The sequence below is a fragment of the Nisaea denitrificans DSM 18348 genome (assembly GCF_000426505.1).
Taxonomy (GTDB): domain Bacteria; phylum Pseudomonadota; class Alphaproteobacteria; order Thalassobaculales; family Thalassobaculaceae; genus Nisaea; species Nisaea denitrificans.
Genome location: NZ_AUFM01000011.1, coordinates 1,145,820 through 1,202,906, shown reverse-complemented (window position 1 = coordinate 1,202,906; position 57,087 = coordinate 1,145,820). Strand labels below are relative to the sequence as shown.

General features: G+C 60.8%; 53 protein-coding genes and 1 riboswitch (2 of these 54 running past the window's edge). Of the genes, 25 read left to right on the top strand and 28 right to left on the bottom strand.

Going from position 1 to position 57,087, the window contains the following annotated elements; genetic code table 11:
• From K328_RS26270 to ruvX, 4 genes are all read right to left on the bottom strand, one after another.
• Positions 1–525 carry the start of an AIPR family protein gene (locus K328_RS26270; RefSeq protein ID WP_084608128.1) on the bottom strand. 1,191 nt of this gene lie to the left of the window's left edge, so 525 of the gene's 1,716 nt are visible here — the first part of the coding sequence; it begins with the start codon at positions 523–525; its stop codon lies off the left edge, out of view.
• A gap of 331 nt (positions 526–856) precedes the next feature.
• Positions 857–2,080, bottom strand: a complete 1,224-nt coding sequence (locus K328_RS0106580) for a LeuA family protein (protein WP_036553204.1) — start codon at positions 2,078–2,080, stop codon at positions 857–859.
• A gap of 265 nt (positions 2,081–2,345) precedes the next feature.
• A complete protein-coding gene (locus K328_RS0106575) occupies positions 2,346–3,302 on the bottom strand; it encodes a glycosyltransferase family 9 protein (RefSeq protein ID WP_028465295.1) in 957 nt (318 codons plus the stop codon).
• A 48-nt stretch (positions 3,303–3,350) separates the two neighbouring features.
• Complete coding sequence (gene ruvX / locus K328_RS0106570; protein ID WP_051284599.1) at positions 3,351–3,812, bottom strand: Holliday junction resolvase RuvX; 462 nt, start codon at positions 3,810–3,812, stop codon at positions 3,351–3,353.
• A gap of 92 nt (positions 3,813–3,904) precedes the next feature.
• Here ruvX and gatC point away from each other — a divergent pair, with 92 nt between their 5' ends.
• From gatC to K328_RS0106550, 4 genes are all read left to right on the top strand, one after another.
• The gene (gene gatC / locus K328_RS0106565; protein WP_028465293.1) at positions 3,905–4,192 is read left to right on the top strand and encodes an Asp-tRNA(Asn)/Glu-tRNA(Gln) amidotransferase subunit GatC; all 288 of its coding nucleotides are present in this window, start codon (positions 3,905–3,907) and stop codon (positions 4,190–4,192) included.
• Entirely contained in the window at positions 4,192–5,676 is a 1,485-nt protein-coding gene (gene gatA, locus K328_RS0106560; RefSeq protein WP_028465292.1) for an Asp-tRNA(Asn)/Glu-tRNA(Gln) amidotransferase subunit GatA, read from the top strand. Before gatC ends, gatA begins: the two co-directional genes overlap by 1 nt.
• A gap of 1 nt (position 5,677) precedes the next feature.
• Positions 5,678–7,144, top strand: a complete 1,467-nt coding sequence (gatB, locus tag K328_RS0106555) for an Asp-tRNA(Asn)/Glu-tRNA(Gln) amidotransferase subunit GatB (protein WP_028465291.1) — start codon at positions 5,678–5,680, stop codon at positions 7,142–7,144.
• A gap of 157 nt (positions 7,145–7,301) precedes the next feature.
• Entirely contained in the window at positions 7,302–7,772 is a 471-nt protein-coding gene (locus K328_RS0106550; RefSeq protein WP_028465290.1) for a GlcG/HbpS family heme-binding protein, read from the top strand.
• Between the two features lie 72 nt (positions 7,773–7,844).
• Here K328_RS0106550 and K328_RS0106545 read toward each other — a convergent pair whose 3' ends face one another.
• Positions 7,845–8,744, bottom strand: a complete 900-nt coding sequence (locus K328_RS0106545; protein ID WP_028465289.1) for a LysR family transcriptional regulator — start codon at positions 8,742–8,744, stop codon at positions 7,845–7,847.
• 418 nt (positions 8,745–9,162) lie between these two features.
• On the opposite strand from K328_RS0106545, the gene K328_RS0106540 reads away from it, so the two are divergent.
• The gene (locus tag K328_RS0106540) at positions 9,163–10,308 is read left to right on the top strand and encodes a trans-sulfuration enzyme family protein (protein WP_028465288.1); all 1,146 of its coding nucleotides are present in this window, start codon (positions 9,163–9,165) and stop codon (positions 10,306–10,308) included.
• 45 nt (positions 10,309–10,353) lie between these two features.
• Here the strand turns inward: K328_RS0106540 and K328_RS0106535 are convergent, their stop codons facing one another.
• Positions 10,354–12,714 (bottom strand): xanthine dehydrogenase family protein molybdopterin-binding subunit, encoded by a 2,361-nt coding sequence (locus tag K328_RS0106535; protein WP_028465287.1) that lies wholly within the window; start codon positions 12,712–12,714, stop codon positions 10,354–10,356.
• A gap of 225 nt (positions 12,715–12,939) precedes the next feature.
• Here K328_RS0106535 and K328_RS0106530 point away from each other — a divergent pair, with 225 nt between their 5' ends.
• Entirely contained in the window at positions 12,940–14,136 is a 1,197-nt protein-coding gene (locus K328_RS0106530) for a Bcr/CflA family multidrug efflux MFS transporter (RefSeq protein WP_051284598.1), read from the top strand.
• 8 nt (positions 14,137–14,144) lie between these two features.
• Here K328_RS0106530 and K328_RS0106525 read toward each other — a convergent pair whose 3' ends face one another.
• The gene (locus K328_RS0106525) at positions 14,145–15,761 is read right to left on the bottom strand and encodes a GMC family oxidoreductase (RefSeq protein ID WP_028465285.1); all 1,617 of its coding nucleotides are present in this window, start codon (positions 15,759–15,761) and stop codon (positions 14,145–14,147) included.
• 77 nt (positions 15,762–15,838) lie between these two features.
• On the bottom strand, positions 15,839–17,053 hold the full coding sequence (locus K328_RS0106520) for a serine hydrolase domain-containing protein (RefSeq protein ID WP_028465284.1): 1,215 nt from the start codon (positions 17,051–17,053) through the stop codon (positions 15,839–15,841).
• A 172-nt stretch (positions 17,054–17,225) separates the two neighbouring features.
• On the opposite strand from K328_RS0106520, the gene paaK reads away from it, so the two are divergent.
• Entirely contained in the window at positions 17,226–18,536 is a 1,311-nt protein-coding gene (gene paaK / locus K328_RS0106515; RefSeq protein ID WP_028465283.1) for a phenylacetate--CoA ligase PaaK, read from the top strand.
• Here the strand turns inward: paaK and K328_RS22845 are convergent.
• Positions 18,511–19,137, bottom strand: coding sequence for a TetR/AcrR family transcriptional regulator (locus K328_RS22845; protein ID WP_051284597.1), 627 nt, complete (start codon positions 19,135–19,137; stop codon positions 18,511–18,513). The genes paaK and K328_RS22845 overlap by 26 nt on opposite strands.
• Before the next feature lie 52 nt (positions 19,138–19,189).
• Between K328_RS22845 and K328_RS0106505 the strand changes: the two genes are divergently transcribed.
• Positions 19,190–19,981 (top strand): crotonase/enoyl-CoA hydratase family protein, encoded by a 792-nt coding sequence (locus K328_RS0106505; protein WP_028465282.1) that lies wholly within the window; start codon positions 19,190–19,192, stop codon positions 19,979–19,981.
• 5 nt (positions 19,982–19,986) lie between these two features.
• Here K328_RS0106505 and K328_RS0106500 read toward each other — a convergent pair whose 3' ends face one another.
• Positions 19,987–20,343: an antibiotic biosynthesis monooxygenase family protein gene (locus tag K328_RS0106500; RefSeq protein ID WP_028465281.1), complete on the bottom strand. Its 357-nt coding sequence runs from the start codon at positions 20,341–20,343 to the stop codon at positions 19,987–19,989.
• Positions 20,344–20,356: 13 nt separating this feature from the next.
• On the bottom strand, positions 20,357–20,683 hold the full coding sequence (locus tag K328_RS0106495) for an NIPSNAP family protein (RefSeq protein WP_028465280.1): 327 nt from the start codon (positions 20,681–20,683) through the stop codon (positions 20,357–20,359).
• A 71-nt stretch (positions 20,684–20,754) separates the two neighbouring features.
• On the opposite strand from K328_RS0106495, the gene K328_RS0106490 reads away from it, so the two are divergent.
• Positions 20,755–21,438, top strand: a complete 684-nt coding sequence (locus K328_RS0106490) for an ArsR/SmtB family transcription factor (protein WP_028465279.1) — start codon at positions 20,755–20,757, stop codon at positions 21,436–21,438.
• Here K328_RS0106490 and kynU read toward each other — a convergent pair.
• Together kynU and K328_RS0106480 are read right to left on the bottom strand one after the other, a co-directional pair.
• On the bottom strand, positions 21,435–22,685 hold the full coding sequence (kynU, locus tag K328_RS0106485) for a kynureninase (protein ID WP_028465278.1): 1,251 nt from the start codon (positions 22,683–22,685) through the stop codon (positions 21,435–21,437). The two genes, K328_RS0106490 and kynU, sit on opposite strands and share 4 nt — an antisense overlap.
• Positions 22,686–22,693: 8 nt before the next feature.
• A complete protein-coding gene (locus tag K328_RS0106480) occupies positions 22,694–23,929 on the bottom strand; it encodes a CoA transferase (protein ID WP_028465277.1) in 1,236 nt (411 codons plus the stop codon).
• Positions 23,930–24,021: 92 nt separating this feature from the next.
• On the opposite strand from K328_RS0106480, the gene K328_RS0106475 reads away from it, so the two are divergent.
• The 3 genes from K328_RS0106475 to K328_RS0106465 all read left to right on the top strand — a co-directional run bounded on the left by K328_RS0106475 (position 24,022) and on the right by K328_RS0106465 (position 26,491).
• Entirely contained in the window at positions 24,022–24,459 is a 438-nt protein-coding gene (locus tag K328_RS0106475; RefSeq protein WP_028465276.1) for a YaiI/YqxD family protein, read from the top strand.
• 36 nt (positions 24,460–24,495) lie between these two features.
• Positions 24,496–24,692, top strand: a riboswitch (cobalamin riboswitch).
• A 33-nt stretch (positions 24,693–24,725) separates the two neighbouring features.
• Positions 24,726–24,992 (top strand): hypothetical protein, encoded by a 267-nt coding sequence (locus tag K328_RS0106470; protein ID WP_028465275.1) that lies wholly within the window; start codon positions 24,726–24,728, stop codon positions 24,990–24,992.
• Positions 24,993–25,054: 62 nt separating this feature from the next.
• Positions 25,055–26,491 (top strand): FAD-binding oxidoreductase, encoded by a 1,437-nt coding sequence (locus K328_RS0106465; RefSeq protein ID WP_028465274.1) that lies wholly within the window; start codon positions 25,055–25,057, stop codon positions 26,489–26,491.
• Positions 26,492–26,494: 3 nt separating this feature from the next.
• On the opposite strand, the gene K328_RS0106460 is transcribed toward K328_RS0106465, so the two are convergent.
• The 9 genes from K328_RS0106460 to K328_RS0106420 all read right to left on the bottom strand — a co-directional run bounded on the left by K328_RS0106460 (position 26,495) and on the right by K328_RS0106420 (position 37,413).
• Positions 26,495–27,325 carry a carbohydrate ABC transporter permease gene (locus K328_RS0106460; RefSeq protein ID WP_028465273.1) on the bottom strand — a complete coding sequence of 277 codons (831 nt, stop codon included), beginning with the start codon at positions 27,323–27,325 and terminating at the stop codon, positions 26,495–26,497.
• A complete protein-coding gene (locus tag K328_RS0106455) occupies positions 27,322–28,203 on the bottom strand; it encodes a carbohydrate ABC transporter permease (RefSeq protein ID WP_028465272.1) in 882 nt (293 codons plus the stop codon). The genes K328_RS0106460 and K328_RS0106455 overlap by 4 nt, the downstream gene beginning before the upstream one ends.
• Positions 28,204–28,275: 72 nt before the next feature.
• Positions 28,276–29,562 (bottom strand): ABC transporter substrate-binding protein, encoded by a 1,287-nt coding sequence (locus tag K328_RS0106450; RefSeq protein WP_028465271.1) that lies wholly within the window; start codon positions 29,560–29,562, stop codon positions 28,276–28,278.
• A 101-nt stretch (positions 29,563–29,663) separates the two neighbouring features.
• On the bottom strand, positions 29,664–30,746 hold the full coding sequence (locus tag K328_RS0106445; RefSeq protein WP_028465270.1) for an ABC transporter ATP-binding protein: 1,083 nt from the start codon (positions 30,744–30,746) through the stop codon (positions 29,664–29,666).
• A complete protein-coding gene (locus K328_RS22840; RefSeq protein ID WP_245577414.1) occupies positions 30,743–31,573 on the bottom strand; it encodes a DeoR/GlpR family DNA-binding transcription regulator in 831 nt (276 codons plus the stop codon). The genes K328_RS0106445 and K328_RS22840 overlap by 4 nt, the downstream gene beginning before the upstream one ends.
• Positions 31,574–31,781: 208 nt before the next feature.
• Positions 31,782–34,445: a TRAP transporter large permease subunit gene (locus tag K328_RS0106435; RefSeq protein ID WP_028465269.1), complete on the bottom strand. Its 2,664-nt coding sequence runs from the start codon at positions 34,443–34,445 to the stop codon at positions 31,782–31,784.
• A 23-nt stretch (positions 34,446–34,468) separates the two neighbouring features.
• Positions 34,469–35,527, bottom strand: a complete 1,059-nt coding sequence (locus tag K328_RS0106430; protein ID WP_051284596.1) for a TRAP transporter small permease subunit — start codon at positions 35,525–35,527, stop codon at positions 34,469–34,471.
• A gap of 73 nt (positions 35,528–35,600) precedes the next feature.
• Complete coding sequence (locus K328_RS0106425; RefSeq protein ID WP_028465267.1) at positions 35,601–36,707, bottom strand: TRAP transporter substrate-binding protein; 1,107 nt, start codon at positions 36,705–36,707, stop codon at positions 35,601–35,603.
• A 256-nt stretch (positions 36,708–36,963) separates the two neighbouring features.
• Entirely contained in the window at positions 36,964–37,413 is a 450-nt protein-coding gene (locus tag K328_RS0106420; protein WP_051284595.1) for an Lrp/AsnC family transcriptional regulator, read from the bottom strand.
• 201 nt (positions 37,414–37,614) lie between these two features.
• On the opposite strand from K328_RS0106420, the gene cysG reads away from it, so the two are divergent.
• From cysG to preA, 6 genes are all read left to right on the top strand, one after another.
• Positions 37,615–39,030, top strand: a complete 1,416-nt coding sequence (gene cysG, locus K328_RS22835; protein ID WP_036553200.1) for a siroheme synthase CysG — start codon at positions 37,615–37,617, stop codon at positions 39,028–39,030.
• 12 nt (positions 39,031–39,042) lie between these two features.
• Positions 39,043–39,348, top strand: a complete 306-nt coding sequence (locus tag K328_RS0106410; RefSeq protein WP_051284594.1) for a DUF2849 domain-containing protein — start codon at positions 39,043–39,045, stop codon at positions 39,346–39,348.
• 4 nt (positions 39,349–39,352) lie between these two features.
• Positions 39,353–41,008 carry a nitrite/sulfite reductase gene (locus tag K328_RS0106405; protein WP_028465264.1) on the top strand — a complete coding sequence of 552 codons (1,656 nt, stop codon included), beginning with the start codon at positions 39,353–39,355 and terminating at the stop codon, positions 41,006–41,008.
• Positions 40,995–41,558, top strand: a complete 564-nt coding sequence (locus K328_RS22830; protein ID WP_051284593.1) for a DUF934 domain-containing protein — start codon at positions 40,995–40,997, stop codon at positions 41,556–41,558. The genes K328_RS0106405 and K328_RS22830 overlap by 14 nt, the downstream gene beginning before the upstream one ends.
• A 172-nt stretch (positions 41,559–41,730) precedes the next feature.
• Complete coding sequence (locus tag K328_RS0106395) at positions 41,731–43,071, top strand: NAD(P)-dependent oxidoreductase (protein ID WP_028465263.1); 1,341 nt, start codon at positions 41,731–41,733, stop codon at positions 43,069–43,071.
• Between the two features lie 20 nt (positions 43,072–43,091).
• Positions 43,092–44,396, top strand: coding sequence for an NAD-dependent dihydropyrimidine dehydrogenase subunit PreA (preA, locus tag K328_RS0106390; RefSeq protein ID WP_028465262.1), 1,305 nt, complete (start codon positions 43,092–43,094; stop codon positions 44,394–44,396).
• A gap of 141 nt (positions 44,397–44,537) precedes the next feature.
• Here the strand turns inward: preA and K328_RS0106385 are convergent, their stop codons facing one another.
• Positions 44,538–45,173 carry a TetR family transcriptional regulator C-terminal domain-containing protein gene (locus K328_RS0106385; RefSeq protein ID WP_028465261.1) on the bottom strand — a complete coding sequence of 212 codons (636 nt, stop codon included), beginning with the start codon at positions 45,171–45,173 and terminating at the stop codon, positions 44,538–44,540.
• Positions 45,174–45,474: 301 nt separating this feature from the next.
• On the opposite strand from K328_RS0106385, the gene K328_RS0106380 reads away from it, so the two are divergent.
• From K328_RS0106380 to K328_RS0106355, 6 genes are all read left to right on the top strand, one after another.
• The gene (locus K328_RS0106380) at positions 45,475–46,725 is read left to right on the top strand and encodes a Zn-dependent hydrolase (protein WP_028465260.1); all 1,251 of its coding nucleotides are present in this window, start codon (positions 45,475–45,477) and stop codon (positions 46,723–46,725) included.
• Positions 46,726–46,745: 20 nt separating this feature from the next.
• Entirely contained in the window at positions 46,746–48,200 is a 1,455-nt protein-coding gene (gene hydA, locus K328_RS0106375) for a dihydropyrimidinase (protein WP_028465259.1), read from the top strand.
• A 150-nt stretch (positions 48,201–48,350) separates the two neighbouring features.
• On the top strand, positions 48,351–49,121 hold the full coding sequence (locus K328_RS0106370) for an ABC transporter ATP-binding protein (RefSeq protein WP_028465258.1): 771 nt from the start codon (positions 48,351–48,353) through the stop codon (positions 49,119–49,121).
• Positions 49,108–49,992: an ABC transporter permease gene (locus K328_RS0106365; protein WP_028465257.1), complete on the top strand. Its 885-nt coding sequence runs from the start codon at positions 49,108–49,110 to the stop codon at positions 49,990–49,992. The genes K328_RS0106370 and K328_RS0106365 overlap by 14 nt, the downstream gene beginning before the upstream one ends.
• Positions 49,989–51,098, top strand: a complete 1,110-nt coding sequence (locus K328_RS0106360) for an ABC transporter permease (protein WP_028465256.1) — start codon at positions 49,989–49,991, stop codon at positions 51,096–51,098. Before K328_RS0106365 ends, K328_RS0106360 begins: the two co-directional genes overlap by 4 nt.
• 41 nt (positions 51,099–51,139) lie before the next feature.
• Positions 51,140–52,135 carry an ABC transporter substrate-binding protein gene (locus K328_RS0106355; RefSeq protein ID WP_028465255.1) on the top strand — a complete coding sequence of 332 codons (996 nt, stop codon included), beginning with the start codon at positions 51,140–51,142 and terminating at the stop codon, positions 52,133–52,135.
• A 57-nt stretch (positions 52,136–52,192) separates the two neighbouring features.
• Here the strand turns inward: K328_RS0106355 and K328_RS0106350 are convergent, their stop codons facing one another.
• The 5 genes from K328_RS0106350 to K328_RS0106330 form a co-directional block, all read right to left on the bottom strand.
• Positions 52,193–52,909 (bottom strand): ABC transporter ATP-binding protein, encoded by a 717-nt coding sequence (locus K328_RS0106350; protein WP_028465254.1) that lies wholly within the window; start codon positions 52,907–52,909, stop codon positions 52,193–52,195.
• Positions 52,909–53,640 (bottom strand): ABC transporter ATP-binding protein, encoded by a 732-nt coding sequence (locus K328_RS0106345; RefSeq protein WP_028465253.1) that lies wholly within the window; start codon positions 53,638–53,640, stop codon positions 52,909–52,911. Before K328_RS0106345 ends, K328_RS0106350 begins: the two co-directional genes overlap by 1 nt.
• Entirely contained in the window at positions 53,637–54,557 is a 921-nt protein-coding gene (locus K328_RS0106340) for a branched-chain amino acid ABC transporter permease (RefSeq protein ID WP_036553198.1), read from the bottom strand. Before K328_RS0106340 ends, K328_RS0106345 begins: the two co-directional genes overlap by 4 nt.
• Positions 54,557–55,420, bottom strand: a complete 864-nt coding sequence (locus tag K328_RS0106335) for a branched-chain amino acid ABC transporter permease (protein WP_028465251.1) — start codon at positions 55,418–55,420, stop codon at positions 54,557–54,559. Before K328_RS0106335 ends, K328_RS0106340 begins: the two co-directional genes overlap by 1 nt.
• 75 nt (positions 55,421–55,495) lie before the next feature.
• Entirely contained in the window at positions 55,496–56,698 is a 1,203-nt protein-coding gene (locus K328_RS0106330) for an amino acid ABC transporter substrate-binding protein (protein ID WP_028465250.1), read from the bottom strand.
• Between the two features lie 185 nt (positions 56,699–56,883).
• On the opposite strand from K328_RS0106330, the gene K328_RS22825 reads away from it, so the two are divergent.
• Positions 56,884–57,087: the 5' portion of a GntR family transcriptional regulator gene (locus K328_RS22825; protein ID WP_156901184.1), read on the top strand. The gene runs 504 nt beyond the window's last position; 204 of the gene's 708 nt are visible here — the first part of the coding sequence; its start codon is at positions 56,884–56,886; its stop codon lies off the right edge, out of view.

Below are 57,087 nucleotides of genomic sequence, written 5' to 3'. Positions count from 1 at the left end.
ATGCTCTATTTTTGTTTTTCCGAGTTCTTGTGATCTTATTGTGATGGAATCATTTGATAAGGTGGACCGCAAGTGGCTCTCTACTGTTTGAAGTTCGCGGGTGACATTTATAGATTCCGGTAGATTGTGAACATAAAGCAAATCAATATGCTCTATGTCTCCGTTTTTTATGGATTCCCTAAAATCGGAAATTATGCCGCGAAGTTTTTCTGGGACGTAGTCAGTGTCTCCCGATATCAGCCAGGCACAGGCGGTATTCAGGTCGGACGCTTTATTGCTTGGAGCTTCGTCATTTGTGTTTTTGGCCATATACCCTTGAGAAAATACCAAACTTTTTGAATTTCTATCGTGATATATAAAATCTATTTTCTTGTCGTTGGATCCTTCAGTGAGCCCGATGCTGGCAAGTTGATCGACGTCAGGCTCTTCAATATAGAGAGCGATTGCTAAGCAAAGGTATGCTTCATTATAGCCAATTTTCTCGATCAAGGCTTGGCGTGTTTTTAGCGCATCTAAAAAACTCATTGGATATGACTCTCTTTTTTAGAATTTAGCTTCTAGGTATCAACTAGCCAGCGATATTAGCGCCGAACAAGGATGTGAATCTACACCGTCCGACCGCGATATTCGCCGATTGTATTTTTGTGAAGTGGACGTAACGTTATGGTTTTTCTCAATCTGGAATTAAGGGGACACGCTACTTAGTTGTCTCCAACCTCCGTGCTTGCTCCCAACCAGCATCATCGACACCTCCCACCCGAACAGACGCTCCGTATTTCGGTACGAGATCTGCCGCGCCATCTCCTCGTGCAGCCGAGCAACCTCGGTCGCCGTCTGCTTTGTCAAGTCTCGCACCTCAGCTCTCTGCGTCGGCTGCACCTTCCTGCTCTGCGATGACCAGAAACTCGCCATCCTCCAGCGGCCGGTGCCTTGAGGTGCCGGCGCGCTGGCTGCGGGTGAGGATGCGGCCGACCTGCTCGGGTGTCGCCTTGAGGCCGTATTCCGCCAGTTTCTGAACGACGGCGCCGGAATCGCTCCATTTGCCGATGACGAGCTCCGCGGTCCGGCCGACGACTTCCGGCTCGAACGGGAAGGCGAAGCGGCGTTCGTCCGCCGCGGTGAATTCGGTGATGGCGCGCCATTGCTCGTACCGGAAGGCGCCTTTGCCGACGATCGGTTTGTAATAGTCGATCGGCAGGCCGCTGATGCTCTCGACGAGCTGGCACACCTCCGGCAGCCGGTCGAGCTGCAGGCCCGTCTCGGCGCCGTAGATCATTTTGAGCGCTGCCGCGACGGACTCCATGGCGGCGTTTCCGGCGCGATATCCGATCCCGTTGATCGAGACCTGCAGCACATCGGCGCCGCCCTCGTATCCGCCGAGCACGTTGGCGACGGCCAGGCCGAAATCGTTGTGGCAATGCACTTCGACCTTCAGGCCGGTGTGTTCCTTCAGATGGCTGACCAGGAAGCGGATTGCAGCGGGCCGGGCGATGCCCTGGCTGTCGACCACGGTGACGTAACTGGCGCCTTCCGCCTCCGCGGCCTTGGCGGCGCGCGTGATGTGGTCGAGGTCGGCACGGGTGGTTTCCGGCATGAACAGGTTCACGACACAACCCGCCGCGCGGGCCGCTCGAACCTCCTCGATCATCTTTGCGAACTGCGCCTCGCGGTCGGTCTTGAAGACGTGGCGCTGCATCTCGTCGCCGATATGATACCAGACCATGACATGCCGCACGCCGAGCTCGAGCGCTTTCTCGACCCGTCCCGGCTGCCAGGTGACCCAGAAATCCATGCCGAGATCCCGGCGCATGATCTCGCGAATGACTTCCTGCCAGCCCGGCACCGTCAGGAAAATCTCGGTGCGCTTGATGCCGAGGCGGGCCAGAGCCTCGGCGATCTTCACCTTGTCCGCCGTGGTGAAGGCGAGATCGGCGGATTCCTCGCCATCGCGGAGTGTCAGGTCGTGCAGTTCGATCGGGCGGGGCGGTACGGCGATCGCGGGATCGAAATTATGCCGGCTGGTGGCCCAGCGGGGGCCGTTCCAGGGTTCGCTCTCCGTATTATCTCGCGTCTTCGACATGGACATCCCTCCTTTTACCCTCAGGTCTTCCTGGCCTGTTTAGGCAGCATTTGCGGCACACAATTAATCCTGATCGAAATCGGGAAGATATGCACGCAGAGCGCCCCAGAAAATTCAGGGCTGTACCCGAAGAAGTCCATAAGTTTTTGAGAGGGATGGTGGGCGCACGCGGACGCGAGCCTTGGAAAATAAAGGGGCATGACAGTTAAGTCATGCTGTCAGGTTTGCGCATACGTCGATGCGGGCTTCCGGAAGGGCTGGTGCCTTACCGTGCCGCCAGCAGGCCGCGCGCTTCCAGTTCCTCCACTTGCGCCGCTACATCCTCGACTGTAATCCCGTCCATCAGGTGCGTCACCGATGCAGGATCGCTGCGCAACCGGGCCATCAGGGTATCGGCGCTGTCCGGGGTGCGGACGACGAAGCCGTTTTCGCCCCAGGGCCGGTAATGCTGGTCCTTGGTCGGGCCGAACAGGCCGATGGTCGGGATGCCGGAGGCGGCCGCGAGATGCATCATGGCGGAGTCGTTGGCCACCATCAGGCGGCACTTCTTCAGGACCTCGCAGGTCGACAGGATATCCAGCCCGAAGGCGTCGATCACTCGGCCTCCACTCTGATTCTCCAGCAGCGTCGCTCCGGCTTCCCGCTCGTCCGCGCCGCCGACGAGCACGATCTCGGTTTCCGGACCGAAGGCTTGCATTTGCCGGATGCGCTCCGCCAGCGCCGCGAACCGGTCGGCCGGCCATGTCTTGCCGGCCCAGTTGGCGCCGACGGCGAGGGCGATCGGGTTCTTCGCTCCCGCAAGCAACTTCTCCGCCGTCTCCCGGTGTTCCGGCGCGGTCCAGATCTTCGGGGCCAGTGACGGCAAGCCGAACATCGAGGCGTTCAGCTCCACCCGGTGGCGCCCGGTTCGGTCTTTCGGGACGCTGTAGCGCTTTCCGGCCAGCAGCAGCCACGGCATGGCGGAGCGGCGCAGGTCGACGACGACGCGCCACTTCCGCGGCGCCATGGCCCGCCAGAGCTTCCACCAGTGGCCATGATTGGGCTGCTTTTTGATGATGTGCAGCGCCTCCAGGTTCGGCACTTCGCCGAACACCTTCGACGCCGGCCCGCCGCAGGCGATGGTGATGCCGTCCTCTGGGTACTGTTCATGCAGCCAGGCGAGAATCCCGGTCGAGAGAATCGCGTCGCCGATCCGAGTGGAGGTAATGAACAATATCGACATCGGGTCTCTCTGGTTTTGTCTTGTCGCGGTATTCGGGGGCAGGCCGGTTCAGTCCGGCATCGTATCCAGCGCGGCCTGCAGGATGTAGGCGGCGGCGAGCTGGTCAACCCGGGCCGCGCGTTTCTTCCGTGTCATGTCCGCGTCGATCATTGCCCGCTCGACGGCCATGGTGCTCATCCGCTCGTCGAAGAAGGCGACCGGCAGGTCGATGCGCAGGATCAGCTCGCGGGCGAAGTCCCGGGTCGACTGGCAGCGCGGACCCTCGGTGCCGTCCATATTCAGCGGCAGACCGATCAGGAAGGCGCCGACATTCTTTTCCTCGACGATCCGGGCCAGCTCTTCCGCATCCTTGGTGAATTTCCGGCGCTGGATGGTTGTGATCGGGGAGGCGACGCGGAGGAACGCGTCGGAGATGGCGATGCCTATGGTCTTGGATCCGAGGTCCAGCCCCAGAATACGGGTGAACTTGGCCATCATTCCTGGCAGGTCGGCGGGGTTGCAGAATGTCATGTCCGGGTGATACCTTCGCCACCGTTTTGCGGCTCTGTGCTTGGTGTATGGGGCTGCCGCGAATTTCCGAATATTACGGAGAGCCTTATCCGATGTCGCTTGACAAAGCCACTGTCGCGAAAATCGCGCATCTCGCGCGTATCAAGACCGACGACGCACAGCTGGATGCCATGGTCGGTGATCTGAACACTATTCTCGGCTTCGTAGAGCAATTGAGCGAAGTGAATACGGACAATGTCGAGCCGCTGGCGAGCGTCACAGGGCACGGCCTGCCGCTGCGCGCCGACGTGGTGACCGACGGCGCCTATCCCGAGCGGGTTCTGGCCAACGCGCCAGACCGGGCGCATGGCTATTACGCTGTTCCGAAGGTGGTCGAATAATGAGCGATCTTCTCTCTCTCAGCCTGACCGGCGCGCGCGACGCGCTGAAGGCGAAAAAGACATCCTCGACCGAGCTGACGGACGCCTATATCGGCGCCATGGAAGCGGGCAAGAGCCTGAATGCCTTTATCACCGAGACGCCGGACAAGGCGCGGGCGATGGCCAAGGCGTCCGACGAAAAGCTCGCCAAGGGTGAAGGCGGGGCCATGGAAGGCCTGCCCATCGGCATCAAGGATCTGTTCTGTACCCAGGGCGTGCTGACCACGGCGGCCTCGCACATCCTCGACGGCTTCAAGCCGGAATACGAATCGACGGTGAGCCAGAATCTCTGGAATGCCGGCGCCGTGATGCTCGGCAAGCTCAATCTTGATGAATTCGCCATGGGCTCCTCGAACGAGACCAGCCATTACGGCCCGGTCGAGAACCCGTGGCGCCGTTCAGGCGGCGATAACGCGAAGCTGGTTCCGGGCGGCTCCTCCGGCGGGTCCGCTGCGGCTGTGGCGGGGCGACTTGCAATTGCCGCGACTGGAACCGATACCGGCGGCTCGATCCGTCAGCCAGCCAGCCTGTGCGGCATCGTCGGCATCAAACCGACCTACGGGCGTTGCTCGCGCTGGGGCGTTGTGGCCTTTGCCTCCTCGCTCGACCAGGCCGGCCCGCTGACCCGGACCGTTTCCGACGCAGCCCTGATGCTGGGCGCCATGGCCGGGCACGATCCGAAGGATTCGACTTCTGCTGACCTTGCCGTTCCGGATTTCGAGGCGGCACTGACCGGTGACGTTCGCGGCATGAAGATCGGCATTCCGAAGGAATACCGGGTCGACGGCATGCCGGCGGAGATTGATGCGCTCTGGCAGAAGGGTGCGGCGATGCTGAAGGATGCGGGGGCTGAGATCGTCGATATCTCCCTGCCGCACACGAAATACGCGCTGCCGACCTACTACATCATCGCGCCGGCGGAAGCCTCGTCCAACCTGGCCCGCTATGACGGCGTGCGCTACGGCCTCCGGGTCGATGGCGACAGCCTGAACGAGATGTACGAGAACACCCGCGCCGAAGGCTTCGGCGACGAGGTGAAGCGCCGCATCCTGATCGGCACCTACGTGCTGTCGGCGGGCTATTACGATGCCTATTACCTGAAGGCGCAGAAGGTCCGGGCGCTGATCCAGAAGGATTTCAACGACGCCTACCAGTCCGTCGATGCGATCCTGACGCCGACCGCGCCGTCCGCGGCCTTTGCCATCGGCGAGAATGAGGACGATCCGATCAAGATGTATCTGAACGACGTCTTCACCGTGCCGGCCAGCCTGGCCGGTCTGCCGGGCATTTCAGTGCCGGTCGGGCTCTCCGGAGAGGGCCTGCCGCTTGGCCTGCAGGTGCTGGGCAAGGCGTTCGACGAGGAAACCGTCCTCAAGGTCGGTGGCGTTCTGGAACAGGCGGCGGGCTTCGATGCCCTGCCGGGCTTCCTTGCGGGAGGGAAGTGAGATGACTGCGGAAAAATCCAACCTCGTCACGGGTAACACCGGAGACTGGGAAATCGTCCTCGGTCTCGAGGTGCATGCCCAGGTCACATCCAACTCCAAGCTGTTCTCCGGCGCGGCGACCACCTTCGGCTCCGAGCCGAACAGCCAGGTGTCGCTGGTCGACAGCGCCATGCCGGGCATGCTGCCCGTGATCAACGAGGAATGCGTCCGCCAGGCCGTGCGCACCGGCCTCGGGCTGAATGCCGCGATCAACCGCTTCAGCGTGTTCGACCGGAAGAACTATTTCTACGCGGATCTGCCGCAGGGCTACCAGATCAGCCAGTTCAAGCAGCCGATCGTGGGAGAGGGCGTAATCACCGTCGATCTGCCGGGCGGGCGGTCCAAGTCCATCGGAATCGAACGGCTGCACCTGGAACAGGATGCCGGCAAGTCGATCCACGACCAGAGCCCGACCAAGAGCTATATCGACCTGAACCGCTCCGGCGTGGCGTTGATGGAAATTGTCTCCCGTCCGGACATGCGTTCAGCAGAAGAGGCAGCGGCCTATGTGAAGAAGCTGCGCTCCATTCTGCGCTATCTCGGCACCTGCGACGGCAACATGCAGGAAGGCTCGATGCGCGCCGACGTGAACGTCTCCGTCCGAAAGCCGGGCGATGAGCTCGGCACCCGCTGCGAGATCAAGAACATGAACTCGATCCGCTTCATGCAGCAGGCCATCGAGTACGAAGCACGTCGTCAGATCGAGATCATCGAGGACGGCGGTACCATCGATCAGGAAACCCGCCTGTTTGACGCTAACAAAGGCGAGACCCGCTCCATGCGGTCGAAGGAAGAGGCGCACGATTACCGCTACTTCCCGGATCCCGATCTGCTGCCGCTGATTTTCAGCGAGGAGTTTGTCGAGGCGGAGAAAGCCAAGCTGCCGGAATTGCCGGACGCCAAGAAGGCGCGCTTCATCGCGGACTTCGGGCTCAGCCCGTATGACGCCGCTATCCTGGTGGAAGAGCAGGAGACGGCGGCCTTCTATGAGAAGGTGGCGGACGGACGCGACCCGAAGCTGGCCGCAAACTGGATGATCACCGAGCTGTTCGGCAACCTCAACAAGGCGGGCAAGGATCTCTCGGACTCGCCAGTCGACGAGGCGAAGCTGGGCGGGCTGATCGACCTGATCACCGACAACACGATCTCCGGCCGTATCGCCAAGGACGTCTTCGCGGAGATGTTCGAAAGTGGCAAGGACGCGCCGACAATCGTCGAGGAGAAGGGGCTGCGTCAGGTCACGGATACCGGCGCGATCGAAGAGTTGATCGACAGTGTGATGGCGTCTCAGGCCGAGAAGGTTGCTGAATATCGCTCCGGCAAGGACAAGCTGTTCGGCTTCTTCGTCGGTCAGGTGATGAAGCAGAGCCAGGGCAAGGCCAACCCGGCCATGGTCAACGAATTGTTGAAGAAGAAACTCGCCGGCTGATTCCGGATATCGAACTTAATAAAAAAGGCGGTCGGTGCTCCCGGCCGCCTTTTCTGTTTCCGCGATGCGGATGCTGGCTTCGTATCGTGGGGGTGCGGGACGGTGATATAAGCAGTGCAGCATTTACACCGATGAGATTGATTTAGGGGGACTAACTATGGCTGGGAACTTCCCGCTCCACGTCGCACTGCCGCTCGCCAAGGCGGAAATTATCGCCGACGAGGCTCTGAGCGTCGCAACCGCTGAAAAGATGCTGCCGATGACGGTTGTCGTGCTCGATGCAGGCGGCCAGGTAGTGTGCCTGAAGCGCCAGGACGGCTCCGGCATCGGCCGTGTCGAGATCGCCACGGCGAAAGCCTGGGGTGGCCTCGGTTTCGGTGAGTCTTCCCGCAATCTCGGCGCCCGCCTGAAGGAACGCCTCGGATTCCAGGTTGCGGCTGCCAGTGCCTTCGACGGTCAGTTCGCGGCCGTCCCAGGCGGCGCGCTCATCCTCGAAAACGGTGCGGTGATCGGTGCCGTCGGCGTCAGCGGAGATCTCTCCGAAAAAGACGAATTCTGTGCGTGCAAGGGTATCCAGAAAGCTGGTTACGCCAGCGAGCCCGCCGAGCTGGACGAGAGCTGGCGCTAGGTTCCGCCACACTTCACCTGATTACCCGTCATCCCGTCGAAAGACGGGATGACGGTCTTTACGATGTTGCCTTTACAGCCAGTAAGGCGTCGGGTTGTAGAGATCGACCAAGAAGTCGACGAACGCCCGGACCTTCGGTGAGAGATGCCGGCCGCTGGGATAGACGGCGTAGATCGGCACGTCCTCGCGGACATACTCTTCCAACAGCGTCACCAGTTTGCCACTCTTCACATGCTCACCGGCCATGAAGGCTGCCAGCATGGCGAGGCCGCCGCCCGCAAGCACGGTCTGCAGCACCGAGTCGCCGTTGTTCATGGCGAGGGTGCCCTTGGCGCGCAGGATCTTCTGCTGGTTGTCGATCATGAAGTGCCAGTCGTTGATCGGGTTACCCGGCGCATAGGTGATCAACGAATGATCGCTCAGCTGGTCCGGTGTTGCCGGCTGGCCCCATTTCTTCAGGTAATCCGGGCTGGCCACCAGCATGCGGTGGTTCACCGCAAGCTTGCGGGCAATCAGGCTGGAATCCTTCAGTTGCGCGATCCGGATGGCGAGATCGATCCCCTCATCGACGAGATCCACCACGCGATCGTTCACGAGCAATTGCACCTCGACTTCCGGATAGCGATCAAGAAATTCCGGTAGGTGAGGGGCGACATGCCGATGCGCGAAGGTCGTCGGTGCGGTGAGCTTCAGCAGACCACGCGGCGCGGAGTGTGCCTGCGAGACCGCGATCTCCGCTTCGTCCACATCGGCCAGGATGCGCTTGCAGCGTTCGTAGTAGGCGGACCCTACCTCGGTCAGGCTGACCCGCCGCGTTGTCCGGTTCAGCAGGCGTACGCCCAGTCGATCCTCAAGTCCGGAGAGCTGTTTGCTCACGACGGACGGTGAGACATTGAGGGTTCGGGATGCTCCGGCGAGACTATCATTCTCGACTACGGAGCAAAAAACCTTCATCGCCGTCAAAGTATCCATTTCAGCGTGTTCCCCTGAGCGGTACGGAATTATTCATTCGTTATAGGAACTAATACGGTGCTTTAAAAGAGAATTATCAGTTTGACCGCCCGGATCGTATCCTGAAAATGACAGTGCTCGTCTATCGACCTGTTCAGTTGCCCCGCCGGGCAGACAGTACGAACCGTGGCAGTGCCCCTCATCGCCGCGTATCGGAGACCCACCCGATAATTGGTGTCCTTCCTGACTCTAATGGACACCCGGACAGTCTGACCGGCTTTTTATGAGGCTGCAGAGATTTCCGGACAATGGAAATCACTGCAGCCTTATTTGTCTCGCGACAATCCGGGCAATTCCCACTTTTCCCGCCTCGTGATAGAGGCATGTGCGACTCGGCAGTTGTCGGGTTCAAAGATCCAACTCTACGCCGGAGCCGGCAATGCGCAATAACGACCTGAAGCCCGAAACCCTCTCGGCACAGGCCCTGGGACATGTCGATGAGACAACGGGCGCGGTAACACCGCCGATCCATCTCTCGACAACCTTCGAACGGGACGCGGATAACAGCTATCCCAAGGGGTTCGTCTATACCCGCGGCGGGAACCCGACTTACGACGTCGCCGAAGACCTGCTGGCACGGCTGGAAAACGGCGCGGGCGCGCTGATTTTCTCGGCCGGCATGTCTGCGGCGGTCGCGCCTTTCATGACCCTGCGTCCGGGCGATCATGTGCTGGCGCCGACGGTGATGTACTGGGCCCTGCGCAACTGGTTGCTGGACTTCTGCGCGCAGTGGCAGATCGAAATCGACTTCTTCGATGTGAACAACCCGGAAAGCGCCGCGGGTCTGGTGCAGCCGGGCAAGACCAAGCTGGTCTGGATCGAAACTCCGGCCAACCCTCTATGGGACTGCCTCGACATTGCCTGGTTTGCACAGCTCGCCCACGGCGCCGGCGCAAAGCTCTGCGTTGATTCGACGGCGGCAAGCCCGGTTCTGTCCCGCCCGATCGAGCATGGCGCGGATCTGGTCATGCACTCGGCGACGAAATATCTGAACGGGCACAGTGACGTGCTTGGCGGCGCCCTGATCGCGGCCAAGGCGGATCAGTGGTGGGACGATATCCGCCGGGTACGGACCGATCACGGCATGGTCATGGGACCGTTCGAGGCCTGGCTGCTGCTGCGCGGTATGCGCACGCTGCATCTCCGGGTGCGCAAGGCGTCGGACAATGCCATGGCGATTGCGGAGCATTTCCACAATCACCCGAAAGTGGCCTCCGTGCTCTATCCGGGGCTGCCGACCCACGCCACACACGATGTGGCGGCGAAACAGATGGAAGACGGCTTCGGCGGCATGCTGTCGCTCAGGATCGAGGGCGGAGAGAAGGCCGCGATCAAGACGGCGGCCAATCTCGAGCTGATCCACCGTGCAACCTCGCTCGGTGGCGTTGAGAGCCTGGTTGAGCATCGTGCGTCGATCGAAGGCAAGGGCACGCCGGTTCCGGCCGACCTGCTGCGCTTCTCGATCGGGATCGAGGATGTCGGGGACCTTATTCAGGACCTTGAGCAGGCGCTCGCATCGATCTAAAAAGCGCCTGACTCTCCGGTTTTATTTCCGGCAAAGGCCGCCTTTTCAGGCGGCCTTTGCGCTTTGGATTGCTGCCCAGACTTTCTCCGGCGTTGCCGGCATGTCGATATGCTTCACGCCCAGCGGCGCCAGTGCATCCATCAGCGCGTTCATGATCGAGGGCAGGGAGCCGGCACAGCCGGCCTCGCCACAGCCCTTGGCACCGAGCGGGTTCGTCGTCGCCGGAACCGCGTGGGTGGCGAAGGTGAAGCTCGGCACGTCGCTGGCGCGGGGCACGGCGTAATCCATATAGCTGCCGGTTTGTAGCTGGCCTTCCGAATCATAGACGGCATTTTCCATAAGCGCCTGGCCGAGGCCCTGCACGATACCGCCATGGGCCTGGCCTTCGACCAGCAGCGGGTTCACCACGATGCCGAAATCGTTGACCATGTTGTAGCGGTCGATCTCGACCACGCCGGTATCCGGATCGACTTCCAGCTCGCAGACATGACAGCCGTTCGGGAAGGCCGACGGGGCGGCGTCGAAGATGTGCTTCACGCTGAGATCGCGGGGCAGATCTTCCGGCAGATCCAATCCGCCCCGGAGCTGCTCCGCCAGTTCGGTGACGGTGACCGTCCGGTCCGTTCCGGCAACCTGGAAAGCACCGCCCTCGAAAACGATATCCTCGACCGCCGTCTCGAACACGTGGGCGGCGATCTTTTTGCCTTTGTCGATAACGATGTCGCTGGCTTCAAGGATGGCGGCACCACTGGCCATGATGGATTTCGAGCCGCCGGTTCCGCCGCCTGCGATCAGCTCCGCGCTGTCGCCCTGGATAAGCCGGATACGCTCGAACGGCACACCGAGTTTTTGGTGCAGCACCTGGGCGAAAGGCGTCCAGTGGCCCTGGCCGTAATCCAGCGTGCCGGTGATGATGGTGACGTCGCCGTTCTCTTCGAACCGGATGCCGCCCATCTCTTCCTGCACCGGCGCGGTGACTTCGAGATAGCAGCCGACACCGCGTCCACGCAGCTTGCCGCGTTTCTCACTCTCCGCCTTGCGGGCGGCGAAACCGTCCCAGTCAGACGCTTCGACGGCTTTCTGCATGATGGTCGGGAAATCGCCGCTATCGTAATTCATGCCATTTGCGGCGGCATAGGGGATTTCGCTCGGCAGGATCTGGTTGCGGCGGCGCAACTCGATGGCGTCGATGCCCATTTCCCGCGCGGCCGTCTCGATCAACCGCTCCATATAGTAGTTCGCTTCCGGCCGCCCGGCGCCGCGATAGGCGGTAACCGGTGTGGTGTTGGTGAAGACCGCCTTGGAGGCGACTTCGATCAGCGGCAGCCGATAGACGCTGTTGGCATTCTTCAGCGTGTTCATGGTTGGCATCATCGGGGAGACCGCGGTCAGAAAGGCGCCGACATTGCCGTATCCGGTGATTCTGAGTGCGGTGAACTTTCCGTCCGCATCCAGCGCCAGTTCCGCCGTCATGTCATGGTCACGTCCATGACAGTCGGAAAGGAAGCTGCCGGACCGGTCGTCGGTCCACTTTACGGGCCGCCCCAGCACCTTCGCTGCATGCAGCACGCAGATATATTCGGGATAGGCGCCGGCCTTCATACCGAACGAGCCGCCGACATTACCGGTGACGACATGCATCTTTTCCGGCTCGATATTGAACACCTGCTTGGCCAGAGTGTTCATCATGCCGAAGACACCCTGGCAGCCGACATTCAAGGTATAGCCTTCGCTGGCAGCATCGAATGAGCCGACTGCCGAGCGCGGCTCCATCGCGCTGACAACAATTCGGTTGTTGCGGATGTTCAACCGGGTCTGGTGCGATGCCTCCCTGAAGGCGGTATCGACCTTCTTCGTGTCGCCATACTGGAAGTCGATGGCCGTGTTGCCGGAGACGCTGTCATAGAGCTGTGGTGCGCCAGCCTCAGCGGCCGCGCGGGCGTCAGTGACGGCGGGCAGGGGATCGATGTCCAGTTCCACCAGCTCGGCCGCGTCACGGGCCTGTGTGGCGGTCTCAGCGATCACGATGGCGACCGGGTCACCGACATAGCGCACCTTGTCCGTCGCCAGTGCCGGGCGTGGCACGTAGTTGATCGGGCTGCCGTCCCGGCCTTTCAGCGGAAGTCCGCATTTCATCGTGCTGAGGCCGGCGGCATCAAGATCCGCGCCGGTCAGGATTGCGATAACGCCGGGTGCCGCGCTCGCCTCCGCGGTGTCAATTCCGTTGAGGGTGCCGTGCGCATAGGGGCTGCGGACCATCACGCCATAGGCCTGGCCGTCCAGATTCACATCGTCTGTGTAATTGCCCTCGCCGCGCAGCAGCTTCGGGTCCTCGGAGCGGGTTACCGGCTGGCCGATCCCGTACTTCATCATGCCGAGCTGATTGTCTTCGACGACAGAATCCATTGTTCTTTCCCTGTAAGGCCGTTCGCGGACGCGACGGATTGTATGCAAATATCGTAATGGCCGAGACGTGTTGGGCAAGGACTTTTCCATTTAACACGCTGCATTGCGGTATGATGTGGTATCTCGATGAAAATCGCTTCTGGCGCTCCGAAGAGTATTCCGCCGACCTAAACCGGAAAAATTTTGCGGTTTTCCTGTCTAGCGCCTATCTGGAGACACTTATCGATGTTAGCGAATGCGCGTTTTACGCTGCCCAGATCCGGGCTGGTGGTCTTGCTGGCAGCGCTTGCCGCCTTTGCGCCGATGTCGATCGACATGTACCTGCCTGCCCTGCCGTCAATCGCCCGCGATCTAGGCGTGCCGGCAAGCGAGGTACAGGCCACTCTCGCGATTTTCATGGCGGGATTTTCAGCGGGTATGTTGCTCTACGGCCCGATTTCGGACCGTTTCGGCCGTCGTCCGGTCATGCTGGCCGGTATCCTGATATTCATCATCGCTTCTCTGGCGTGCGTTTATGTGGAGCGGATCGATCAGCTCATCGTCGCGCGCCTGCTTCAGGCAATTGGCGGCGGTGCGGCTTCCATTCTGGCCCGGACGGTCGTGCGGGACCTCTTTACGGCTCAGGAAGCGGCGCGTGTCCTCTCCCTGATGATGGTGCTCACCACTTTGGCCCCCATCCTGGCTCCGCTGGCAGGCGCGGTTCTGCTCGAGTTCTCCGGCTGGCGGGCGATATTCGCGGTGCTGTTTGGCTTTGGGACACTGTCTATGCTGGTCGTGGTGCTACTGCTGCCTGAAACCCACTCGAAAGAAGCGCGGGGCGGGATGACCATCGGGCAGGCGCTTGGAGCCTATTGGCACATCCTGTCAGATGGACCGGCTTTCGGTCTCACCGTATCCAGCGCTGCGGTCTTCGCCGGGCTGTTCGCTTATATCTCGGGCTCATCCTTTGTGTTCATCGAGCATTTCGGCATCGCGCCGAGCTTCTACGCCATGCTGTTCGCAATGAATGCGGCAGCGATCATGGCGGCCGCTTTTGCCAACAGCCGTCTGACCCGGCATTTCGAGTTGAAAAGCCTGCTTGCCGCCGGCGTTATCATTTCATTCGCGGCAGGGCTCTATCTGGTCGTGATTGAGGAGGCCGGGCTGGCAGGACCTCTGACGATCATGGCGGGGCTGATGGTGTTCGTTGCCATGGTGCCGATCCTCGGAGCCAACGGCATGGCATTGTTGATGGCGCGCTATCCGAAAAACGCCGGCGCCGCGGCTGCAACGCTTGGTGCGGCGCAGTTCGGTTGCGGGGCACTTGCGGCTCTCGTCGTCGGCGCGTTGCATGACGGCACGGCATTTTCCATGTGTGCCGTCATGGGGGCATCCGGCCTGATCGCACTGCTGGCTTTCTTCACCCTTTGCCGCAGGCTCTGACCAGCTGACTATCCGGCCCTTGCCGCGGCGAGAATCATGTCGCTGGCTTTTTCCGCGATCATGATGGTCGGCGCGTTGGTGTTGCCGGACGTGATGGTCGGCATCACCGAGGCGTCAACCACGCGCAGATTCTGAAAGCCCTTCAGCTTCAGCTCCGGATCGACTACCGCCGTTGCATCTTCGCCCATTCGGCAGGTGCCGACCGGGTGGAAGATCGTCGTGCCGACCTGACCGGCAGCTTCTGCGAGAGACTCGTCGGTATCCGAGTACTCAAGCCCCGGTTTGAATTCGTCCGGGCTGTAGCGGGAAAGGGACGGTTGCGCGGCAATGCGACGGGTCAGTCTGATAGCGTCAGCGGCAACCTTCTTGTCCGCTTCGGAGGCAAGGTAGTTCGGCCGGATCGCCGGTGCCGCCATCGGGTCGGCGCTCTTGATCGAGACCGTGCCGCGGCTTTCCGGGCGCAGGTTGCAGACGCTGGCTGTAAAGGCCCCGAAGGAATGCAGCGGCTCGCCGAAGGCGTCGAGGGACAGCGGCTGGACGTGATATTCCAAGTCCGGTGTGTCCTTGGAGGGATCGGACTTGGCGAACAGGCCTAGCTGGGACGGCGCCATGGTCATCGGGCCACGCCGGAACAGGGCATATTCCAGGCCGATGCCGATCTTGCCGAAGAACGAGTTGGCGCGCCGGTTCAAGGTTTCGACACCGGAGACCTTGTAGGCGCAGCGGATCTGCAGATGGTCCTGCAGATTGCCGCCGACCTCTGCATTTGCGTGCCGCACATCGATGCCGTGCTCTTTCAGCAAGGCGGGATCGCCGATACCGGAGAGTTGCAGGATCTGCGGGGAGCCGATGGCGCCGGCGGAGAGCACCAACTCACCGCTGCAGGTGGCGCGAGCATCCTCGCCTTTCACCGAGAGCGAGATGCCGGTACAGCGCGTTCCATCGAACTCCAGCGCCTTGGCGTGGGCGTGGGTGACAATATGCAGGTTGGAGCGGTGCTTGATCGGCTTCAGGAAGGCTGTAGCGGCGCTCCAGCGGATACCCTTGCGCTGGTTGACGTGGAAATAGCCGACGCCCTCGTTATTGCCCCGGTTGAAATCGTCTGTCTCCGGAATGCCTGCCTCGACTGCGGCCTGCTTGAAGGCGTCGAGAATCTCCCATGAGAGCCGCTGGTTTTCGACTCGGAGCTCGCCATCCGGGTTGCGGCCATCCTCATGGCGGACCTGAAAGCCTTCGGATCTGGTGAAATAGGGCAGTACGTCATCCCAGCCCCAGCCGGGATTACCGAGCTGGCGCCATTGATCATAGTCCCGCGCCTGACCGCGCATATAGATCATGCCATTGATCGAGGAACAGCCGCCGATCACCTTGCCGCGCGGATAGTTGAGGGCGCGGCCGCCAAGGCCGGGCTCGGACTCTGTCTTGAACAGCCAGTCCGTACGCGGATTGCCGATGCAGTAGAGATAGCCGACCGGGATATGGATCCAGTGGTAATTGTCGTTACCGCCGGCCTCCAGCAGCAGGACCTTGTTCGCCGGGTCGGCGGACAGCCGGTTGGCGAGCACGCAACCGGCGCTGCCGGCGCCGACAATGATGTAGTCGTAGGTCCCGAGGTCCCTGGTCACGTTGTTCCATCCCTGAAGTCATTTTTTGTAAGTTTTGCAGTCCGTCCGGCAGCAGGCAAGCGCCGCCGGGATCGTTATCAGTTCGTCATGGCCTGATAGACCAGTGTGCGCAATTCGCGGCGCAGCGGGTAGGAGGAGGAAGGCATGAGCTGGGTCATGTGCACCACGCTCAGCTCTTCGACCGGGTCGATCCAGAACCCGGTCGAGGCGACGCCGCCCCATGCCCACTCGCCCACTGTACCAAGCACCTGTGTCCTCGCCGGATCGATCACGACCGAACCGCCGAGGCCGAAGCCGATACCGTTCATCGGCATTTCGCTGAACACAGGCTGGCCTATCGAGGCCATGTCACCGGGCAGATGGTTCATCAGCATCAGCTCAACGGATTTCCGTCCGAGGATCGGGTCGCTTCCCGTGCCGCCATGGGTGCGGATCATTTCCATGAAGCGGAGATAGTCCTTCGTTGTGGAGCAGAGCCCGCCGCCGCCGGAGAACATGGTGACCGAATTCGCATAGCGGCTGTCTTCGATCTCGTCGATCCGGCGGATGCCTTCATCCTCCGTTTTGGCATAGCAGGCGCTGAACCGGTCCAGCTTGTCGGATGGCACGGCGAAGAAAGTGTCTTCCATGCCGAGCGGCTCGAAAATCCGGTCATGCAGGAATTCGGGCAGCGACATGCCGGAGGCAGTTTCCACCACACGCCCGAGCACGTCCGTCGAGACCCCGTAGTTCCAGCGTGTGCCAGGCTCGAAGACCAGCGGGATGTCGGCAAGCTTCGCGACGGTCTCGTCCAGCCGGCCATGTTTCTCGGAGAAGTCGATTTTCGCCTTGCGCAGCGCCTTTCCGACCGGGCCCGGATCGAAGATGCCATAAGTCAGGCCGGATGTATGGGTCAGCAGGTGATGCAGGGTCGGCTGGGTCTTGGCGACGCTGGTGCTCTCGCCGTCTTCGCCAAGAACCTTGAGGTTCGCCAGCTCAGGGATGTGCCAGGCCAGCGGGTCGTCGAGCTGAAGCTTGCCGTCTTCCAGCAGCTGCATGATCGCCGTGCTGACGATCGGCTTGGTCATGGAATAGATCCGGTGAATGCCGTTCGGCTCTGCCTTCAGGTCGTTCTCGACATCGCGATGCCCGATGGTCTCGTGGAAGACGATCTCTCCCCTTCGGGCAATCAGCGTTTCGGCAAAAGGCAACTTGCCGCCGTCGACATAGCGGCCCATCCAGTCTTTGATCCGGTCCAGGCGCTTGCCGCTGAAACCGAGTGCGGATGGTTTGGCGGTCCGGAAGTCGGTCATGTGATGTGTCCGTGCAGAAAATGGAGGAATTGAAAGGCAGGGGATTAGACGTCGGCCCGCCGCTTCCGGTCAACCTCCTGCACGCGATTGCAGTCGCGTCATCTCCACACTAACGTTGCGTTTAAGAACGAAGCCGCCCGCTATGAGGTGGCACGACACAAGGGAGGAAGGCGTGCAGGATATTGCGCCGAAACGTGAAGATCTGGACCCGATTGAGCGGGCCAGCAGGGACGAGCTTGAAGCGCTGCAATTGAAGCGGCTGAAATGGAGTCTCGGGCACGCCTTCGAGAACTCACCGGTCTACAGGAAGAAGTTCGAGGATGCGGCAGTGCATCCCGACGATGTCTCCTCGCTTGCAGATCTGGCGCGGTTGCCGTTCACCCGGAAGGCCGAACTGCGCGAGAATTACCCGTTCGGCATGTTCGCCGTGCCGCGGGAAAAGCTGGCCCGTGTGCATGCCTCCTCCGGGACGACGGGAAAGCCGACGGTTGTTGGTTATACAAAGAACGATATCGACGTCTGGGCCGAGGTCATGGCCCGCAGCATTCGCGCGTCCGGCGGCCGGGCGGGTGACGTGGTGCATGTTGCCTATGGTTACGGACTGTTCACAGGTGGGCTCGGGGCACATTACGGCGCGGAGCGGCTGGGCTGCACCGTGGTTCCGGCATCGGGCGGGATGACCGAGCGGCAGGTCACGCTGATCCGCGATTTCGGTGCTCAGGTAATCATGGTTACACCGTCCTACATGCTTTCGATTCTGGACGAGTTCCGGGAGCAGGGACTTGATCCGAAAGATACGCAGCTCAAGGTCGGGATTTTCGGTGCGGAGCCCTGGACAGGCTCCATGCGGACGGAGATCGAAGAGGCCTTTGGCATTCACGCGGTCGATATCTATGGGCTGTCGGAGATCATCGGGCCGGGTGTGGCAAACGAATGTGTGGAAACCAAGGACGGTCTGCATATCTGGGAAGACCATTTCTTCCCGGAGGTGATCGACCCGGCCACCGGCGCGGTACTGCCGGACGGTGAGCGTGGTGAGCTGGTCCTGACCTCGCTGACGAAAGAGGCCTTCCCGGTGATCCGTTACCGCACCGGGGATCTGACACGGTTGCTGCCGGGAACCGCCCGGACGATGCGGCGGATGGAGAAAGTCACCGGGCGTTCGGACGACATGATGATCGTGCGCGGCGTGAATGTTTTCCCGACCCAGATCGAGGAACAGATTCTGAAATGCGAAGGTTTGGCGCCGCATTACCAGATCGAACTGACCCGCTATGGCCGGATGGACAACATGACCGTGCTCAGCGAGGCGGTGTCGGATGCCGCAAGCAAAGAGGCACGGGAGGCCAGCGGTGCGGAGCTTGCACATCACATCAAGAGCGTAATCGGTGTCACCGCCGCGGTGCGGGTGGGCGAGCCCGGGAGCGTCGAACGCTCCCAGGGCAAGGCACGCAGGATCATCGACAAGCGTTCGGCTGGCTAGCAGGCGTTGGCGTTGCAAGGGATGCAGCCAGTTTTCCGGCTGTTTCCACATAAGACGGATCGCGATGGATAAGCATGACCGATGCTGCGCCATCCAGGAGCAGCAGGATCTGGCGGGCTGTATCGCCAGCATTGGAAGCGCCCGCGCTTATGAGTTGCCCGCGAAGCCAGTCTTCGAACGTCTTCTTGTGACGAGCTCCGGCGGCGATAGCGGGGTGGCCAGGCAGGGCTGCGAGTTCGGCGGCAGTTCGCATAAACCCGCAGCCTTTCCATGAGGGTTTGTTGGACGCCTTGGCGAAGGCCGTGAAAATACCCTCGATCTTGCTGCTAATCGGACCGGGCGTTTCGTCGAACCAGCGTTTGTAGAGGGCAAGTGTCGGCTGGTCGCGCGCTTCGAGATAGGCGGCGACAAGTTCGTCCTTGCTGGTGAAATGGTAATAGAGCGTGCGCTTGGTCACACCTGCCCGGCTGGCGATGGCCTCCACGCTCGTGCTTCTGATGCCCTCCTCGTAGAAGAGCTTCGCGGCGGCCTCAATGATCAGTGTTCGCGTCGGGCTGATCGTATCCGCGTCATGTATACCGTCTAGTGAATGTACAGTCATTCGCACCTCGTTGACAGTCCGTCCGACATGCAACCCATTGAAAGGTATGAAAATGTCGGACCCGGTTCTCTTCGAACAGCACGGCAAGACGGCGCTCTTGACCCTGAACCGTCCCAGCAAGCTGAATGCGCTGAACTACGACTTGATTGATCATTTGGTGCGCTGTCTCGACGAATGCGAGGCGCATGATGATATCCGGGCGGTAATTCTCACAGGTGGGGGGGATCGCGCCTTTTCCGCAGGCGCGGACATCGAAGGCTTTGCGCCGAGCGTTCGCGCTGGGCAGGAGACAGCCATGCGCGAGTTTGTCCGGCGGGGGCAGGCGATGACCGCGCGGATCGAAACCTATCCGAAACCCGTCATCGTCGCCGTGAACGGTCTTGCCTATGGTGGTGGCTGCGAAATCACGGAATCTGCCCATCTGGCTCTTGCATGTGAGGAGGCAATGTTCAGTAAGGCTGAAATCCGGCTCGGTTTCGCTCCTCCCTTTGGCGGGTCGCAAAGGCTCCCCCGTCTTATCGGTCGCAAACGGGCATTGCGGATGCTGCTGACAGCCGATCCGATCACTGCCCGGCAGGCATGCGATTTTGGGCTTATCAACGACGTTGTGCCGAAGGGAAAGCTTCTCGATGAAGCTTTCGCCTTGAGCGGCAAGATCGCGGAATTCTCCCCGCTGGCTGTCGCTGCATGCCTCGGCAGCGTAACTAGGGGTATCAACGTGCCGATTGATGAGGGGCTGGCGATTGAAGCGGGTTACTTTGCCCGCATGGTCCCGACCCATGACCTGACGGAAGGCATTGCCGCGTTTCTTGAGAAACGCCCCCCGCGCTTCGAGGGGCGCTAAAGGGGTCAGGCAGCGCCCGCCTTGTGCACTTCCTTGCTGTCGGCGGGCGCCTGTTCCCGGTCATTCAACCCGTAATCCCGCAACACGGAGGCGATGCGCAGCCGGTAATCCTTGAAATACTTATCGCGGCCCTGCGCCTGAGCCTGGCGGTGGGCGACGAGGTTCCGCCAGTCCTCGACCGCTTTCTCGTCACGGAAATAGGAGAGGGATAGAAGTTTCCCCTCGTTGGTCAGGCTCTGAAAGCGTTCCACCGAGATGAAACCGTCAACCTGGTCGACGAGCGCGCGCATGCTGGCGGCGATTTCCAGATACCCGTCCTTGTGGTCCGGATGCGGTTCAACTTCGAAAATGACGGCTATCATGGCGCGTCTCTCCCTATGGGTTTCTCTTTGGCGCCGGATTTGACGCATTGATCAGAAAAGTCCGGTCCTCACGCAGCAGGAACTTTTCCTTCTGCGCGAATTCATAATTCTCTTTGCCGAGCGGGTCAGCCGAAAGTCGCGCGCGATAGGCCTCGTAGGCGGCCAGGCTCTCGATATTGTAGACACCATAGGCCAGCGTTGTGGAACCCTCATGTGGGGCGAAATAGCCTATCAGATCGGCGCCGCAGCGAGGGATGGCCTCGCCCCAGTTCCGGGCATATTGATTGAATTGCGCTTTCTTGGTCGGGTCGATGTGATAGCGGATAAAGCAGGTAAGCATTCTGTCCTCCATGTGTGACGGGCGGACATTCTCATCTTGGTGCGAGTTCATGCTTCGGTTATGATCGAAGTATGAAAGAAGGACCCGACATTGCTCTTATCGGCTCCCTGATTGGGGACCCGGCACGGGCGAACATGTTGACCACGCTGATGACCGGCAAGGCCCTGACGGCGAGCGAGCTTGCCGCCGAGGCCGGCATTACGGCACAGACGGCAAGCTCCCACCTCTCCAAACTGGAAACGGCCGGTCTGCTCACCCAGCGCAAGCAGGGACGGCACCGCTATTTCGCGCTGGCGGATGACGAAGTGGGAAATCTGCTGGAAGCCATGATGGGGCTGGCAGCGAAACGCGGACATATGCGGGCCCGTACCGGCCCGCGCGATCCGGCGCTGCGCAAGGCGCGGGTTTGCTACAATCATCTGGCCGGGGACTATGGTGTCCGCATGTTCGACAGCATGGTGACGCGGGATTTTCTGGCGGAAGATGGCGAAGAGATTTTCCTTACGGAAGCGGGAGAAGGCTTCGTCGGCGAACTTGGTATCGCTCTGCCGGATCTGGAAAAATCCCGCCGTCCGTTGTGTCGTTCCTGCCTCGACTGGAGCGAGCGGCGGACCCATCTGGCGGGCGCGCTCGGCACCGGGCTACTGGATCGGTTCTACGATCTTGGTTGGGCGCACCGGATCGAAGGCTCCCGCGTTGTCTCCTTTACCGGAGAGGGAGAACGCCGGTTTCGGGAGTGTTTTCCGGAAGCTTAGGTAACAGCCGCCCGTGCATGGAATTCCGGCCGGTCCCAGGCGCCGGTTTTCAGGATGTCACGCAGCTGCTCGACCGCATCCCAGATGTCCGTGAACCGGGTATAGAGCGGCGTAAAGCCGAACCTCAGAAGGTCCGGTGCCCGAAAATCGCCGATTACGCCACGGGCAATCAGGGCCTGCATCACCGGATAGCCGTTTTCATGCGCGAAAGAGACCTGACTGCCGCGTTGGGCTGGATCTCGCGGGCTTGAGAGTGTCAGGCCGAGACCGGCGCACCGCTCTTCGACCAGGGTGATGAAGCTCTCGGTCAGCGCCACTGATATCGCCCGGACCGCATCCATGTCGGCACGGGCCCAGATGTCCATCGCCGCATCGAGCGCTGTCATGGCCAGCACCGGCGGCGTGCCACAAAGGAATTTCCCGATCCCGTCCGTCGGCGCGAACCGGTGATCGAAAGCGAACGGTGCTTTGTGGGCGAACCAGCCGGTGAGGGGCTGGGAGGCTGCTTCCTGATGGCGCGGCGCGACATAGAGGAATGCCGGGGCACCGGGGCCGCCATTCAGGTATTTGTAGCCGCAACCGACCGCGAAATCCGCCTTGGCCGTTGCAAGGTCGACCGGAACCGCACCGGCGGAATGAGCAAGATCCCAAAGCGTCAGCGCACCTGCGGCGCGGGCGGCGTCAGTCACCGCCTTCATGTCGTGCATGTATCCGGTGCGGTAGTTCACATGGGTCAGCATCAGCACCGCGACATCGTCTTTAAGAGCGTCCGGCAGCTCGTTCGGATCCTCGATCAGCCGGAGTTCGTGCCGGCCGCCAAGCAATGCAGACAGACCTTCCGCCATATAGAGATCGGTCGGGAAGTTAGATTCCTCCGAGACGATGACGCAACGGTCCGGCCGAAGCGCCAGCGCGGCGGAGAGGCATTTGAAGAGATTGACCGAGGTCGAATCTGCCGCGACGACGCTATCCGCCTCGGCTCCAATCAGCGCGCCGATCTTGCCGCCGACGCGCATGGGAAGATCGATCCATCCCGCATCGTTCCAGCTTCGGATCAAGCCGTTACCCCATTCGTGCGTGACGCAGGCGGCAACACGTTCCCGCGCGATGCGGGGCAGCGGTCCGAGGGAATTGCCGTCGAGGTAGATCACATCCTCCGGCAGCTCGAATTCTGAGCGGAACGAAGCGAGGGGATCGGCAACATCGAAGGCCGCGAACTCTTCCCGTGTCATTTTCGAGTGTGTCATGGTGCGGCTCAGTCGGCATGCCCGGGACCGGCGACGATGCCTTCATCGTGCAGCCGCCCGATGGCGCCACTGTCGAGACCGAGAAAATCCGCCAGAACCTCATCAGTGTGCTGTCCCAACTGCGGTGCCGGTGTTGGAACCTCGGAGGCCTGTCCGTAAAAATCAATCGGCGTGTCGGAAGTCGGATAAGTCAGCCCGCTGCCGTGGGTGACGTCGCTGTAAGGCTTGCCCATGGTCTTGAAGCGTTCGCTCGCGACTGCTTCGCGCACTGTGCGGTACGGCTCCCAGCAGACACCGTTCTCCTTGAAGCGCGGTGCAAGGGTATCCAGCGTCTCCGCCGCGACAACGCGCTCGACGACAGGATTGATCTTCTCCCGATATTCGAAGCGCAGCCCTTCATCCTTGGCGAAACTCACACCGGTCTCTTCCTCGATGGCGGCGATTTCCGCGTCGATGCCAAGGGATGTCAGCAAGCCGGTCCATTGCCGGGGCGAAAGGGCGATGAGCATGATGTAATGCCCGTCGCTGGTCCGAAAGTCCCGCCCGAAGGCTCCGAACACATCGTTGCCGAAGCTTGGCCGGTCTTCTTCCTCCGTCATCACTTCGGCAACCTGGCCGAGGGTGCCGAGGGTGGTGAGCGCGACATCGCCAAGCGGCAGCCGGATTTCGGCGCCCTGGCCGGTCTTCTGGCGCTCCCGTTCGGCCGCCAGCATGGCGAAGGCCGCATTGGCACCGGCGATCAGGTCCCAGGCGGGCAGCACATGGTTCACCGGGCGCTTCTCGCCGACGGGACCCGGATCGCCGGTCATCAACGGGAAACCGGCACCGGCATTGGCCGTGTAGTCGACGCCTTGGGTGCCGTCGGCCCAGCCCATGACGCGGACTGTGATGATATCCGCGCGCCGCGCCTTCAAGGCCTCATGCGAGAGGAAGCCGGAGACCGGGTAATTGGTGACGAACAGGCCGCGCCCTTTACCGGGGGCGGTTGCAAGCTGAAGGGCAAGCTCCCGGCCTTCCGGATTGCGCAGATCCAGCGCCACGGACTTCTTGCCTTTGTTCAGGCCTTCCCAATAGAGGCTGGAGCCGTTCGGAGCCTTTGGCCAGCGCCGGTAATCGAGGCCGCCGCCGATGGCGTCGAAACGGATGACCGTCGCGCCCATCTGCAGCATGTTAAGGGTACAGGAGGGGGCGGCGATGAAAGATGCGCCCTCGACGACTGTCAAATCTTGAAGGACCGTGTACATCCGTGTTTCTTGGCCAGCTTAATGTTGAATGCGATCAGGTTGGGCTCGGAACCTAGCATGGTTGTTCGTCTGCAAAAGGGGCAAAGCACGCAATGAAGTCTGTCTATGTCGACGCCGATGCCTGCCCGGTGAAGAGCGAGATCCTGTCGATTGCCGATCGGCACGACATTAAGGTTTACGTTGTCAGCAATCGTGGTTTCCGGACCGGCGACCGAGCGAATGTTCAGAATATCCTGGTCTCCGACAAGTTCGATGCGGCGGATGACTGGATTGTGGGCAAGGTGGCGGCGGGCGATATCGTCATCACCAGCGATATTCCGCTGGCCCGGCGGGCGATCGAGCTCGGCGCCAAGGCGATCGGTCATTCCGGCAAGGAGTTCACCGAGGCGGGAATCGGCATGGCCATGGCGATGCGGGACCTGATGTCCGACCTCCGTGCCATGGGAGAAGTTTCGGGCGGTGGTCCCGCTTTCTCCAAAAGAGACCGGGAAACCTTCATTCGCGAGCTGGAACGGCTGATCCGCGAGTGATTGCCCGCCTGCTGCCTTGACACAGCAGGCCGCAAAGACGAGCCTTTCAGCGTTGGTGTCCTTCGGGACAAAAGGGAATCCGGTGCGCGGCTTTATCGCCGCAAGTCCGGGACTGCCCCCGCAACTGTAACCGGCAAGATCCGACCGGTATGCCACTGGCCCTGATGGGCTGGGAAGGCGGCGCGGATCGAAGAGCCGGGAGTCAGGAGACCTGCCAACGCTGTGTCCATTTTTAACCCGGGCGGGGTGCACCGGAGGAGGTTTAGATGTCCCGACTATTTGCCCAAACTCTCACCGACGATTCGGAAAATGAGCCGGATCGCGAGCTGGCAACCCTTATCCTGACGCTGCTGAGCGTTGCCGAGGATGACAAAACCCTCTCGCAATCCCTTTCCATGGTGCGGGCCGAGACCTCGAAAGAGGATTTCGACGGCGGCATGCAGGAGGCGGCGCGGCGCATCGGAGCGCTGTTCGGTGCCGCACAGCGTCTGGAACTGACCGAGAGAATTTCCATAAACAGATTGCCCGTCTGATTGGCGCCTCCCTTGATCGCTGATAGCCTCCCGCCTGAAATCATCTCAACGGGAGAAAGTGGGTGAACGATCAGACGCCCCAGTCCATCGATGCAGCACTTACGGAAATCCGGTCCATTCTTGGATCGAAGGGCTGGCTGGAAGATCCGAACGACACGCTGAAATACCGCACGGACTGGCGCGGCACGCCAACCGGCGACGCCCTCGGCGTCGCCCGCCCGGCCTCGACGGAGGAGACGGCGGCGGTCGTTCGTGTAGCGGCGAAGGCAGAGATCGCCATCGTGCCACAGGGCGGCAATACCGGCCTTGCCATCGGCTCGATCCCGACAGAACCGCGTCCGACCATCGTGGTTTCGACCGACCGTCTGACGGCTGTGCGTAATCTCGACCCCGAGAATTACGCGATGATCGCGGAAGCAGGGTGCGTGATCCAGAACATGCAGGCGGTTGCGGCAGAGGCAGGGCGGCTGTTCCCGCTCTCCCTCTCGTCTGAAGGCTCCAGCACGATTGGCGGCACGCTCTCGACCAATGCCGGGGGCAACAACACGATCAAATACGGCAATACCCGGGAGCAGATCCTCGGCATCGAGGCCGTGCTGCCGGACGGCTCCGTGTTCGACGGGCTGGAAACGCTGCGGAAGAACAATACCGGCTATGACATGAAGCAGATGTTCATCGGCGCGGAAGGCACGCTTGGCATTGTTACCGCCGCGGCTTTCCGTCTTATGCCGCTGCCGCGCATCCGTGAGACCGCGATGCTGTCAGTGCCGTCACCGCATGAGGCACAGCATCTGCTGGCGAGCGCGCGAGAGCTATCCGGCGACACGATCCTCGCCTTCGAGATCATGCCTCGTGCCGCTTTCGACTTGGTGCTGAAGCACATCGAGGGGATCACCGATCCGCTGTCCGCTTCGTCTCCCTGGTATGTGCTGCTGGAGATGGCGACACCGTCCCCGCTGGACGATCTCCGCGCCAAGCTGGAAGCGATCTTCGAAGAGGCAATGGAAAAAGGCTGGGTGACCGATGGCGTGATCGCCGAGAGCGAAGGTCAGCGCCGGGATCTGTGGCGGATTCGGGAAGAGCAGGCAGAAGCCGGACGCCGGGACGGTCGCCCGCGTATGGCCGGCGATATCTCGGTCCCTGTTTCCAAGGTGGCGACCTTCATCGATCAGTCGCAGGCCGCGTTAAGCACGTATGTGCCGGGTCTGACTTTCAATTGTTTCGGCCATATGGGGGACGGGAATATCCATTACACGGCCCGTAAGCCGGCAAGCATGAGCGACGAGGAATGGGAGGTTAAGCGCCCCGGTCTCTCCGAGCGCATGTACGAAAGCACGGTCGCGCTTGGCGGCAGCATCTCCGCCGAGCACGGCATCGGCTCGGAAAAGCTTCCGTATCTGGTCAAATACGGCTCGCCCTCGAAAATTGCCCTGATGCAGGCGGTCAAGAAGGCGATCGATCCGAAAGGGATCATGAATCCGGGCAAGGTTGTGCCCTGACCCCTACTTGATCCCGGCCCGCATGAAACTCTGAACGAACTGCCGTTGGAAGAGCAGGAAGGCGATCAGTAGTGGGCCGGAGGTCATTAGCGTTGCGGCGGTGATGACGGCCCAGTCGATGCCTTGGTCGGTCGAGGCGAAGACGCTGAGGCCGACCGTCACGGGCCGTGTCTCGACCGAATTTGTGATGATCAAGGGCCACAGGAAGTTGTTCCAGTGGTGGCTGACCGAGACCAGCCCGTAGGCGAGGTAGGTCGGCTTGGCCAGCGGCACATAGACTTTCATCAGAATGGTGAAGAACCCGGCACCCTCGACCCGGGCGGCATCGTCCAGCTCTTTCGGGATGGTCTTGAAGGTCTGGCGCAGCAGGAAGATGCCGAAGCCGGACGCCATGTAGGGCAGGCCGATGGCGAGGATGGTGTCGACCAGACCGAGAAACCGCATGGTCCGGTAATTCTCGACGATCAGAATATCCGGCATCACCAGAAGTTGCAGCAGCACCAGCACGAAGACGGTGTCCCGCCCGCGGAATTCGAACCGGGCAAAGGCGAAGGCGGCAAGGGTGCAGAGCACGAACTGGCCGATCAGGATCGACGTCACCAGCAACACCGTATTGAGGAAATAGCGGGCGAAGGGGGCGGCGTTCCAGGCGGCGGCGAAATTCTCCAGCGTCAATGGCGCTGTCAGCACGAACCGGGTGGAGAATTCGGTCGGGTGAAACGCTGTCCAGACGGCGTAGATCAGCGGGGCGAACCAGACGAGGGCGAGTGCCCATGCGGCTGTTGTGCTCAGCGCCCGGTCATAGTCGAAGCGGAAGGCTCTGGCGGCACTCATCGGTAATGCACCCGTTTGTCGAGAAGCAGGAACTGGCCGATGGCCACAGTGAACAGGATCAGCAGCAGAACGACCGTCAGGGTCGAGGCATAGGCCGTGTCCCAGAACCGGAATGCGGTTTCGTAGATATAGAACAGCAGCAGCGAGCTGGCATTGTCCGGGCCGCCTTCCGTCATGATGAAGATGTGGTCGACCAGCCGGAACGAGTTGATGATCGCGTTCACAGAAACGAACAGGGTGGTCGGCATCAGCAGCGGGAAGGTGACGCGGCGGAAGAAGTACCAGCGACCGGCCCCCTCGATCGCAGCGGCTTCCCTGAGGGAGGTGGGGATGGTCTGAAGCGCGGCCAGATAGAAGATCATGAAGAAACCGGCTTCCTTCCAGATCGCCACCACGATGACGGCGTTCAGCGCGCTTTCCGGATCGCCGAGCCAGTTCTGTTGCGCGAAACCGAAGGCGCCGCGGATCTGGTCGATCAGGCCGAAGCCGGGCGTGTAGAAAAACATCCAGATATTGGCGACGGCGATCAGCGGCAGCACGGTCGGGGTGAAATAGGCCATCCGGACGAAGGACCGGCCCTTCAGCTTGCTGTCGACCCAGAGCGCCATGGCGATGGCAATGCCGATCGAAAGCGGGATGGTGGCAAGCGCGTACCAGAGATTGTTGACCAGGACGGTCCAGAACGTGCTGTCCGCGATCAGCGTTTCGTAGTTCTCAAGGCCGACGAACTTCGCCTCTCGCTTGCCGCGCGGCGTGGAGAAGAAGCTGTGGAAGAGGGTGACCGCTGCCGGATAGTGGGTGAAGGCAATCAGCAGGATCATGGCCGGGCTCAGGAACAGCCAGGCATGAATCCAGGTTCTTTTTGCTGTGGGGCCCATGGCGCGCGGTGCTTTCGGTGGTCGAAAAAAAGACCGGCGGCGGGCCAAAGCCCGCCGCCGGGTCCCGGAGTTTTAGCGGTAGTCCTTGAGAATCTTGTCCGCCTTCTGCTGCGCATCGTTCATTGCTTCTTCCGGCGAGGATTTGCCGGTAATGGCGGCTTCGAGACCGTCATTGAAGATGCTCGTGATGCGCTGGTTCTGGTAGGTGGAGAGCTCGGCAACCGCATATTCGAGTTGGTTGCGGGCGACCAGTGCCGGCGGGAAGTCGGCGACATAGGCCTTCATCTCGGCGGTTTCCCAGGCGTCGGCGCGCGGCGCGACATAACCGGTCGCGATGGACCATTTGGCGGCCTGCTTCGGAGCGGTGATCCACTTGATGAAGTCAAGTGAGGCGGCTTTCTGCGCGTCCGTGGAGTCCTTGAAGATGTAGAAGTTTCCGCCACCGGTCGGCGCGCCGCGGCGCTTGTTAGCCGGAAGCATGGCGACACCGAATTCGAACGGCGCGTTGTCGCGGACGTTCGTCAGATTACCCGTTGAGGTCCACATGATGGCGGACTCGCCCTCGAAAAAGGCTTTCGGAGTGGCACCCCACTCGATGATGCCCGGCGCCATAACCTTATGCTTGGCGCTGAGATCGACGAGATACTGCAGGGCTTCGATCACTTTCGGATCGGCGAAGTTGGTCTTGTTGCCGTCGCTGTTGGCCAGGATGACGTCGTTCTCGGTCGTCAGACCCTGGAACAGCCAGTAGGGGAAGCCGGAGCTCGGGATGCGCACGCCCCACTGGGTGACGTTGCCGGAGGCGTCCTTGACGGTCAGCTTCTTGCCGAACTCGACCAGTTCCTTCCAGGTCGCCGGCGGGGTGTTCGGGTCGAGACCGGCTTTCTTGAAGGCTTCCTTGTTCCAGTACATCACCGGAGTGGAGCGCTGGAACGGAATGCCGTAGGTCTTGCCGCCGGTCTGGCTGTTTTCCATGAAAGCGGGATAAAAGGCTTTCAGCCAAGCCTTGTCTTCGTCGGTCTTGATCAGATCGTCGAAGGCGACAATGGCTTCTTCCTCGATCAGGGTGAACATGTCGACCGACAGGATCACAGACAGCTGCGGGGGCTGACCGCCGCGTGCTGCCGTGAGTGCCTTGGTAACGGTGTTCTGGTAGCTGCCGGCGTAGACGGCGTCGATCTTTACGTCCGGGTTGGCCGCGGCATATTCACTGGTCAGGGCTTCAATCGTGTCCGCTGCCTTGCCGCCGACGGCGACCGGGAAGAAGAACTGCAGGTCAACGGCCTGGGCCGTGCCGGCGAGGGAGAGCGACATCGCGGCCGCGACGGCGCCGATCCCAAGTTTTTTCGTGAAGTGCATCGCTTTCAAGTCCTCTCGTCTGAACTGATTGCCGAACGGATCCCGTCCGGCATGCTCCGGGGCCCTACGGGGTGGGCTCCAATTCCTGGCCGGTGCTCGCGCTATGCGTCCGCACCGATCAGGAGATCGTCCCGCCGCCTGCCAGAGGCGGCTTCGAAAAGGTGAACGGCGTCGCGCGGCCAGGAGAGGCCGACATCGGCGCCTGTCTTGAGATTGTCGGCATTCCGGGCGCGCACGGTCAGACGCTCGCTGCCGATGCGGCAATCGACCAGCGTATCGGCGCCGAGATATTCGACAGTCTCAACCGTCGCCCGGCACGGACTGCTCGCGCTGAAACTGATTTCCTCCGGCCGAATGCCGATAGACACGGGCGTCTGGGGCTTGCCGGAAAATATGGGAGCCGTGGTTCCTGCATTCTGCCCATGGAAACGGGCATCGTTGCCGTTCCAGTCAAGCGCGAGCACGTTCATCGGCGGTGTGCCGATAAAGCGCCCTGCGAAGCTTGTGGCAGGCTTACGGTAGGTTTCCGCCGGTGTGGCGTTCTGCTCGATCCGGCCGTCTTTCAGCAGGATGATGCGGTCCGCCATACCCATGGCCTCGGCCTGATCGTGTGTGACGTAAACCATGGTCATGCCGAGTTTGCGCTGCAGGGCGCGGATCTCCACCCGCATCTCGTGCCGCAGCTTGGCGTCCAGGTTCGACAGCGGCTCGTCCATCAGGCAGACGGGTTTCTCGGCGATGATCGCCCGCCCGAGCGCGACCCTCTGCTGCTGGCCGCCGGAAAGCTGGTTGGGACGCCGATCGAGTAGGGCGGAGAGACCGATCAATTCGGCCACACGTTTGAGCCGATTTTGCTGGTCGCGCGTGCTTGTTTTGCGGACCTTGAGACCGAACAGGATGTTCTCGGCGACGGTCAGGTGCGGAAACAGCGCATAGGACTGGAATACCATCGACAGATCCCGCTCTGCCGGAGGCAGCGCGGTAACATCCTTGCCGCCAATGGTGATGGTTCCGGCGCTGGCGCTCTCCAGACCCGAGATCAATCTCAGGATGGTGGACTTCCCGCATCCGGACGGACCAAGGAGGACTGCAAACGAGCCGGGTTCAACGTCAAAAGAGACGTCGTCCACCGCTGTCGCCGTATCCCAGCGTTTTGTCAGTCCCTTAACAGAAATTCCGGTCATTCCCCGGCTTCCGCGAGATCGGGCAGAAGGGCGAGTGCGGCTGCGTCGTTACCGTCGGTAATCAACTCATGTCCGGCATCGCGGATCATGGCGCCGATTTCCTCCGGTGGCTCGCCATCGCAGAAAACCAGTTCGGGATCGGAGATATGGCCGCCGCGCACATACGCCGCGCGTCCGAACTTTGTGTGATCAAGAACCACGATCTTGGTCCGGCAGTTCTGACTGATGGTCTCGCGCGCCCGGATTTCGTCTTCGGTGAAGTCCAGCAGGCTGCCGTCGGCATCCACACCGCCGACACCGAAAAGACCGAAATCGACCTTGTAGGCGGAGAAGAACTGTTCGACCTGCTGGCCAAGCACATCGCGTCCCTCGGACCGGATACGCCCGCCAGCGATGGTGACTTCGAAGGTCGGGTTGGCGCTCGCTGTCAGTGCTGCGGCGATATTGTTGGTGACGATCCGCAATCCGGTGTGGGAGCGCAGGGCGCGTACGACCATCTCCGGAGTTGTGCCAATGCTGACGGCAATCGAAGCGCCATCGGGGATGCGGGCCGCCACGGCACTGGCGATCCGAGCCTTGGCCCCTGCGTTCAGGATCATGCGTTGGTCGAAATCGATGTTCGTATTCGGAGAGGGCAGTTCCACCCCGCCATGCCGCCGGCGCAGCAAACCGCTGTCACAAAGCTGGTTCACATCCCGCCGGATGGTCTGTTCGGTAACGGCAAACCGGTCCGCGAGATCGATGATGGACTGATAACCGGCGGCCCGCACCAGTTCGGTGATTTCGGCCCGGCGCTTGGAAGCGTTCGAAGAAATGTTGGGAGCCACTGACTTGCCTTCGCATGGGGTGTTCAAATGAATGCGAGGCGAAAGCTAGAGGCGATCTGTTGCGGAAATACTGTTCGTTTTATGACGGTTCGATAACGGATCGTGTGCATTCGAACGTTTGACTCAAGGCTCGGTTGCAGACACAAAAAAGAAAAAAGCCGGAGAACACAAGGTTCTCCGGCTTTCGTCAGACGTTCTCAGGAACTCCCTAGAAGTGCAGGGATATATCCTTGTGGCTGGATTGGCATGCAGCAACATCGAGAGCTACATCGTGCGGAAACCGGTCCTGCAGGCGCAGGCCAATCGTGTTCCGGATAGCCGCGTCATAGTCGGCTAGCTTTGCGCTGAGTGACTGGTTCGCCACTTCTCGCCAAGAGACTTCCTCGTCATAGATTGCTCTGGCAGCCGCGAGTTCCTCGAGAGCTTTTTCGGGATCTGGCGTCTTGCCCCGCAGAGCCCGACGGACCTTGCTGAGGGCTGAACGAATGGCGCCCGCCTCATAGACCCGGCCGATCTTGGATTCCACGTCCTTGATGAAATCCTCGGCCTCTTTCGGGGCGAGGTCTTTCAGCGCCTTGGAAATCGAGTCGATTTCACCTGAGAGGGCGGCCAGCGCATCCGCATCGCGGAGTGTCGCACGCAGGACCTGAATTGGCTCATATGCGGAGTCAGCGGTCCGGCGATAGCTCAGGCGGGCCTTCTTCTCCGTCGCGAGGACCTTGCTGAACGCCTTGTGATCCGGCTCCCAATTGGCCGGGACTTCGCTCTCAAGTTCGGCTTTTTCCGACTTCAGTGTCTCGATTTTTGCGATTGCCTTGTCGATTGAACCTGGCTTTGCGTCGTTTTGGCGCTTCCAGCGGTTTACGCGCTGCTCAAGTTCTTTGATCTCTTCTTCGTGCTTTGCAATGTCCCGCTGCAGCGCGCGTACGGAGACATGCAGGGGCCGGTAGTCCACGGCGGCGGCATCTATGGCTTCGGAAGCCGCGACAGCCTTATCAAGTGCCGGGAAGACCGCCTCTGCGGCTGCAAAGCTCTTGCCGAGATCGTTTTGCACCGATTTGGGCAGGTTTGAGAGGTCCCAACCCTTCGCGCCGGCGATGACTGAGCGCAGGGTGTCGCCCTGTTCAGCAAAGGCGCTCTGGATATACTCCTCGACGCAGACCTGGAGCCGCGGGTTCTTCGGCGGCGGCGAGCTTTCGGACGTAAGGGACATCCGGTTAGGCAGATAGTTCACCAGCTGCGGCGCGATGCCAACGATGAAGAGGGCGAACAGCTGCAGCGAGATGAACGGGACCACGCCCTTGTACATTGACAGGGTCTTGACTGCCGACGGGGCGACACCGCGCAAGTAGAAAAGTGCGAAGCCGAAGGGCGGGGTCAGGAAAGAGGTCTGGATGTTCATCCCTATCATGACGCCGAGCCAGACCGCGGTGATGTTCGCGGACGGATCTGCAAGCAGGATCGGCGCGACGATCGGCACGACAACCACGGCGATCTCGATGAAGTCGAGGAAGAATCCGAGGACGAAGATCACCGCCATGACGATAATGAACTGTGCCCAGAAACCGCCTGGCAGGCCGGTCAGGAATTCCCGGACTAGCTCCTCGCCGCCGAACGCCCTGAAGGCGGACGTCAGCATGGCGGCGCCCAGCAGGATAATGAAGACCAGGGCAGAGGTCTTGGCCGTCTCGACCATGACCCCGCGAAGCGTATCGTCGATCTTGAAGGTCCGGATGCCGCTCCAGACAATGCCGACCAGGAAAACAGCAACAGCGGCGATTGCGATCACCACCGAGACCATATCAGCCGTGGTCTGGATATTCCGGATATTGATCGGATTGACATTGTTGATGATGAGGATCGTCAGCAACGAACCCATCGCGAGGATTGCCGGGTAGAATGCGCCTTTGCGGCCTTCATAAAGCCGATAACCGGCCATCACCATGGCACCCACAGCGCCGATTGCACCCGCCTGATTGACTGTTGCAATCCCGGTAATGATGGAGCCGAGCACAACGAAAATGAGTGTCAGCGGCGGCACCAGGGACAGCAACACGCGGCCGGCAAATCTCCGATCGTACTTGCCTTCGAACGGAACCGACGGGGCGACCGATGGTTTGAAGAACGCGACGATCAGGATATAGGCCATATAGAGCCCGACAAGAACGAGTCCGGGCAGCAGAGCGCCCATGAACATGTCGCCGGCGCTGGTCGAGCTGACGCCGAAGGAGCTCGGCATGGTAAACTCGCCAGTGGTCTCCTTAAAGTAAGCTGTCCGGGCCATGCCTGCCTGGTCGACCGCGCTGGACAGCTGGTCGGCCAGAATGATCAGGACAATGGACGGGGGGATGATCTGCCCGAGTGTTCCGGAGGCTGCGATCGTCCCGGTTGCGAGAGAGTGCGAATAGTTGTTACGCAACATCGCAGGCAGAGAAATCAGGCCCATGGCGACGACCGTGGCGCCGACGATCCCGGTTGTTGCCGCAAGTAGGGCGCCGACGAAGACAACGGAGATGCCGAGGCCGCCACGGATCGGTCCGAACAGCTGCGCCATCGAGACCAGCAGGTCTTCCGCGATCTTCGAACGCTGCAGCATGATCCCCATGAAGACGAAGAGCGGGATCGCTATGAGCGTATCTCGCTCGACTTCCCAGTAAACGCCCCGGAAGTTTGTCACACCAGCCGTTAGCCAGTTAACGGGCCCGCCCTGTGCGAAATAGGCGGCCGCATCGCCAGCGAAGATCTCACCGGTAAGAGCGGCAAGTCCAATGGTGATGATAGCGGAGCCGGGAAGCGCAAAGGCGACCGGAAAACCGGACGCGAGCGCGCCTGCCATGATCACGACAAGCAGGAGGAGGAAGAAAAGTTCCATTGGTCAGGTTCGCTCTTCAGATCTTAATGTGCCGAGGACCCGCCGATTTCGCGTCGGCCGGGTTCATCTCGATAATCGGCAAGGCTTTCCAGAATGTAGCTGGCAAACTGGATCATCATGGTGACGGCGAAGATTCCGAGGAAACTGGCCATCAGATATTTGACGTACATGCCAAAGCCGGACTGAGACACTTCAAAGCTCAGCATTGGGCTGTTGATGATCGCTGTTTTGCTCCACATGCCGATGGTCAAAACGGTGATGCAGAGTGACATGCCGAGCAGCAGCGAACCCCAGATGTTGATCAGGCCGCGCATCCGCGATGTCAGGCCGGCATATAATACGTCCACCCGGACATGACCGTCCTCATAGAGAGTGTAAGCGCTGGCAAACAGGAATAGGGCGCCGTACCAGAACCGGACGAGATCACCCTGGAAGGCCTGCTCGTAAGAGAAAATAAACCGGCTGATAACGATTCCCAATTCAGCGGCAACCACCAGCAGGGCCAGCCAGGTGAAGCCGAGCGAGCGGGTGAAGGCCGCAACCACGCAGCCGACTAGGACGAGCGGCATATGAACGTAAGCGCCCCGGAATTGCGAGCGCCCCAGAGAGGTCGCGAGTTCGTCCCCGAACAACGCTGGAAGGAAGTTTTCAACCCTTAGGAAAGTGATAAGCACGTCCGTTATGCCGACAAATATCACAGCCCAGAACGCGGCTCGCACGATATAGGCGGCCATGCCTACCATTACCTCGGAGTCGCTTCGCAGCAGGCGGTTTGGCGTGCGTGCCGTGTACAGCGCCGCGCCGACGATGCATGCGAGGTAGCTCAAGCATTGCAATGCGCCTAGGAACTGCGCAGTTCCATCGAGCGGATTCTTAAGGCTGCTAGGACCGAAGAGCGCCATGTCATCGACAAAAATCAGAAAGCCCGGCCAGTCCTGCCAGAAAATCAGATAATTATTGAAGATAAACATGAGCGTGAGGGCGACGCTCGCCCAGCAAAATGTGCGTGTCAACGCAGACACAGGCGTCTGGTAACGCGCGCCGATCCGGTCAGAGACAGAGACGTTTGTAGCTTCGGACATTTCTTGAAATCTCATATAGGAACGAGGCGGGATCTGGAGATCCCGCCTCGCTACGCGTCAGGAAAACGCTATTTTAGAGGCCAAGCACCCGGTTGCGCTTCGCGGAATAACCGATATCGGCAAGCTTCAGCCAGCCGCCGGCCGCGCTGCGGGCTTTCTCGAAGCTCTCGTGCACGCGGAGTGCGAGATCGCTGTGTGCCTTGGTTTCCTCGAAGACTTCCTGGGCCGCGCCACCGAACGCGTCATAAACGTCATCGTTGAATTCCTTGACCACAACGCCCTGCTCGTCGATCAGCTTGCGCAGATATTCACCGTTCTTGGCGTTGTATTCAGCCATCATCCAGTCGTTGGTCTGGTGTGCAACGGCGGTGATGAGGGCCTGGTCAGCCTTGCTCAGGCCGCCCCACCAGGATGCATTCATGCCGAGGGAATCATACCCACCCGGCTCATGCATGCCCGGGAAGTAATAGTACTTGGTGGCTTCGTAGAACTTCATCGCATAATCGTTCCACGGGCCAACCCATTCCGTCGCCTCGATGGCACCCGAAACCAGATTTTCATAGATCTGGCCGCCCGGCAGGGAAACCGGTGAGGCGCCCAGCTTGGCCATGACGTCGCCGCCGAGGCCCGGGATACGCATCTTCAGGCCCTTGAGGTCGTCGGCGCTGTTGATTTCCTTGTTGAACCAGCCACCCATCTGCACGCCGGTGTTACCAGCCGGGAGGCACTTCAGGCCAAATCCGCCGGCCAGTTCGTCCCACAGTTCCTGACCGCCCATGTGATGGACCCAAGCGCCCATTTCGCTGGCGGTAAGGCCGAACGGAACGGATGTGAAATAGGCCCAGGCCGGATGCTTGCCTTTCCAGTAGTAGTCGGCCGAATGATAGGCCTGAGCGTTACCGGATGCGACTTCGTCAAAAGCATCGAATGCGCCGACGCGCTCGCCGGCGGCAAAATACTGAACCTGAATCCGACCGTCGGAAACGTCTCCGAGGCGCTTTGCCAACAGCTGGGCATTGGTGCCGAGACCCGGGAAATCACGACCCCAGCTCGATACCATCACCATTTCGATGCGCTCTTGGGCGAGGGCCGGTTTCGGGAAGGAGGACGCAGCGGCAACGGCTGTAGCGCCGCCAACGCTAGCAAGCCCAGCCTTGGTAATAAAATCGCGACGTTTCATTGTTGAAGCTCCCTAGATGTTTTGTTTCATTCATCGGTGCGAATTGGATCGCAGAGTGAAGCCACTGACCGCACACAACACAAGTGCCTATTCGCAGCTCGCCGAAATTAGTGCGTTCGAAATTCTAATTTGGCAACCATTCTTCACCGTAATTGCCGCAATGCGGTATAAATTTACTCAACTGCCCCTCCCTAGAGTTAGAAAATATCAATTTCGAGATTCTAAAACCCGAAATATGGTCGAATCAGGGCGGGCCTTACACGGGCAATGCGGTTGTTTCCTTGATGGTCTCCATGGAGAAGCGCGACGTGACCTCACTAAGCGCCGTGAGTTCCACGAGATTTTTGTAGAATAAGTCGAAACTCTTCATGTCTGGGACGACAACTTTCAGCATGTAGTCCACTTCACCGGCCATACGGTGAAACTCGAGCACTTCGGGCATGCCCTGAACGGTTTCGGCGAAGGATTTCAGCCAGTCGCCTGAATGTTCCCCCGTCTTGATGCTGACAAATACGGTAAGGCCGTATCCGAGCTTGTCCGCGTCCAGAACGGCAACCTGACGCTTGATCAATCCCTCTGCCTGCATGCGGTTGATGCGCTTCCAGCACGGTGATGCGGAAAGCCCGACATGACGAGCGATATCCGAGACGGAGATGCTGCTGTCTTCCTGCAGGAGCCGCAGGATCTTCCGGTCCATGTCATCCATTCTCGAACTTCCTGTTTTGTGACCGTTGCGTTCTCGCTGCGTCAGTCATGGGAACAATGTTTTCTTTTTGGTGGGGCCATATTGTCGATTTGAGAAAAATAATGATATTTCAGGAGCGTTGAGAGTTCAATAGTTCTCCGATCCCGGCAACGGGGACGCGGTCGATTTTCAGATCAGGTTTCACCAGGCGGACAGCCACAGATGAAGTATTTTCCGATATTCGCCGATCTTGCCGATCAGCATGTGCTTCTGGTTGGCGGCAATGAAGACACGGCTCGCAAGCTGCGCCTGTTGCTGAAGACCGAAGCGATGATTCGCGTCGTGTCGGCGGACCCCAATCCAGAGATCGCGGCGGAAGCCGCCGCCGGACGTATTGAACTGCACCGGCGCGGGTTCGTGACGCGCGACCTGAATAATGTCCGGCTGGCTATTGTCGGCGATGCGGAGGCCCTCGATGTCGACGCGCTGGCGCGTCAGATCCGTGACACCGGTATTCCGACCAATGTTGTCGACCGTCCGGATCTCTCGACATTCATTATTCCCGGCATTGTGGACCGTGATCCGATCGTGGTTGCCATCGGCAGCGAAGGCACGGCGCCGGTCATGGTTCGTCGCATCCGCGAGCAGATCGAGCGCTCCTTGCCGGTTCGGCTCGGCGCTTTGGCCCGTTTTGCCCAGAGATTTCGCAGTGCTGTGATGTCCGCCATCTCGGATGGCGGTGAGCGCCGCCAATTCTGGGAGACGGTTTTCGATGGGGCTGTCGCCAAGGACGTGCTCGCCGGGCGTGACGCTGCCGGGCGGGAAGCCATGTTGCGACTGGTCAATGGTTCTCGGAGTCAGCGCCGCCATTCCTCGGGCAGCGTTGCCCTGGTCGGCGCTGGTCCCGGCGATCCGGACCTGCTGACCCTGAAGGCGCTGCGCCTGATGCAGGATGCGGATGTGATCGTGCATGACGCGCTGATCGGCCCGACCATGCTGGATTATGTCCGGCGGGATTCTATCCGGATCGATGTTGGCAAGCGGGCAGGGCAGCATTCCTATAGTCAGGACGATATCAACGCTCTGCTGGCCGAGCATGCCGAAGCCGGCAGTCGCGTTGTGCGGCTGAAGGGCGGGGATCCGTTCATCTTCGGCCGGGGCGGCGAGGAGCTGGCATATCTGAAGGAGCGCGGCCTTTCCGTCGAGATCGTGCCAGGTGTGACTGCGGCTCTTGGCGCGGCATCCGCTGCAGGACTGCCGCTGACCCATCGCGATCATGCCAATCGCCTGACCATTCTGACCGGGCATGACCGGAACGGTGTGACCGAGTTCGACAGCCATGTGCTGGCCGATACCAAGGGCACCGTCGTCATCTATATGGGCCTCGGCGCCGCACCACGCATCATGGAGGCGGCGCTTGCTGTCGGCCGTAAGCCGGATACGCCGGTCGCGGTAATCGAAAAGGCGACCCTGCCGGACCAACGCATTCTGAAAACGACCCTGGCTGATCTCGCCGGGATGGTCGACGCGCGGCACGTATCTGCTCCTGCGCTGATCGTTCTCGGTGATGTGGCCGCGCTTGCCGAAGGTGAAATTTTTGAGGCCGTGGCCCCCGAGGGCCGGCGCCTCGCCGTATAGGAACAGAAGAGAATGAAAGTGACGACCAAGGTCATGACCGCCAACCGTCTGGGCGACGGTGCCGTTGTTTATCTCGCCGAAGACAATGATTGGGTTCTGGCCCTCCACGATGCGGAGGTTGCCGACGGTGACGAGGCAGCAGCCGTCCTTGAGGCGCGTGCCGCTGCGTCAGCCGCCCGGCAGGAGGTCGTGAGCACCTATCTGTTCGCCGTATCCGTTTCCGAAACCGGCATTGCACCGGTCAGCCAGCGCGAAATCATCCGCGCGGCCGGGCCGACCGTCGGCACCGACCTTCCCGCAACCACTCCATTGGTTTGACGCGATGTATACCTATAACGAATTCGATCACGCCTTCGTCCGGGACCGCACCGCGGAATTCCGGGATCAGGTTGCGCGCCGGATCGCCGGTGAGCTGACCGAGGACGAGTTCAAGCCGCTGCGCCTGATGAACGGCCTCTATCTGCAGCTTCATGCCTATATGCTGCGTGTCGCGATCCCCTATGGCACGCTTTCCGCCGGGCAGATGCGCCAGCTCGGCTATATCGCCCGGCGCTGGGACCGCAACTGGGGGCATTTCACCACCCGGCAGAACATCCAGTACAACTGGACCAAGCTGGACGATGTGCCGGATATTCTGGACGCACTCGCCGATGTCGAGATGCATGCGATCCAGACCAGCGGCAACTGCATCCGTAACGTCACGGCCGACCAGTTCGCTGGCGTTGCCGCCGACGAGATCGAGGATTCCCGTGTCTGGGCCGAGATCATGCGGCAATGGTCCACGCTGCATCCGGAATTCACCTTCCTGCCGCGCAAGTTCAAGATCGCCATCACCGGCTCCGAGCATGACCGGGCGGCTGTGAAGCTGCACGATATCGGCCTGCGCATGCGCCGAAACGATGCCGGTGAAGTCGGCTTCGAGGTGATCGTCGGGGGTGGGCAGGGCCGCACGCCCATCGTCGGCGAGACGATCCGCGAGTTCCTGCCGAAGCAGCATCTACTGTCTTATCTGGAAGCGATCCTGCGGACCTATAACCTGCTCGGCCGCCGGGACAATCTTTACAAGGCCCGGATCAAGATCCTGGTCGCCGCCGTCGGCATCGAGAAATTCGCCGAGATGGTCGAGGAGGAGTGGACGGAGATCAAGGACAGCGCGCTGACGCTGGACGCCGGGAAGATCGCGGAGATCGAGCGGCATTTCGCGCCGCCGACCTATGAGACCATCGCGGAGCCGGTCGCGCCATACGATGCCGCGCGCTTCACCGATCCGGCCTTTGCCGCCTGGACTCGGACCAATCTCTTCCCGCACAAGCAGCCGGGCTACACCATCGTCACGGTGTCCCTGAAGCCTGCTGGCGGGGTGCCGGGCGATGCCACGGCGGAGCAGATGGAAGTGCTGGCCGATCTGGCTGAGAAATACTCGCTCGGCGAGCTGCGCATCGCGCACGAGCAGAACGTGGTGCTGCCCTATGTCCGCAAGCAGGATCTGCACACGCTCTGGCAGGCCCTTGGCGAGCATGGTCTGGCGGATGCCAATATAGGCCTGATCACGGACATCATCTCCTGCCCCGGGCTGGATTACTGCAACCTTGCGAACGCCCGGGCGATTCCGATCGCGCAGCGTCTGAGCCGGCACTTCTCCGATCCGGCCCTGCAATCCGAGATCGGCCCGATCACGTTGAACATCTCCGGCTGCATCAATGCCTGCGGGCATCACCATGTCGGCAATATCGGCATCCTCGGCGTCGATAAAAAAGGCGTCGAGCATTACCAGATCACCATCGGCGGGATCGCTGACGAAAATGCCGCTGTGGGCAAGATTCTCGGCCCGTCCTTCCCGGCTGAAGGGGTGGTGGATGCCATCGACACCCTGATCGGGACGTTCCGCAATATCCGCACCGAAGGCGAGACCTTCATCGACACGGTGTCCCGTGTCGGCATTAACCCCTTCAAGGAGACTCTCTATGCCAATCATTAAGAGTGGCCGTATCCAGGAAGATATCTGGGTTTCGCTTACGGATCGGGACGCTGAAACGCTTGGCCGGGACACGCCGGTGCTGGTCAGTCTCGAGGAATGGAAGGCGGGGCGCGAAACTATGGTCGCCAATTTCGACCGGCGCGCCGTCCGGCTGGAAAACGCCGATGACGTCGAGGATATCCGCGAGGATCTGGCAGATATCGACACGGTGATCCTGTTCTTCCCGAAATTCAATGATGGCCGGGCCTTCTCCCAGGCTCGCCTGCTGCGGGACCGTTTTGGCTTCAAGGGCGAGATCCGGGCGACCGGGCATGTCATTCAGGACCAGTTCCTGTTCCTGCAGCGCTGCGGCGTCGATGCGGTCGAGGTCGCTGATGAGAAACTGCTGGATGCCTGGATGCGGGCGAACCGCCGTTTCAAAGGCTACTATCAGCCGGCGCTCGATGTCGTCGAAGGCACCTGCCAGGACAAGGCGGAGACCGCCCCGTCCGGTCACGGCGGCACTTACGGCAGGGTAGAGCCCGCCGTGCTGGCAAGCTGGGCTTACTGACCGTCTGATTGTCCGTTTTAATGAACAAGTCAATAAATCGCCGGGGAGGGTAGCCTTCCCGGCGATTTTTTATGCCCGGCAACCGCGTCTTCAGTTTGACGGCGTCTCAAATTTTTGATCAGATAGTAAAAAACGAGTGCAAATGCACCGTGGCTTCTGAACTGGAGAGACTATGCCGTCTGATATCCGTGGGGACAGATTGTCCCCGGCGGAGGTCGAGTCGAATTTCGCCGATCTCCATCCGTTGCTCAGCAAACACGAAGCTGTTGTCGAGGCTGACCGCTGTTATTTCTGCCATGACGCGCCCTGTGTCACGGCATGCCCGACAGGCATCGATATCCCGCTCTTTATCCGCCAGATCCTGACCGACAATCCGTCAGGCTCGGCCAAGACGATCCTGAGCGAGAATATTCTTGGCGGTATGTGCGCTCGTGTCTGCCCGACAGAAACCCTGTGCGAGCAGGCCTGCGTCCGGGAAATAGAACACAAACCGGTGCGGATTGGTGAGCTGCAGCGTTATGCCACCGATCATCTGATGGAAACGGGTACGCAGCCATTCGAGCGGGCGCCCCTGACCGGCAAGAAAGCTGCCGTCGTGGGCGCTGGTCCTGCTGGGCTTTCCTGTGCTCACCGGCTTGCCATGCTGGGGCATGAGGTCACGATCTTCGAGGCGAAGGAAAAGGGTGGCGGGCTTAACGAATACGGCATCGCGGCCTACAAGGCGGTTGATGAGTTCGCCCAGAAAGAGCTCGACTTTGTGCTCTCCATCGGCGGCATTGAATTAAAAAACGGTGTGGCGCTTGGGCGGGACGTGACGCTCGATAGCCTGGTCTCTGATTTCGATGCTGTCTTCCTGGGCCTTGGCCTTGGGGCGACCAATGGCCTTGGCGTTGACGGCGAGGCGCTCGACGGCGTGGCCGATGCAGTCGATTTCATTGAGGACCTGCGGCAGGCGCCTGCGATGGAGAAGGTCGCGGTCGGCAGCAATGTTGTCGTAATCGGCGGCGGCATGACGGCGATTGATGCGGCCGTCCAGTCCAAGCTGCTGGGCGCGGACGAGGTGACGCTGGTCTATCGCCGCGGTGCGGACCGGATGAATGCCAGCCCTTACGAGCAATCTCTGGCCAAGGAAAAAGGCGTTGTGCTGCGACACTGGGCGCGGCCAGAGAAGATCGATGCGGGGCCGGATGGCAAGGTTGGCTCGATCAGTTTTGCCCGGACGAAAGACGAGGGCGGGAAGCTCGTCGATACCGGCGCGCAGTTCACGCTCGAGGCGGACATGGTGCTGAAAGCCATCGGCCAGACCTTTGTACCGGTGCCGCTTCAGGGCAACGCAGCCGAGATTGCGCTGGAGTCCGGTCGGATCAAGGCCGGGGCAGACCGGCGCAGCAGTCATCCGAAAATCTGGGCGGGGGGCGATGCGGTTGCCGGCGGTGAGGATCTCACCGTCGCGGCCGTTGAAGACGGCAAGCAAGCCGCGCTTTCCATTCATAACGCGCTGACGGGCGCGTAGGCCGGATCGGGAGAGAGATCATGGCAAATCTGCAGACGAATTTCCTCGGTATCAAATCCCCCAACCCCTTCTGGCTGGCCTCGGCACCGCCGACCGACCGGGAGGTAAACGTCACCCGCGCTTTCAAGGCGGGCTGGGGCGGTGTGGTCTGGAAGACGCTCGGGGAGGACCCGCATGTCGTCAATGTGAACGGGCCGCGTTACGGCGCGATCCATTCCAACGACCGCCGTCTGATCGGCCTCAACAATATCGAGCTGATTACCGACCGTCCGCTGGAGGTCAATCTTCGCGAAATCAAGGCGGTGAAGAAGGCGTGGCCGGACCGGGCCATCATCGTCTCGCTGATGGTCCCGTGCGAGGAGGAGGCCTGGAAGAAGATCCTGCCGCTGGTGGAAGATACCGGCGCGGACGGGATAGAGCTCAATTTCGGCTGTCCGCACGGCATGTCGGAGCGAGGCATGGGCGCGGCTGTTGGCCAGGTGCCGGAATATGTCGAGATGGTCGCCCGCTGGTGCAAGCAGAACACGCGCATGCCGGTAATCGTCAAGCTGACGCCGAACATCACCGATGTACGTCAGCCTGCCCGCGCTGCGAAAAACGGTGGAGCGGATGCTGTGTCGCTGATCAATACGATCAATTCGGTCATGGGCGTCGATCTCGATATCATGGCACCGAGCCCGCATATCGACGGCAAGGGCACACATGGCGGCTATTGCGGCCCAGCCGTAAAGCCGATTGCCATGAGCATGGTCTCCGAGATCGCTCGCGATCCGGATACACAGGGCCTGCCGATCTCTGCTATCGGCGGCATCACCACCTGGCGGGACGCGGCGGAATTCATGGCCCTTGGCGCCGGTACGGTGCAGGTCTGCACGGCGGCCATGACCTACGGCTTCAAGATCGTCGAGGAAATGAAACTTGGGCTGTCGGACTGGATGGACGAGAAGGGGTACACGTCCGTCGATCAGTTCGTCGGCATGGCTGTTCCGAACGTCACCGACTGGCAGTATCTGAACCTCAATTACGTGGTGAAGGCGAAGATCGATCAGGAGTCCTGCATCAAGTGCGGGCGCTGTCACATCGTCTGCGAGGACACCTCTCACCAGGCGATCTGGGCGGAAAAGGACGGACAGCGGCATTTCGAAGTGAACGACGCGGAATGCGTTGGCTGCAATCTCTGCGTCAGTGTCTGTCCGGTCGAGAACTGCATCACCATGGAGCAGCAGACCGATGGCGTGGATGCGCGCACCGGAACACCGATCAATCCTGAATACAGCAACTGGACGACCCACCCGAACAACCCGATGCGAGTTGCGGCGGAATAGGGAGTGATCGCACGTTATTTCTTGCCGTCATCCCCACGAAAGTGGGGACCTAGGGAAGACAGGCGAAACTCTACGATCTCTGGGTCCCCGCGTGCGCAGGGATGACGGTTATTATTAAAATTAACATGATGATAGGGAGAGTTAGCGCGGTTTGAGCCCATTGAAGAGTACCGTGAACAGTGTTCTCTCGGCGCCTTCGAACCGCTTGTCGCGGGTGCCCGGCTCGGTGCCTTCGAGGGCGTCCATCTGGGTTTCGAAATCGGCGTAATGCTGGGTCGAGGCCCAGATCATGTAGATCAGGTGCAGCGGGTCGACCGGTGCCATCTTCCCGTCGGCGATCCAAGTCCGGATGGCCTTCGACTTGGTTTCGACCAGATCCTTGAGGGGGCCTTTCAGGGTGTCCTCTAGCAGGGGAGCGCCCTGCAGGATCTCGTTGGCGAACAGGCGGGATGCTTTCGGGTTGATCCGGGCATGGGCCAGTTTGGCGGAGATATAGGCGCCGAGTTCGGAGGCCGGGTCGCCTTGCGGATCGAGTTTGGCGAAAGGGGTCAGCCAGTCGTCCAGGGTTTCCTGCAGGACTGTCTGATACAGTTCCTGCTTGGTGCGGAAATAGTAGAGCATGTTGGGTTTGGACATGCCCGCTGCTGCGGCGATCTGGTCCAGTGTGGTGCCGCGATAGCCTGAGCGGGAGAACATATCGAGCGCGGCCTTCAGGATGCGCTCGCGGTTTTCCTGCTGAATTCTTGTGCGGCGGCCATTTTCCGATGTCACAGCCATTGGTTCAATCCGGCATGTTATGTGTGATTCTCAGGGACGGTCGAAAGGAAACATCAAAGCTGCGGGCAAGGGGAGCGGCACTGGAATGTCTGCGTGTTTGCTGGGCAAGCGGCTCACCTGATTGCCTACACTTTAATCTTGATCAAATGGTCAACTTTGTCTTTGCTTATACCCCAGAAGGGCGTGAGCACAAATGCCCTCAAAAGTCGGCAATCGCCAAGTTCTTGTCCTTCACATGTGAACTTGCCGATGCCGATCAAATCGTCCCCGCCGAGGGACGGAGCGAACAGGAGAGTTTGGGATGACTGAACCGGCCAGCAATATCCGGATCAACGGGCAGCGGCTGTGGGACAGCCTTATGGAGATGGCGAAGATCGGCCCCGGCCTGCGCGGCGGCAATAACCGCCAGACGCTGACCGATTCCGACAAGCAGGGCCGTGACCTGTTCACCAAGTGGTGTGAACATCAGGGACTGACCATGGGCGTCGACAGCATGGGCAACATGTTCGCCCGGCGCGATGGCACGGACCCGGACGCGCTTCCGGTGATGCTCGGCAGCCATCTGGATACCCAGCCGACCGGCGGCAAGTATGACGGTGTTCTCGGCGTTCTTGGTGCGCTGGAGGTGATCCGCACGCTGAACGATCTCGGCATCAAGACCAAGCATCCGATCGAGATCGTGAACTGGACCAACGAGGAGGGCACGCGTTTCGCGCCCGCGATGGTCGCCTCCGGTGTTTTCGCCGGCATTCACACCCAGGACTGGGCTTACGACCGGACGGACGCGGACGGGCTGCGGCTCGGCGACGAGCTGGAGCGCATCGGCTACAAGGGCGAAGAGCCGGTCGGCCAGCGGAAGATGCATGCCTTCTTCGAGCTGCATATCGAGCAGGGCCCGATCCTTGAGGACGAGAACATCGATATCGGCGTGGTGACTCACGGCCAGGGTCTGAAATGGATCCAGATCACCCTGACCGGCAAGGAAAGCCACACCGGCTCCACTCCGATGCCGAAGCGCATCAATGCCGGGCTTGGCATGGCGCGCGTCACCGAACTTGTGAACGAGATCGCCCTTGAGCATGGCCCGAACGGTGTTGGCGCCATCGGCCATCTCGAGCTTTACCCGAATTCCCGGAATATCATCCCGGGCCGCACCGTCTTCACTGTCGATTTCCGGCACCCGGACAAGGCGTCTCTCGAACAGATGGACGCCAAGCTGCGGGCTGGCGCGGAGAAGATCGCGGCGGAAATCGGCCTCGGCATCGAGATCGAGCAGACCGGCGGATTCGACCCGGTCACCTTCGACGAGGGCTGCGTCACTGCCGTGCGCAACGCGGCGGAGAGCCTCGGCTACACGCACCGGAACATCGTTTCCGGCGCCGGGCACGATGCCTGCTGGATCAACCGGGTCGCACCGACATCCATGATCATGTGCCCCTGTGTCGACGGCCTCAGCCATAACGAGGATGAAGAGATCAGCAAGGAATGGGCGACCGCTGGCGCGGATGTGCTGTTCCATGCCGTGGTCGAGACCGCGCAGATCGTCGAATAAAACCGGAGAGGAGCGAATTCATGTCCAAAGTCATCAAAGGCGGGACAGTCGTCACCGCCGATCACAGTTTTGAAGCGGACGTTCTGATCGAAGGCGGCGTGATCGCTGCCATTGGCAAGAACCTGAAGGCCGACGAGACCATCGATGCGACCGGCTGCTACATCATGCCGGGCGGAATCGATCCGCACACGCATATGGAAATGCCCTTCATGGGGACCTATTCGGCGGATGATTTCCACAGCGGGACCTCGGCGGCCGTCGCCGGCGGCACCACCATGGTGGTGGATTTCTGCCTGCCGGTGCCGGATCAGTCCCTGATGCAGGCATTGCAGAGCTGGGATCAGAAAAGCTCCAAGGCGGTGACCGACTATTCCTTCCACATGGCCATCACCTGGTGGTCGGAGCAGGTCTTCGACGAGATGCAGCAGGTGGTGAACCGCGGTATCAACACCTTCAAGCATTTCATGGCCTACAAGGGCGCCCTGATGATCGAGGACGACGAGATGTTCGCCTCCTTCCGGCGCTGCGCGGATATCGGCGGCATGCCGCTGGTCCATGCCGAGAACGGCGACGTGGTTGCTCACCTACAGGAGAAGTTGCTGGCCGAAGGCAATAACGGGCCGGAGGCGCATGCCTATTCCCGTCCGCCGGAAGTCGAGGGCGAGGCCGCCAACCGGGCCATCATGATCGCCGACATGGCGAACGTGCCGCTCTACATCGTGCATGTTTCCTGCGAGCAGGCGCATGAGGCAATCCGCCGGGCCCGGCAGAATGGCAAGCGCGTGTTCGGCGAGCCGCTGATCCAGCATCTGGTGCTGGACGAGAGCGAATATGCCAATGCCGACTGGGACCATGCCGCCCGCCGTGTCATGTCCCCGCCGTTCCGCGACAAGATGCACCAGGACGGCCTCTGGGCCGGTCTGGCTGCTGGCTCGCTGCAGTGTGTGGCGACCGACCATTGTGCGTTCACCACGGACCAGAAGCGCATGGGGCTGGGCGATTTCACCAAGATCCCGAACGGTACCGGCGGGCTTGAGGACCGGCTGCCCGTGCTCTGGACGCGGGGGGTGAATACCGGTCGCCTGACCCCGAACGAGTTCGTCGCGGTAACATCAACAAACATAGCCAAGATTCTGAATTTATTCCCGAAAAAGGGTGCGGTGATGGTTGGCGCGGACGCTGATCTTGTGGTCTGGGACCCGAAGGCGACGAAGACCATTTCCGCGGCGAAGCAGACCTCAGCCATCGACTATAATGTGTTCGAGGGTATTGATGTCATGGGGTTGCCGCGCTTCACCCTGAGCCGCGGCGATGTGGTGGCTACCGAGGGTAAGGTCGATGCCGCCGAAGGGCGCGGCAAGTTCGTCGGCCGCGATCCGTATCCGGCGACCAACAAGGCACTTTCCAAGTGGAAGGAACTGACGGCGCCGCGCAAGGTGGTGCGGTCCGCGGCAAACATGCCGGCCGGCGTCTAGACCGGACCAGAAGATACCGGATAAAGCAGAAGCGGACCGCCGACTGGGATCGGACGGTCCGCCGATTTGGAGAATATGGTGACAGACATCCAGGCAACCGATGCCGCTTCAGGGGCGGGCGGCACGGCTGAAGACGATGCTTTCCGGGTTATCGAAGCGCGGGAGCTCTGCCTGACATTCGAGACCAATGATGGCCCGGTTCACGCGCTGTCGAATGTGGACCTGACGGTCGACCGGGGGGAGTTCGTCTCCTTCATCGGCCCGTCCGGCTGCGGCAAGACGACTTTGCTTCGGGTCATTGCCGACCTTGAGAAGGCGACCGCCGGCACGATCTCCGTCAACGGAATGTCACCGGAAGAGGCGCGGCGGAAGCGTGCCTATGGCTACGTCTTTCAGGCAGCCGCGCTTTATCCTTGGCGGACGATTGCCGGCAATGTCGCGTTGCCGCTGGAGATCATGGGGCTGGACAAGGCGGAGCGGGCAGAGCGGATCGCCCGGAATCTGGAGCTCGTGAATCTTTCGGGCTTCGAGCGGAAATTCCCCTGGCAACTCTCTGGCGGCATGCAGCAGCGGGCCTCCATCGCCCGGGCGCTCGCCGTTGAGCCGGATCTGCTCTTGATGGATGAGCCGTTCGGGGCGCTGGACGAGATTGTCCGCGATCATCTGAACGAGCAGCTCAACCAGCTTTGGGACCGGACCAACAAGACAGTCATTTTCGTGACGCACTCGATCCCCGAGGCGGTGTTCCTGTCGACCAAGATCGTCGTCATGTCGCCGCGTCCCGGACGGGTGCATGACGTGATCGACTGTAATCTGCCGCGCGAGCGCACTCTGGACATCCGGGAGACGCCGGAGTTTCTGGAAATCGCCCACAGGGTCCGGGACGGGCTCAGGGCAGGGCACGCTTATGACGATGAATGATGTGCTGAAATCAAAGACCTTTGCGGTCGGAACGGTCGTGCTGGTGCTGATCGCGATCTGGTATTTCAGCGCGGTCATGCTGAATGCACCGTTCCAGCGCGAGCTGGACGAGCGGGCAAAGCTGAGCCCGACGACAGGACAATTCATCGAAGCGACACTGAACCAGAAACGGCCGGTCCTGCCGGCGCCGCATCAGGTCGCTGTTGAGATCTGGAACACCACTGTCGAGAAACGCATTACGTCCAAAAGAAGCCTTGTTTATCACGGCGGTATAACGCTTTCCTCGACCATGCTCGGCTTTGTCATGGGCACCGTTCTCGGCGTGACTTTGGCAGCGGCAATCATCCATGTGGAGAGCCTTGAGCGCAGCCTGATGCCCTGGATCATCACCTCCCAGACCATCCCGATCCTGGCGATTGCGCCGATGGTCATCGTGGTGCTGAACGCGGTCGGGATTTCCGGGTTGATCCCGAAGGCATTGATCTCGACTTATCTGTCCTTTTTCCCGGTCACGGTTGGTGTGGTGAAGGGCCTGCGCTCTCCCGACCCGATGCAGCTCGACCTGATGCGGACCTATAGCGCGTCCTCCTTCCAGACCTTCTGGAAACTGCGCTGGCCGTCCTCGATCCCGTTCCTCTTCACCTCGATGAAAATCGCGATTGCCGCCAGTCTTGTTGGCGCCATTGTCGGTGAGTTGCCGACCGGAGCAGTTGCCGGACTGGGCGCGCGGCTGCTGGCTGGCTCCTATTACGGGCAGACGGTGCAGATCTGGTCCGCCCTGCTGAGTGCGGCTTTCCTTGCTGCCATGCTGGTCACCATCGTCGGTTTTGCCGATAAGGCTGTGCGGCGCCGGATGGGGATCATGCAATGAGCCGCTCCGTGCCATTGACCGTGCTGGCGGGCGGTATCGCCCTTCTGGCCGGGCTTGCGATCCAGATCATCTCCGCCGATGCGGTGTGGTCGCCGTCCTACGGCCTCGCCGCGGCGTTGCTGGCTGGCTCCTACCTCCTGGCGATAGTTTGGCGGCATGGCGCGGCAGCGGCATTTCTTTTGCTCGCGACTGTGCATCTCGCGGCGATTCCGCTGATCGGACATATCGGTCACGGCGAAGGAGAAATGGGTCCGGCCTACTGGGCCTTGCTGATTTCCGGCTGGCTGGCCGCCTGGACCAGCGTCACGCGGCTGACGGCTGCTGCCAGGGCCGTGCCGCCATCGGCCAAGCAGGCGATTAACCTGCTGATCCCGTTTGTTTTCGGGGTTTGGCTGATCCTGATCTGGGAGGCCGTTACACGAGGCGCCGGCGTGCCGCAGGTCCTCTTGCCGGCACCGAGCGCGGTCTGGGCTAAGCTCATTGCGTCCTTGCCGATACTCTGGGCGGATTTCGTCCAAACCTTCATGAAGGCCGTGATCGCGGGCTACGTCCTTGGATGCGGCATCGGTTTCGGCACCGCTATCCTGGTCGACCGTTCGCCTTTCCTGAAGCGCGGGCTGATGCCGGTCGGCAATATGGTGAGTGCGCTGCCGATCATCGGCGTGGCGCCGATCATGGTGATGTGGTTCGGCTTCGACTGGCAGTCGAAAGCAGCGGTCGTCGTCATTATGACTTTTTTCCCGATGCTGGTGAACACGCTGGAAGGCCTCTCTGCCTCAAGCGCGATGCAACGGGACCTGATGCGGACCTATGCCGCCAGTTACAGCCAGACACTGCTTAAACTGCGTCTCGTCGAGGCTCTGCCTTTCATCTTCAACGCCCTCAAGATCAATTCGACTCTGGCGCTGATCGGCGCCATCGTGTCGGAGTTCTTCGGAACGCCAATCGTGGGTATGGGATTCCGCATATCAACCGAGGTCGGCCGTATGAATGTCGACATGGTCTGGGCGGAAATTGCGGTCGCGGCGCTTGCCGGTTCCGCTTTCTACGGGTCGCTCGTTCTAATCGAGCGCACCCTTACATTCTGGCACCCGTCAAACAGATAAGTCCGGGGTCAGGCAGGCTTCATCGAATGAGGAGAGTAACCATGCAAAAGATGCTGACAGGATTGCTCGCGGGGGCATTCAGTCTGGCCGCCGTGACGGCGATGGCCGAAGGCGATGACCATGTCACGCTTCAGCTCAAATGGGTGACCCAGGCACAGTTCGCCGGGTATTACGTTGCTGCGGACAAAGGCTTCTACGAAGCGGAAGAACTCACCGTCGATATCAAACCGGGCGGCCCGGACATCGCGCCGCCGCAGGTGATCGCCGGAGGCGGAGCCGATGTGATCATCGACTGGATGCCTTCCGCTCTCGCTTCCCGCGAGAAGGGTGTGCCGTTGGTCAATATCGCCCAGCCGTTCAAGACCTCAGGCATGATGCTGACTTGCCGCAAGGAAACCGGCATCAAGTCCCCGGCGGACTTCAAGGACAAGACGCTCGGTGTCTGGTTCTTCGGCAACGAGTATCCGTTCCTGTCGTGGATGGCTCAGCTCGGCATCAAGACCGACGGCAGTGCTGGCGGCGTTACGGTGCTGAAGCAGGGCTTCAACGTAGACCCGCTGCTGCAGAAGCAGGCCGACTGCGTTTCCACCATGACCTACAACGAGTATTGGCAGGTTATCGACGCCGGCATTCCGGCGGACGAACTGGTGGTGTTCAAGTATCAGGACCAGGGTGTTGCGACGCTTGAAGACGGCCTTTACGTGCTTGAGAAGAACCTCAAGGATCCGGCATTCGTCTCCAAAATGGCGCGCTTCGTGAAAGCCTCGATGAAGGGTTGGAAATATGCGGCTGAGAATCCGGACGAAGCCGCTGACATCGTGCTTGAGAACGATGCTTCCGGTGCTCAGACCGAAAAGCACCAGCGTCGCATGATGCGGGAAATCTCCAAGCTGACGGCGGGCTCCAACGGCACGCTCGACCCGGCCGATTACGAGCGGACCGTGAATACCCTGCTGAAAGGCGGCTCCAGCCCGGTCATCACCAAGCGGCCGGAAGACGCCTGGACCCACATGATCACGAACAAGGCGCTGAAGTAAGCTGCGCTTTAAAACCGATCAGGAAAAGGCGGCTTCAGGGCCGCCTTTTTCATGCGTTTAATAGCTGGTGGCCCCAAGATAGGCTTTCTGGACCGCCGGGTCGTTTGCCAGGTCGCGTGCACTTCCGGCTCCGGTGATGTGGCCGTTCTCGATCAGATAACCGCGGTCGGCGATTGCCAGGCTTTGACGGGCGTTCTGTTCGACCAATAAAACGCCCATGCCGGTATCGCGGATCTTCGCGAGATTGCGAAACAGCTCCTGACAGAGGATCGGCGACAGGCCGAGCGAGGGTTCGTCCAGCAGCAGGATATCTGGGCTGGACATAATGGCCCGTCCGATGGCGACCATCTGCTGCTCGCCTCCGGACATGGTGCGGACAATCTGAGCCCTGCGGTCCTTGAGCTTCGGGAACAGTTCCAGGACTTTCGCCAGATTGTCTTTCTCCGCGGCACGCGCGCGTGCCGGATAGGCCCCGAGCGTGAGGTTTTCTCCAACACTGAGGGTGCCGAATATACCGCGCCCTTCGGGCACCAGTGCCAGGCCCGTCTCGACGACCTTGTCCGGTTTTTGACCGATGAGGGCCTGCGCATTGAGAGAGGCGGCACCACGGACCTTGCCGTCCGACATCCCGGCGATAGCGCGCAGCAGAGAGGATTTACCGGCACCGTTCGCGCCGAGGATGACGACGATCTCGCCCCGATCGACAGTGATTGATACGCCGTGAAGGGCCTCATGCAAGCCATAGGAAACGCTGATATCCTGGACTTCCAGCATCAGGCGTCTCCCAGATAGGCTTCTATGACGTGCGGATCGGAGAGGACTTCAGCAGGTGTTCCTTCGGCGATTTTTTTGCCTGAATTCATTACGACGCAACGGTCGCAGAGAGAGCGGATCGCGTCCATGACATGTTCAACGAGGATGACCGTCCGGCCTTCGGCCCGGAGAGAGGAGATCAGGTCGATGCCGACCTGAAGCTCCGAAGGATTGAGCCCTGCCAGCCATTCGTCGAGCAGCAGCACTTCCGGTTCCCCTGCAAGTGCGCGGGCGAGTTCCAGGCGCTTCTGGTCGATATAGGTGAGGGCGGATACCGGAACAGCGACTTTGTCCGCGAGACCGACCCGTTCGAGCAGATCCGTCGCGAACACGTCCGCCTTACGTCCCCAACGCCGCTTGTGGCCGAAGACGGCTCCCGCTACCGCGTTCTCAAGGACAGAGAGCGCCGGCAGGATGCGGACCAGCTGGAAAGTGCGGGAGATCCCGAGACGCGCTGTCTCGTGCGGCCGGACAGCGGTCAGATCATGGCCTTCGAGCGAAACCGATCCGGAGGTTGCCCGGAGGGCGCCTGAAATCAGATTGATCGTGGTGGACTTGCCTGAGCCGTTGGGCCCGATCACCCCCATGACCTCATGCTCGCGAACATCGAACGAGAGATCGTTGACGGCAATCAGGCCGCCGAAGCGTTTCGTCAGTCCGCGCACTTCGAGGATAGTCTCGCCCGGTATCATGGTACGCTCCGCTTTCTGAGTTTTCCGATCAGGCCTGTGACACCGTCGGGGATCAGATAGACGATGAGCAGGAAGGCTAGGCCGAGCACCATGGTCGTTGCGCTCGGGAAGGATGCGGAGACCACTTCCCAGAGCAGGGTGAAGGGGATGACCCCCAAAAGCGGGCCATAGAGGCGCCGGGTGCCGCCCAGCAAAGCCATGATGACGACGAGGAAGCTCAGCTCCGGGGAAAACACAACATTCGGCTCGATATAGTAATAGCGCGGCGCGACGATGGCGCCGACGAGCGCGGCGAAGAACCCTGTCGTCATGAAAAGCAGGACCTTCGTGCGCGCCGTGTCGATCCCGACATGCCGCGCAACTTCCTCGTCATTGCCGAGAATGCGGAGTGCGAAGCCCATGCGCGAGCGGCCGAGACGCCAGCCGAACAGGAAGACCGCAAGCGTGACGGCGAGGAGCATCCAGTAGATGTGGCGTTCCTCCAGTTCGGTAAGGACATAGAGCCCCTTTGAGCCGAGGAAATTGTTCTGCACCCAGCTCACGAGGTTGCGGATCATCTCCGCCAGCCCAAGCGTGAAGATCACGAAATAGACGCCGGAAAGGCGCAGGGTGGCGATGCCGATCGCGCCGGCCAGCAGAGCGGCGACGAAGGGGGCAATCGCCATCATTGTCCAGAAAGAGGTGCCGAAGTCGCTCATCCCCGTCGCGACCAGATATCCGCCTATACCGTAGAAGGCACCTGTCGACAGGGCGATGTAGTGGGTTGGCCCGGAGAACAGGGCCCAGCTGGTGGAGAGTGCCGTGTACATCATGATGGTGACGGCGATGGAGAGCCAGTAACCGTCGGCCAGAAGGGGCAGGGCGGCTACTGCGAGGACAGCGAGCAGGATCGCTCCGCCGCGGAGGATATCTGGCATCAGGCGTTCCCCTGTCCGAAGAGGCCTTGGGGCCGGAAGAGCAGGACGGCGAGGAATATCGCATAGGCGGCAACCAGGGTAAGACCCGGATCGATGATCGAGGCGACAGCGGTTTCGACGAGCCCGAGGATGAGCGCCGCGATGATCGCGCCCCTGATGTCGCCCACGCCACCCATGATGACGATGATCAGCGCTTTCATGGTGAAAAGAACACCGGAAGACGCATCGAGGGTCACGAAGGTCGAGATCAGGCAGCCGCCGAGCGCAGTGACCGCACCGCCGAGGGCAAAGGCGAAGGCCGAGACCCGGTCGACATTGATCCCGACAAGCCCTGCGGCTTCCGGGGAGACCGCGACGGCGCGCACGGCCATGCCGGGGCGGGATCTGTTCAGCCAGAGATAGAGCGCGCCTCCGATGGCAGCGGCAATGAGCGCCGCCACCAGCCGGTTGGCGGCGACGGTCGTTCCAAGCAGGTGGACGGGGGTGGCAAGGAAGGAATAGGTGAAATACTCGGCACGCAGGCTCACCATGACGCCCACAAGGAAGAAGCTGATGCCGAAGGTCGCGAGGATCGAATCTACTTCAAGCTGGCCGCGGGTTTTTGCCCGTCTGACCAGAGGACGCAGCAGCAGCTTGTACATTGCCCAGCTGCCGATGAAGGCCAGCGGAGCGACAATGACCAGTGTCAGGAGAGGGCTGAGGCCGAAGCTGACAAAGGCCCAGAAAGCCGCGAGGCCGCCGAGGATCAGGATCTCGCCATTTGCGAGGTTCATGATCCGCGCGACCCCGTATTGCAGGTTCAGCCCCATAGCGACCAGCGCATAGGCTCCGCCGAGCAGCAAGCCGGAGATCACAACGTCCATCTAGGTTTCATTCCCGGGATATGAGCCTGGAAAAAATGGGCCGGCCCGAGGCATCGAAAGCCGGCCCAGGGCAGGTTACTTCCAGCCTTTTTTAGCGACCGGTGCGACGCTGTCGCCCATGCCGGTATCGGCGACGGCGACAAATTGGCCGCCCCGCCACTGGCCAACCGACCAGTACCGTTCGGAATTATTGTGCTTGTCGAACCTGATGGTGCCGATCACGGTCTCGAACGCGTTGTTCTTGATGTGCTCGGTAACGGCTTCGCGGTCGACCTTGCCGACGCCCTCGATAGCCTGCTCCAGCACTTGCAGGGCGGAGTAATAGGTGGCGGACGCCCAGTAGTCCGGAGCCTTGCCTGTCACGTCCTGATGCCTTTTGCGGTAGGCCTTCATGGCGTCCGTATTCGGGTTCACGCCGCCGGCGCCGAGATTGCCTTCAATGGCATTGCCGAACTTCCCGCCATACGCCGGGAAGGCCGTAGCTACGGCTGTGTAGAAGGCCTTCACGTCGAGATCCTCGATGATGGCCTGCTCGGTCAGCGCGAAGCTGTCAGGCGGATAGGACCAGGCCACGAAGGCATCCGGGGCAGCCGCTTTCGCGCCTTTCATCACCGGTGAAAGGTCCGGTGTGCCGAGCGGATAGGACTTATCATAGACAATATTGAAGCCCGCTTCCTTGAACTTCTCCCGGGCCACGCCCGCGAGTTCGATGCCGAAGGCGTCGGCCACGTTAACCATGGCGACCTTGTCACCGATCACGCCTTTGCTCTGCAGGGTCTTCAGTGTGTTCGTGACCCCTTCGACAAACCCGCTCGTGGATCCGAGCGTGAAGAACATGTTCGGGAATTTATCGGTCAGCTCATGGATTTCGTCGGTGATCGCCGTGACGGCGACCAGTGGATACTTGTAGCGCGCATAGATAGGCGCGGCGGCAATGTTGAAGCCGGTTCCGTAGGGCGCGATCATGAAATCGACTTCGTCCTGGGAGGCGAGGCGCTGGACTGCCTTGATATGCTCGGCCGGATTGGTCTTGTCGTCATATTGAACGATCTCGACCGGACGGCGCTTGCCATCCACCATCAAGCCGCCGCGTCCGTTCACCTCTTCGACCCAGAGCTGCACATTTGGAAGATGGGTAACCGCCTCGCCACCCGCCAGCGGGCCGGAGAGATGCGCGACCATTCCGAATTTGATCGGTTCCTGGGCCTGCGGGGCCTCAGAAAACGCGAAACTCAACGCGACCGCAGCCGATGCGATCGCGAAATTGCGTCGATTCATGATTGTCCTCCCTTGGTTGCAGCTCTTTTTCGCGGCTGCTCCAAAATGAATCCATAATGCGGCGTTCAAGGCAAGGAAATGCTGATTCCAAGTTCGAATTGGAAAAAAATCCAAAATTATGTATCCATTGTTGATGTGATGAAGTGTTGCCGCGCCGTAACCGGAAGCGGCGGGAGGAGGTCCGGGTGAACCATTTGATACGCCCTTCAGTCGATGAAGGCTCAGCGGACAAGCGCGTTCTGTCGGCGTTGCGCCGTATGGTCATCGACGGAACACTGCCGGAAGGCACCAAGATTTCAGAAGTGATTGCTGCCGAGATGTTCGGCGTTTCCCGCACGCCTGCACGCCTTGCGCTCCGCGCGCTTGAGGTCGAGGGACTTATCCGTAAG

Coding starts and splice junctions, on each gene's coding strand:
- K328_RS0106580 (WP_036553204.1), bottom strand. CDS start 2,080: ATGTCGAAGACGCGAGATAATACGGAGAGCGAACCCTGGAACGGCCCC.
- K328_RS0106575 (WP_028465295.1), bottom strand. CDS start 3,302: ATGTCGATATTGTTCATTACCTCCACTCGGATCGGCGACGCGATTCTC.
- ruvX (WP_051284599.1), bottom strand. CDS start 3,812: ATGACATTCTGCAACCCCGCCGACCTGCCAGGAATGATGGCCAAGTTC.
- gatC (WP_028465293.1), top strand. CDS start 3,905: ATGTCGCTTGACAAAGCCACTGTCGCGAAAATCGCGCATCTCGCGCGT.
- gatA (WP_028465292.1), top strand. CDS start 4,192: ATGAGCGATCTTCTCTCTCTCAGCCTGACCGGCGCGCGCGACGCGCTG.
- gatB (WP_028465291.1), top strand. CDS start 5,678: ATGACTGCGGAAAAATCCAACCTCGTCACGGGTAACACCGGAGACTGG.
- K328_RS0106550 (WP_028465290.1), top strand. CDS start 7,302: ATGGCTGGGAACTTCCCGCTCCACGTCGCACTGCCGCTCGCCAAGGCG.
- K328_RS0106545 (WP_028465289.1), bottom strand. CDS start 8,744: ATGGATACTTTGACGGCGATGAAGGTTTTTTGCTCCGTAGTCGAGAAT.
- K328_RS0106540 (WP_028465288.1), top strand. CDS start 9,163: ATGCGCAATAACGACCTGAAGCCCGAAACCCTCTCGGCACAGGCCCTG.
- K328_RS0106535 (WP_028465287.1), bottom strand. CDS start 12,714: ATGGATTCTGTCGTCGAAGACAATCAGCTCGGCATGATGAAGTACGGG.
- K328_RS0106530 (WP_051284598.1), top strand. CDS start 12,940: ATGTTAGCGAATGCGCGTTTTACGCTGCCCAGATCCGGGCTGGTGGTC.
- K328_RS0106520 (WP_028465284.1), bottom strand. CDS start 17,053: ATGACCGACTTCCGGACCGCCAAACCATCCGCACTCGGTTTCAGCGGC.
- K328_RS22845 (WP_051284597.1), bottom strand. CDS start 19,137: ATGACTGTACATTCACTAGACGGTATACATGACGCGGATACGATCAGC.
- K328_RS0106505 (WP_028465282.1), top strand. CDS start 19,190: ATGTCGGACCCGGTTCTCTTCGAACAGCACGGCAAGACGGCGCTCTTG.
- K328_RS0106500 (WP_028465281.1), bottom strand. CDS start 20,343: ATGATAGCCGTCATTTTCGAAGTTGAACCGCATCCGGACCACAAGGAC.
- K328_RS0106495 (WP_028465280.1), bottom strand. CDS start 20,683: ATGCTTACCTGCTTTATCCGCTATCACATCGACCCGACCAAGAAAGCG.
- K328_RS0106490 (WP_028465279.1), top strand. CDS start 20,755: ATGAAAGAAGGACCCGACATTGCTCTTATCGGCTCCCTGATTGGGGAC.
- kynU (WP_028465278.1), bottom strand. CDS start 22,685: ATGACACACTCGAAAATGACACGGGAAGAGTTCGCGGCCTTCGATGTT.
- K328_RS0106480 (WP_028465277.1), bottom strand. CDS start 23,929: ATGTACACGGTCCTTCAAGATTTGACAGTCGTCGAGGGCGCATCTTTC.
- K328_RS0106475 (WP_028465276.1), top strand. CDS start 24,022: ATGAAGTCTGTCTATGTCGACGCCGATGCCTGCCCGGTGAAGAGCGAG.
- K328_RS0106470 (WP_028465275.1), top strand. CDS start 24,726: ATGTCCCGACTATTTGCCCAAACTCTCACCGACGATTCGGAAAATGAG.
- K328_RS0106460 (WP_028465273.1), bottom strand. CDS start 27,325: ATGAGTGCCGCCAGAGCCTTCCGCTTCGACTATGACCGGGCGCTGAGC.
- K328_RS0106455 (WP_028465272.1), bottom strand. CDS start 28,203: ATGGGCCCCACAGCAAAAAGAACCTGGATTCATGCCTGGCTGTTCCTG.
- K328_RS0106450 (WP_028465271.1), bottom strand. CDS start 29,562: ATGCACTTCACGAAAAAACTTGGGATCGGCGCCGTCGCGGCCGCGATG.
- K328_RS0106445 (WP_028465270.1), bottom strand. CDS start 30,746: ATGACCGGAATTTCTGTTAAGGGACTGACAAAACGCTGGGATACGGCG.
- K328_RS0106435 (WP_028465269.1), bottom strand. CDS start 34,445: ATGGAACTTTTCTTCCTCCTCCTGCTTGTCGTGATCATGGCAGGCGCG.
- K328_RS0106430 (WP_051284596.1), bottom strand. CDS start 35,527: ATGTCCGAAGCTACAAACGTCTCTGTCTCTGACCGGATCGGCGCGCGT.
- K328_RS0106425 (WP_028465267.1), bottom strand. CDS start 36,707: ATGAAACGTCGCGATTTTATTACCAAGGCTGGGCTTGCTAGCGTTGGC.
- K328_RS0106420 (WP_051284595.1), bottom strand. CDS start 37,413: ATGGATGACATGGACCGGAAGATCCTGCGGCTCCTGCAGGAAGACAGC.
- cysG (WP_036553200.1), top strand. CDS start 37,615: ATGAAGTATTTTCCGATATTCGCCGATCTTGCCGATCAGCATGTGCTT.
- K328_RS0106410 (WP_051284594.1), top strand. CDS start 39,043: ATGAAAGTGACGACCAAGGTCATGACCGCCAACCGTCTGGGCGACGGT.
- K328_RS0106405 (WP_028465264.1), top strand. CDS start 39,353: ATGTATACCTATAACGAATTCGATCACGCCTTCGTCCGGGACCGCACC.
- K328_RS22830 (WP_051284593.1), top strand. CDS start 40,995: ATGCCAATCATTAAGAGTGGCCGTATCCAGGAAGATATCTGGGTTTCG.
- K328_RS0106395 (WP_028465263.1), top strand. CDS start 41,731: ATGCCGTCTGATATCCGTGGGGACAGATTGTCCCCGGCGGAGGTCGAG.
- preA (WP_028465262.1), top strand. CDS start 43,092: ATGGCAAATCTGCAGACGAATTTCCTCGGTATCAAATCCCCCAACCCC.
- K328_RS0106385 (WP_028465261.1), bottom strand. CDS start 45,173: ATGGCTGTGACATCGGAAAATGGCCGCCGCACAAGAATTCAGCAGGAA.
- K328_RS0106380 (WP_028465260.1), top strand. CDS start 45,475: ATGACTGAACCGGCCAGCAATATCCGGATCAACGGGCAGCGGCTGTGG.
- hydA (WP_028465259.1), top strand. CDS start 46,746: ATGTCCAAAGTCATCAAAGGCGGGACAGTCGTCACCGCCGATCACAGT.
- K328_RS0106365 (WP_028465257.1), top strand. CDS start 49,108: ATGACGATGAATGATGTGCTGAAATCAAAGACCTTTGCGGTCGGAACG.
- K328_RS0106360 (WP_028465256.1), top strand. CDS start 49,989: ATGAGCCGCTCCGTGCCATTGACCGTGCTGGCGGGCGGTATCGCCCTT.
- K328_RS0106355 (WP_028465255.1), top strand. CDS start 51,140: ATGCAAAAGATGCTGACAGGATTGCTCGCGGGGGCATTCAGTCTGGCC.
- K328_RS0106350 (WP_028465254.1), bottom strand. CDS start 52,909: ATGCTGGAAGTCCAGGATATCAGCGTTTCCTATGGCTTGCATGAGGCC.
- K328_RS0106345 (WP_028465253.1), bottom strand. CDS start 53,640: ATGATACCGGGCGAGACTATCCTCGAAGTGCGCGGACTGACGAAACGC.
- K328_RS0106340 (WP_036553198.1), bottom strand. CDS start 54,557: ATGCCAGATATCCTCCGCGGCGGAGCGATCCTGCTCGCTGTCCTCGCA.
- K328_RS0106335 (WP_028465251.1), bottom strand. CDS start 55,420: ATGGACGTTGTGATCTCCGGCTTGCTGCTCGGCGGAGCCTATGCGCTG.
- K328_RS0106330 (WP_028465250.1), bottom strand. CDS start 56,698: ATGAATCGACGCAATTTCGCGATCGCATCGGCTGCGGTCGCGTTGAGT.